The organism is Pseudoalteromonas aliena SW19, assembly GCF_014905615.1.
GTDB lineage: Bacteria > Pseudomonadota > Gammaproteobacteria > Enterobacterales > Alteromonadaceae > Pseudoalteromonas > Pseudoalteromonas aliena.
Window position 1 is genome coordinate 115,343 of the sequence record NZ_AQGU01000029.1, and the last position, 57,671, is coordinate 173,013.

39 protein-coding genes and 2 pseudogenes (1 of these 41 cut by a window edge) are annotated in these 57,671 nt (G+C 38.8%); 24 read left to right on the forward strand and 17 right to left on the reverse strand.

The features are described from left to right. Positions 1–541: 541 nt before the first annotated feature. Entirely contained in the window at positions 542–2,722 is a 2,181-nt protein-coding gene (gene katG / locus PALI_RS16995; RefSeq protein ID WP_193156815.1) for a catalase/peroxidase HPI, read from the forward strand. 578 nt (positions 2,723–3,300) lie between these two features. Here the strand turns inward: katG and PALI_RS17000 are convergent. The 3 genes from PALI_RS17000 to PALI_RS17010 all read right to left on the reverse strand — a co-directional run bounded on the left by PALI_RS17000 (position 3,301) and on the right by PALI_RS17010 (position 7,232). Continuing rightward, the gene (locus tag PALI_RS17000; RefSeq protein ID WP_193156816.1) at positions 3,301–3,744 is read right to left on the reverse strand and encodes an REP-associated tyrosine transposase; all 444 of its coding nucleotides are present in this window, start codon (positions 3,742–3,744) and stop codon (positions 3,301–3,303) included. An 878-nt stretch (positions 3,745–4,622) separates the two neighbouring features. Further along, on the reverse strand, positions 4,623–6,221 hold the full coding sequence (locus tag PALI_RS17005) for an ABC-F family ATPase (protein WP_077535440.1): 1,599 nt from the start codon (positions 6,219–6,221) through the stop codon (positions 4,623–4,625). Between the two features lie 273 nt (positions 6,222–6,494). Further along, positions 6,495–7,232 (reverse strand): substrate-binding periplasmic protein, encoded by a 738-nt coding sequence (locus PALI_RS17010; RefSeq protein ID WP_193156817.1) that lies wholly within the window; start codon positions 7,230–7,232, stop codon positions 6,495–6,497. A 235-nt stretch (positions 7,233–7,467) separates the two neighbouring features. Here PALI_RS17010 and PALI_RS17015 point away from each other — a divergent pair, with 235 nt between their 5' ends. From PALI_RS17015 to PALI_RS17050, 8 genes are all read left to right on the forward strand, one after another. After that, positions 7,468–8,706 (forward strand): UPF0149 family protein, encoded by a 1,239-nt coding sequence (locus PALI_RS17015; protein WP_193156818.1) that lies wholly within the window; start codon positions 7,468–7,470, stop codon positions 8,704–8,706. 208 nt (positions 8,707–8,914) lie between these two features. After that, entirely contained in the window at positions 8,915–9,511 is a 597-nt protein-coding gene (locus tag PALI_RS17020; RefSeq protein ID WP_193156819.1) for a class I SAM-dependent methyltransferase, read from the forward strand. Then, the gene (locus PALI_RS17025; protein WP_226894575.1) at positions 9,472–10,662 is read left to right on the forward strand and encodes an HNH endonuclease; all 1,191 of its coding nucleotides are present in this window, start codon (positions 9,472–9,474) and stop codon (positions 10,660–10,662) included. The genes PALI_RS17020 and PALI_RS17025 overlap by 40 nt, the downstream gene beginning before the upstream one ends. Before the next feature lie 837 nt (positions 10,663–11,499). Then, a complete protein-coding gene (locus tag PALI_RS17030; protein ID WP_193156820.1) occupies positions 11,500–12,171 on the forward strand; it encodes a hypothetical protein in 672 nt (223 codons plus the stop codon). 11 nt (positions 12,172–12,182) lie between these two features. After that, positions 12,183–13,493: a P-loop NTPase fold protein gene (locus PALI_RS17035; RefSeq protein WP_193156821.1), complete on the forward strand. Its 1,311-nt coding sequence runs from the start codon at positions 12,183–12,185 to the stop codon at positions 13,491–13,493. Positions 13,494–13,537: 44 nt separating this feature from the next. After that, positions 13,538–14,718, forward strand: a protein-coding gene (locus tag PALI_RS17040; protein WP_193155539.1) for an IS3 family transposase whose coding sequence is annotated in 2 segments (ribosomal slippage) — positions 13,538–13,796 and positions 13,796–14,718 — 1,182 coding nt in all. Because the reading frame shifts where the segments join, the coding sequence is not laid out codon by codon here. Then, the gene (locus tag PALI_RS17045; protein ID WP_193156822.1) at positions 14,715–16,151 is read left to right on the forward strand and encodes a hypothetical protein; all 1,437 of its coding nucleotides are present in this window, start codon (positions 14,715–14,717) and stop codon (positions 16,149–16,151) included. Before PALI_RS17040 ends, PALI_RS17045 begins: the two co-directional genes overlap by 4 nt. A gap of 2 nt (positions 16,152–16,153) precedes the next feature. Then, entirely contained in the window at positions 16,154–18,709 is a 2,556-nt protein-coding gene (locus PALI_RS17050; RefSeq protein ID WP_193156823.1) for an amidohydrolase family protein, read from the forward strand. 82 nt (positions 18,710–18,791) lie between these two features. On the opposite strand, the pseudogene PALI_RS17055 reads toward PALI_RS17050, so the two are convergent. Continuing rightward, positions 18,792–19,280 (reverse strand): annotated as a pseudogene (locus PALI_RS17055) (DUF3427 domain-containing protein); the annotation flags it as partial. Between the two features lie 93 nt (positions 19,281–19,373). Between PALI_RS17055 and PALI_RS17060 the strand changes: the two are divergent. Beyond that, positions 19,374–20,993 (forward strand): IS1634 family transposase, encoded by a 1,620-nt coding sequence (locus PALI_RS17060; RefSeq protein ID WP_193154366.1) that lies wholly within the window; start codon positions 19,374–19,376, stop codon positions 20,991–20,993. Positions 20,994–21,012: 19 nt separating this feature from the next. Here the strand turns inward: PALI_RS17060 and PALI_RS17065 are convergent. Then, positions 21,013–21,744, reverse strand: a pseudogene (locus tag PALI_RS17065) (DUF3427 domain-containing protein); the annotation flags it as partial. Positions 21,745–22,326: 582 nt separating this feature from the next. Here PALI_RS17065 and PALI_RS17070 point away from each other — a divergent pair. Further along, the gene (locus PALI_RS17070) at positions 22,327–23,628 is read left to right on the forward strand and encodes a PDDEXK-like family protein (RefSeq protein WP_193156824.1); all 1,302 of its coding nucleotides are present in this window, start codon (positions 22,327–22,329) and stop codon (positions 23,626–23,628) included. Positions 23,629–23,698: 70 nt separating this feature from the next. Here the strand turns inward: PALI_RS17070 and PALI_RS20280 are convergent, their stop codons facing one another. The 3 genes from PALI_RS20280 to mntA form a co-directional block, all read right to left on the reverse strand. Beyond that, positions 23,699–23,821, reverse strand: a complete 123-nt coding sequence (locus PALI_RS20280; RefSeq protein WP_264299779.1) for a hypothetical protein — start codon at positions 23,819–23,821, stop codon at positions 23,699–23,701. A 967-nt stretch (positions 23,822–24,788) separates the two neighbouring features. Further along, on the reverse strand, positions 24,789–25,214 hold the full coding sequence (gene hepT / locus PALI_RS17075) for a type VII toxin-antitoxin system HepT family RNase toxin (protein WP_193156825.1): 426 nt from the start codon (positions 25,212–25,214) through the stop codon (positions 24,789–24,791). Next, positions 25,207–25,596 carry a type VII toxin-antitoxin system MntA family adenylyltransferase antitoxin gene (gene mntA / locus PALI_RS17080; protein ID WP_007379066.1) on the reverse strand — a complete coding sequence of 130 codons (390 nt, stop codon included), beginning with the start codon at positions 25,594–25,596 and terminating at the stop codon, positions 25,207–25,209. Before mntA ends, hepT begins: the two co-directional genes overlap by 8 nt. Before the next feature lie 636 nt (positions 25,597–26,232). On the opposite strand from mntA, the gene PALI_RS17085 reads away from it, so the two are divergent. After that, positions 26,233–26,580, forward strand: a complete 348-nt coding sequence (locus PALI_RS17085; protein ID WP_226894577.1) for a hypothetical protein — start codon at positions 26,233–26,235, stop codon at positions 26,578–26,580. Then, complete coding sequence (locus PALI_RS17090) at positions 26,573–27,706, forward strand: DUF1570 domain-containing protein (protein ID WP_193156826.1); 1,134 nt, start codon at positions 26,573–26,575, stop codon at positions 27,704–27,706. The genes PALI_RS17085 and PALI_RS17090 overlap by 8 nt, the downstream gene beginning before the upstream one ends. 746 nt (positions 27,707–28,452) lie before the next feature. Here PALI_RS17090 and PALI_RS17095 read toward each other — a convergent pair. The 3 genes from PALI_RS17095 to dgt form a co-directional block, all read right to left on the reverse strand. Then, entirely contained in the window at positions 28,453–29,301 is an 849-nt protein-coding gene (locus PALI_RS17095; protein ID WP_226894578.1) for a substrate-binding periplasmic protein, read from the reverse strand. Positions 29,302–29,407: 106 nt separating this feature from the next. Next, the gene (locus PALI_RS17100; RefSeq protein ID WP_193156827.1) at positions 29,408–30,835 is read right to left on the reverse strand and encodes a cell surface protein; all 1,428 of its coding nucleotides are present in this window, start codon (positions 30,833–30,835) and stop codon (positions 29,408–29,410) included. A gap of 68 nt (positions 30,836–30,903) precedes the next feature. Continuing rightward, positions 30,904–32,370 carry a dGTPase gene (gene dgt / locus PALI_RS17105; protein WP_138585448.1) on the reverse strand — a complete coding sequence of 489 codons (1,467 nt, stop codon included), beginning with the start codon at positions 32,368–32,370 and terminating at the stop codon, positions 30,904–30,906. A 190-nt stretch (positions 32,371–32,560) separates the two neighbouring features. On the opposite strand from dgt, the gene PALI_RS17110 reads away from it, so the two are divergent. Beyond that, the gene (locus PALI_RS17110; protein ID WP_193157036.1) at positions 32,561–33,784 is read left to right on the forward strand and encodes an alkaline phosphatase family protein; all 1,224 of its coding nucleotides are present in this window, start codon (positions 32,561–32,563) and stop codon (positions 33,782–33,784) included. Between the two features lie 313 nt (positions 33,785–34,097). Here the strand turns inward: PALI_RS17110 and PALI_RS17115 are convergent, their stop codons facing one another. The 4 genes from PALI_RS17115 to PALI_RS17130 all read right to left on the reverse strand — a co-directional run bounded on the left by PALI_RS17115 (position 34,098) and on the right by PALI_RS17130 (position 38,976). Next, positions 34,098–34,841, reverse strand: a complete 744-nt coding sequence (locus PALI_RS17115; RefSeq protein WP_138586559.1) for a M12 family metallo-peptidase — start codon at positions 34,839–34,841, stop codon at positions 34,098–34,100. 41 nt (positions 34,842–34,882) lie between these two features. Beyond that, positions 34,883–35,593 carry a hypothetical protein gene (locus PALI_RS17120; protein WP_193156828.1) on the reverse strand — a complete coding sequence of 237 codons (711 nt, stop codon included), beginning with the start codon at positions 35,591–35,593 and terminating at the stop codon, positions 34,883–34,885. A 913-nt stretch (positions 35,594–36,506) separates the two neighbouring features. Continuing rightward, the gene (gene hemH, locus PALI_RS17125) at positions 36,507–37,526 is read right to left on the reverse strand and encodes a ferrochelatase (protein WP_193156829.1); all 1,020 of its coding nucleotides are present in this window, start codon (positions 37,524–37,526) and stop codon (positions 36,507–36,509) included. Positions 37,527–37,647: 121 nt separating this feature from the next. Continuing rightward, on the reverse strand, positions 37,648–38,976 hold the full coding sequence (locus PALI_RS17130; protein ID WP_138586556.1) for an HD domain-containing phosphohydrolase: 1,329 nt from the start codon (positions 38,974–38,976) through the stop codon (positions 37,648–37,650). Positions 38,977–39,129: 153 nt separating this feature from the next. On the opposite strand from PALI_RS17130, the gene PALI_RS17135 reads away from it, so the two are divergent. The 3 genes from PALI_RS17135 to arfA all read left to right on the forward strand — a co-directional run bounded on the left by PALI_RS17135 (position 39,130) and on the right by arfA (position 43,234). Continuing rightward, positions 39,130–40,092, forward strand: coding sequence for a sensor histidine kinase (locus PALI_RS17135; RefSeq protein ID WP_193156830.1), 963 nt, complete (start codon positions 39,130–39,132; stop codon positions 40,090–40,092). Positions 40,093–40,333: 241 nt separating this feature from the next. After that, complete coding sequence (locus PALI_RS17140; RefSeq protein ID WP_077535461.1) at positions 40,334–42,859, forward strand: TonB-dependent receptor plug domain-containing protein; 2,526 nt, start codon at positions 40,334–40,336, stop codon at positions 42,857–42,859. Between the two features lie 174 nt (positions 42,860–43,033). Next, a complete protein-coding gene (gene arfA, locus PALI_RS17145) occupies positions 43,034–43,234 on the forward strand; it encodes a ribosome alternative rescue factor ArfA (protein ID WP_193156831.1) in 201 nt (66 codons plus the stop codon). A 60-nt stretch (positions 43,235–43,294) separates the two neighbouring features. On the opposite strand, the gene PALI_RS17150 is transcribed toward arfA, so the two are convergent. After that, complete coding sequence (locus PALI_RS17150) at positions 43,295–44,311, reverse strand: LacI family DNA-binding transcriptional regulator (protein ID WP_138586552.1); 1,017 nt, start codon at positions 44,309–44,311, stop codon at positions 43,295–43,297. 646 nt (positions 44,312–44,957) lie between these two features. Here PALI_RS17150 and PALI_RS17155 point away from each other — a divergent pair. The 7 genes from PALI_RS17155 (at position 44,958) to nagP (ending at position 56,641) form a co-directional block, all read left to right on the forward strand. Further along, positions 44,958–47,621 (forward strand): TonB-dependent receptor, encoded by a 2,664-nt coding sequence (locus tag PALI_RS17155; RefSeq protein ID WP_138586508.1) that lies wholly within the window; start codon positions 44,958–44,960, stop codon positions 47,619–47,621. 393 nt (positions 47,622–48,014) lie between these two features. Then, the gene (locus PALI_RS17160) at positions 48,015–49,061 is read left to right on the forward strand and encodes a cupin-like domain-containing protein (protein ID WP_193156832.1); all 1,047 of its coding nucleotides are present in this window, start codon (positions 48,015–48,017) and stop codon (positions 49,059–49,061) included. Between the two features lie 21 nt (positions 49,062–49,082). Next, positions 49,083–51,776, forward strand: a complete 2,694-nt coding sequence (locus PALI_RS17165; protein ID WP_193156833.1) for a family 20 glycosylhydrolase — start codon at positions 49,083–49,085, stop codon at positions 51,774–51,776. 493 nt (positions 51,777–52,269) lie between these two features. Beyond that, positions 52,270–53,175, forward strand: coding sequence for an N-acetylglucosamine kinase (nagK, locus tag PALI_RS17170; RefSeq protein ID WP_193156834.1), 906 nt, complete (start codon positions 52,270–52,272; stop codon positions 53,173–53,175). Positions 53,176–53,177: 2 nt separating this feature from the next. Continuing rightward, the gene (gene nagB-II / locus PALI_RS17175; protein ID WP_193156835.1) at positions 53,178–54,176 is read left to right on the forward strand and encodes a glucosamine-6-phosphate deaminase NagB-II; all 999 of its coding nucleotides are present in this window, start codon (positions 53,178–53,180) and stop codon (positions 54,174–54,176) included. Continuing rightward, positions 54,177–55,304 carry an N-acetylglucosamine-6-phosphate deacetylase gene (gene nagA / locus PALI_RS17180; protein ID WP_193156836.1) on the forward strand — a complete coding sequence of 376 codons (1,128 nt, stop codon included), beginning with the start codon at positions 54,177–54,179 and terminating at the stop codon, positions 55,302–55,304. It abuts the gene before it with no gap. A 32-nt stretch (positions 55,305–55,336) separates the two neighbouring features. Continuing rightward, positions 55,337–56,641 carry an N-acetylglucosamine MFS transporter NagP gene (nagP, locus tag PALI_RS17185; RefSeq protein WP_193156837.1) on the forward strand — a complete coding sequence of 435 codons (1,305 nt, stop codon included), beginning with the start codon at positions 55,337–55,339 and terminating at the stop codon, positions 56,639–56,641. 120 nt (positions 56,642–56,761) lie between these two features. Here nagP and PALI_RS17190 read toward each other — a convergent pair whose 3' ends face one another. Then, positions 56,762–57,671 carry the 3' portion of a phospholipase effector Tle1 domain-containing protein gene (locus tag PALI_RS17190; RefSeq protein ID WP_193156838.1) on the reverse strand. Its footprint extends 590 nt past the window's final position, so only the last 910 of its 1,500 coding nucleotides appear in the window; its start codon lies beyond the right edge, outside the window; the stop codon is at positions 56,762–56,764.

Consider the following 57,671-nt stretch of genomic DNA (forward strand, 5'->3'; position numbering starts at 1 on the left):
TAGGGCGTATTGACCTTTGTGGATTGAAATTTGTTCAATCTAGGGGCGATTTAATCGCGGCGCGAGGTTTGTAACCTAGTGGGCTCGGTAACTGCTCCTGCGTTACTCTAATGGCTTACATCCCTGTAAGAATAAGTCAAAACCGAGCAATAAAGAGTTAATTGCCCCTAGAAAGAACCCAAAGGGCAGCGCATGTTTGGCATTTATGCTGCGTTATCGCCTATTTATGGGGAATAACCACACTGCATAGGCTCTGCCTTGCCTAAATACCAAACAGTCTGCTGCAAAATCAATCACGAAAGGTCAACACGCCCTAATACCCATCAAAATTATAAATCGGTGCAATCGTTTTAAACTGTGAGCCAGCGCTGGTATAGCATAATTTATACGCCTATATTAAGGATACGTAAGTTTTAGGTAGGCACACTGAGTGATACGTAAGGCAATTAAATAAAAATAGCCGTTACTTTATTAAGCACAACATTATGCATAAACGATGAAATTGATTAAGTATTTTTACTTTCCACAATAAGGATTTACAATGAGCAACTCTAAAACGGGTCAATGTCCGGTCATGCACGGTAGTAATACCAAAGCGTCTAATACCAATACAGATTGGTGGCCAAATGCCCTAAACCTCGACATACTTCATCAACACGATACAAAAACAACCCCATACGATAGCGATTTTAGCTACGCCGATGCATTTAAAACGCTTGATTTAGAAGCTTTAAAAACAGATTTAAAAAACTTAATGACGCAAAGCCAAGAATGGTGGCCAGCTGATTGGGGACATTACGGCGGGTTGATGATCCGTATGGCATGGCATTCAGCGGGTTCGTACCGACTTGCCGACGGGCGCGGTGGCGGTGGTACAGCAAACCAACGTTTTGCTCCACTAAATTCATGGCCAGATAATGGTAACTTAGACAAAGCGCGTCGTTTACTTTGGCCAATCAAAAAAAAATATGGCAATAAACTCTCATGGGCCGATTTAATCATTTTGGCAGGTAACATGGCTTATGAGTCTATGGGGTTAAAAACCTTTGGCTTTGCAGGCGGTCGTGAAGATATTTGGCATCCTGAAAAAGACGTTTACTGGGGAGCTGAAAAAGAATGGCTAGCACCAAGTGATGGGCGCTACGCAAATGTAGACAAACCCGACACAATGGAAAACCCATTAGCGGCAGTACAAATGGGCTTAATTTATGTTAACCCTGAGGGCGTTAATGGCAAGCCTGATCCACTTAAAACCGCAGAGCAAGTACGTGAAACGTTTGCACGTATGGCAATGGATGACGAAGAAACGGCTGCATTAACGGTCGGTGGTCACACGGTAGGTAAAACACACGGGAACGGTAAAGCCGAAAACCTAGGCCCAGAGCCAGAAGCGGCCGATGTACACGAGCAAGGCCTTGGTTGGAATAACACCACCACACGCGGAATTGGTCGCGATACCGTAACTTCTGGTATTGAAGGTGCATGGACCACACACCCAACTAAATGGGATAACGACTATTGTAAACTTCTGTTAACTTACGAATGGCAGTTAACAAAAAGCCCTGCAGGTGCACATCAGTGGGAGCCCGTTAATATTAAAGAAGAAGACAAGCCTGTTGATGTAGAAGATCCATCAATTCGTTTAAACCCAATAATGACAGATGCCGATATGGCCATGAAAATGGATCCCGCGTATCGTAAAATTATTGAGCGTTTTTATAACGACTTTGATTACTTCTCAGACGTATTTGCTCGCGCTTGGTTTAAATTAACTCACCGCGATTTAGGTCCTAAATCACGTTATTTAGGTGCCGATGTGCCAAGTGAGGATCTAATTTGGCAAGATCCAGTGCCAACCGTTAACTACACACTAACTGACGCTGAAATTAGTGATTTAAAAACTACATTACTTAATTGCGGTATTAGCGCAGCCGATTTAATTAGCACAGCATGGGATAGTGCCCGCACGTATCGTGGTTCTGATCACCGTGGTGGCGCAAATGGTGCACGTATTCGCCTTGCACCGCAAAAAGATTGGCAAGGTAATGAGCCCGCGCGTTTAGCAACAGTACTAAGTGCACTTGAAAAAGTACAAGCAGGTTTGAGTAAGCCTATTAGTATTGCCGACTTAATTGTTTTAGGCGGTACTGCTGCTGTAGAGCAAGCTGCTAAAAATGCCGGCGTTGATGTAATAGTACCGTTTGCACCAGGGCGCGGTGATGCCACAGACGACATGACCGATGCAGAATCGTTTGACGTACTTGAACCGATTCATGATGGTTTTAGAAACTGGCTGAAAAAAGACTATGTTGTATCTGCCGAAGAACTCTTGTTAGAACGTAGTCAGTTGATGGGGCTAAGCGCACCAGAAATGTCAGTGTTACTTGGGGGCATGCGCGTATTAGGGACTAACCATAATGACAGTCAGCACGGTGTATTTACAAGTAATGTCGGCACCCTAAGTAATGACTTTTTTGTAAACTTAACCGATATGGCATACCGCTGGGAGCCCGCAGCTAAAGGCTTATACAATATTGTAGAGCGTACAAGCGGCGAAACTAAATGGACTGCAACACGTGTTGATTTAGTATTTGGTTCAAACTCCATTTTACGCGCGCTTGCTGAATTTTATGCACAAGACGATAACAAAGAACGTTTTGTACACGATTTCGTAAATGCGTGGGTAAAAGTAATGAACACCGACAGGTTTGATATTAAATAAGCTGTGCGTTATATATTTGTAGGCGTAGAGCTTGCTCACGCGAGAAGCGCAGCTTCTAATTATTTACCTATTTAAAAACGGTGTTTTTTATACGCCAGCAAGCTGCGCGTCTACAAGTCAGAGCAAATAATGGAACGCATTTTTTGTAGGCGTAGAGCTTGCTCACGCGAGAAGCGCAGCTTCTAATTATTTACCTATTTAAAAACTGCGTTTTTATACGCCAGCAAGCTGCGCGTCTACAAGTCAGAGCAAATAATGGAGCGTATTTCTTGTAGACGTAGAGCTTGCTCATGCGAGGAGCACAGCTTCTAATTATTGAATCATTTAAAAACGGTGTTTTTATACGCCAGCAAGCTGCGCGTCTACAAGTAATAGCACATAATAGAACGCATTTCTTGTAGGCGTAGAGCTTGCTCACAGCAGAAGCGCAGCTTCTAATTACTGAATCATTTAAAAACGGTGTTTTTATACGCCAGCAAGCTGCGCGTCTACAAGTCAGAGCAAGTAATGGAACGCATTTCTGTAGGCGTAGAGCTTGCTCACGCGAGGAGCGTAGCTTCTAATACTCAAACTCATCATTATAAATATACACAGTCCCAAAATGGGTATTCACCAACCTCATTTGCAAGGCTTGCCCGTAAAGGATTTGCAACAATATAGCGGGCTTGGTTAATTAAATCCTCTTCACTTCTGAGTTGATGCTCAAAGTAGCCTTGCTGCCAAACCTTCCCACTAGAACAATTAAACTTATTTATTTTTACGGTGGTAATGCTTTTATATTGTTTTATAACCTCAGCAAGAGGTAAATCGTTTAATTGAAATAACCAATGTAGATGATCTGGCATTAACGTATAACAAACCGTATTCACATTATTTTGCATATAAAGCAAGCTTCGTGCAGCGATACAAGCATTTTCAAAGCTCTTAAATAACAGAGCTTTTTGGTTTGTGCATATTGTTATGGAGTAAAAGTGGCTTTTTGAGGTGTATCGCCCTGTTAATAATTTTTTAGAGGAATACATAAAATTTTAATTTATTGGGTTTTTTATAAATATAGATAAAACGTGCTGTTCAACAAGTTATATTTTATAGCGCTGAGGTAAATATATCGCTGTAGGCGTAGAGCTTGCTCACCCGAGAAGCGCAGCTTCTAATTATTTACCTATTTAAAAACTGCGTTTTTATACGCCAGCAAGCTGCGCGTCTACAGGTAATAGCAAATAATGGAACGCATTTCTTGTAGGCGTAGAGCTTGCTCACGCGAGAAGCGCAGCTTCTAATTATTTACCTATTTAAAAACTGCGTTTTTATACGCCAGCAAGCTGCGCGTCTACAAGTCAGAGCGAATAATGAGGCCGAGTTTAAACATTTTCTTGTAGGCGTAGAGCTTGCTCACGGCAGAAGCGTAGCTTCTAATTACTTAATCATTTAAAAACTGCGTTTTTATTCGCCAGCAAGCTGCGCGTCTACAAGTCAGAGCAAACAATGGAACGTATTTCTTGTAGGCGTAGGGTTTGCTCACGCGAGAAGCGCAGCTTCTAATTACTTAACCATTTAAAAACGGTGTTTTTATACGCCAGCAAGCTGCGCGTCTACAAGTAATAGCAAACAATAGAACGCATTTCTTGTAGGCGTAGAGCTTGCTCACGCGAGAAGCGCAGCTTCTAATTATTTACCTATTTAAAAACTGCGTTTTTATACGCCAGCAAGCTGCGCGTCTACAAGTCAGAGCAAACAATGGAACGCATTTCTTGTAGGCGCAGAGCTTGCTCGCGCGAGAAGCGTAGCTTCTACATATTAGAGCAATCTATACGGTGGGTTTACGGGTTTTTTTATTCATCACCCATAAAAAAACGGCGCTAAATTTAGCCCCGTTTTTGTAAGCAATTAGAAAAAGCGTTTACGCTTTTTTCTCTTCACAACTTGAAAGGTATTCGTCAAACGTACCTTGGAAGTCGATTACTTCTTTATCTTTTATATCAATAATACGTGTCGCTAATGATGATACAAACTCGCGGTCATGGCTTACAAAAATAAGCGTACCCTCAAAGTCTTTAAGCGCGTTGTTAAGCGCTTCAATTGCTTCCATATCCATGTGGTTAGTTGGTTCGTCCATGACAAGTACGTTAACGTCCTGCATCATTAACTTACCAAATAACAGGCGGTTTTTTTCACCACCAGAGCAGTTGCGGGCTTTTTTGTTTGAATCGTCTGCGGTAAACAACAAGCGGCCTAACATGCCACGAACCATTAAATCGTTGTGCTTAGCAGTGCGCCATTGCGACATCCAATCAAACAAGGTTAAATCGTTATCAAAATCTTTTGTGCTGTCTTGTGGGCAATAACCAAAGGTCGCATTTTCAGACCATTTAATTTCGCCTTCTAAACTTTTAAGCTCATCTACTAAGCAGCGTAAAAAGGTGGTTTTACCCACACCATTTTCGCCAATAACCGCAAGCTTAGCGCCGGCTTCTAGTAATAAGTCGCCACCAGTAAATAACGTTTCGCCATCAAAACCATGGCCAAGTTTATTAACTTCAAGCGCTTGACGGTACATTTTTTTACCTTCGTCAAACGAAAGTGATGGGCTCATACGGCTTGACGATTTAACTTCATCAAGCTTAATTTTATCCATTTTTTTAGCGCGCGAACTTGCTTGTTTAGCTTTTGACGCGTTAGCACCAAAACGGTTAACAAAGTCTTGTAGCTCGTCAATTTCTGCACTCTTTTTAGCGTTTTCAGCTAAAAGTTGCTCACGTTGTAGGCCCGCAGCTTCTAAAAATTTCTCGTAGTTACCAGGATAAATACGAAGCTCGCCGTAATCAATATCGGCCATGTGTGTACATACCGAGTTTAAAAAGTGACGGTCATGCGAAATAATAATCATCGTACATTTACGTTTGTTAAGCTCGTTAGCAAGCCACGTAATGGTATGAATATCCAAGTTATTAGTAGGCTCATCGAGTAGCAAAATATCAGGGTTTGCAAACAACGCTTGTGCTAAAAGCACACGTAGTTTCCAACCTGGCGCTACGTTTGCCATTAAACCGTAATGAAATTCTTTATCTATACCCGCTTCAAGCAAAATTTCTTCTGCGCGGCTCTCTGCTGTGTAGCCGTCCATTTCAGCGAATACGCTTTCAAGATCGGCTACTTTCATGCCGTCTTCTTCGCTCATTTCTGGTAACGAGTAAATACGTTCGCGTTCTTGCTTTACTTTCCAAAGCTCCACGTCACCCATAATTACTGCGTCTACAACGCTGTATTGCTCAAAAGCAAACTGGTCTTGGCTTAGGTTACCTACTTTTAACCCTGGAGTAATAGAGACATTACCCGCACTTGGTACAAGCGCACCGCTTAAAATTTTCATGAAAGTCGACTTGCCGCAGCCGTTAGCGCCAATTAAACCGTAACGGTTACCGTTACCAAATTTAGCTGAAATGTTTTCAAACAACGGCTCTGCGCCAAACTGCATCGTAATATTTGCGGTGGAGATCAAAAAAGGTAATCCTAGAATTAGTACTGACAGGAGTACGCTGCAGCAACACGCCACAAACAAGAACCAGACAATAGGGTAAATTAGCTGGCGAATTATACAGATCAGCCAAGAGGAAGGAAAGGTAAAAGGTTAGTTTTACAGCCATGAAGCTGTTTTCGGCGCATCTTATAATTTAATAACGCTTTAGCTTGCCAATAAGTGCCCAAAGCGTATTAAGTTTTAGAATGTATTTAATCGCGGTGCAATTTTAAAACGGCTTTATGTAAAGTACTGCTACTTAAATAATGCATCAAGCGCTGCTTTGTTGCTTTTTATATGCTGGCTTATTATGGCGACTTCTTCAGCCGAAACCGTTTTTTTGCTCAGCATTAAATGTATTTGGTCTTTATTTACAAACTTAATGTTATCGACTAACTGCAAATTAGCGCCGCGCTTACTAAAAAATGCGCCAACGAGCGAGTCTTCAATTGCAAAATCAATACGCTTTTTATTAAGTAGTTCAAAGCGCTTACTGGCCGAGCTGGTATATTCAATTTGTTTTTTATACCTTTTTTTATATTGCTCAAACTCTTTACCATAATAGCTTCCAAAGTTAGCACCTACAGTAAGTCCTTGTTCAAAAATATCGGCTAGATTTTTAATGTTATGTGGATTGCTTTTATTTTCGTACAAGCGCATAACCTCAGTTCGGTAGCTATCGGTAAAGTAAACATATTCAGCACGTGCATCGGTATAGCTAGCAGCCCAGCCTATATCTATTCGGCCATGTTTTAATTCGGTAAAAGCGCGTTTTGAGTTAGGCAACAGCTCCACTTTAAAACAAAAAGGGGAGTCTTTAAAAATAATATTTAATGCCTCTACTTCAGTGCCTTTAAATATATCACTCATTCCCATGACATATGGCGGCCAAAAGGCATCGTGGGAGGCAATAGTAAATGTTCTGTCGCAAGCAAAAGCGCTGTGTGATGCAGTACAAAGTAAATAGAATAAAAGGGTGTTTAGTCTCTTCATTACAGCTCTGTTTTAATTATTATTTGTTTATTATTAATACAGTATAAACCAGCTTGAGTATTTTAGTGAAAAAAGGGATGTGTAAAAATATAAATGCGAGGCAATTCACAAAACGAGCACGGGGACCGAGCACTTAATCACAAATTGCACTTATATTATAAATTTAACAAATTATATTGTTGGTAACTTTAGCTATCGGTACACTAAGCTAAATTTATATATAGCAGAGCACGTTATGTCGCCAACAAAAATACGCAACGATGTTATAAAACTGAGTGAATTAAGCGCTAAAAAACCAAATTACTATTTTATTCAAGGTTATTTAATGGGGTTGGGTGTATTACCACAAATGCTTAACCCGAGTGAGTGGCAACCAGATCTATTTGGAGATCTTAATGTTCAAAATGCGACTGAACTAAAATACTTAGAAAGCTTAATGGCACTGTATAACCAATGCATGGAAAAAGTAATTCAAAACGAATTAAAAATGCCAGCCAAGTGCAGTCTATCTAAGCAAGACTACCGTGATTCACTAAAACCTAATATGCCCCTACCAAGTTACTGTAAAGGGGTTTTACAGGCGCTTAAACATATAAATAAACGCATGCTTGATGCAGAGCAAAAACAGACTCTTAATAACCTGAACAGCGTTTTAAAAGCATTTTCTAGTGAAAAAGCAGCAGCAAAAGAATTTGGTGAATTTGCGCAATATAACGCCCAAGAATATAAACGTAATTATGTTTATTTTATGGCCGACGCTATTTTTGAACTTCGATTTAGTAATGACCTAACTTTAAGCGATGAAGATGAAGCAGAATTTAACAACCTCTTTTTAGACGAAGAACCAAATGAATTAGATGAGCTTGATGAACTACTTGAACTGGTACTCGCCGATACAGAGCTAAAAGCACTTGAGCCAATGCAGATGCTTTTAGAATTGATGGAAGGGCACATTACAAAGCAATTTATTAAAGACAACACTGGGCACTTTTGGGGGCTGCAAGAAACACGCCCTTATATGATGCTTCGCGCGCATCGAGCAAAAATACACGCACTGCATGGTTATACCCAAAAAGCGCAATCAGAACTCGAAGAGTTACTAAAGCTAAACCCAAACGATAATCAAGGTAATCGCTTTTTATTAATGAATTGCCTAATAATTAATAAAGAATGGGACAAGTTAGACAGTCTATTGGTTAACTCCGACAGTGAAGAGCTACACGCAACAGCAAGCCGTGCGCTAAGTGCTTTTGTAAAGCATGGCGATTCAAAACCCGCTAACGATTACAAAAAAATGCTCCAGCAGCAAAGTAAACACTTTGCCAAAATACTCACAGGGCAAGAAAAACTAAAAGAACAGCCGCCATATTACAGCCCAGGCAGTAAAGAAGAGGTCGGTGTTTACCTTGATTCGTTAGGTAAACAGGCGTGGATTTCGGTTCCCGCGAGTCTTTTTTGGCTAAGAAAAAAGTAATAACTAAAAGCGTAAAAAGTGCTAAGCGTGATTTATGTCGCGCTTAGTGCTCAACATCAGCGCTTAATAATAACAGCGTATTAATTTAAAAATTTCTACTCACTAAGCCTATATTTTATTCATTTGTTCCTGTAGATTGGACAAATAATGAATGCAGTATTAACAGTGCCTTAGCTGTTAAACGATTAGCCAAGGAGCGGTGAGTCTCGTGTCAAACACCACACTTACTTATTACAATCAAAATGCTAAAGCCTTTAGCGACTCAACACTTAACGTTGATATGTCGGCGCTTTATGCTGAGTTTTTACCGCACGTTGCACAAAAAGGGCATATTTTAGATGCCGGTTGTGGCAGTGCGCGCGATGCCGTATTTTTTAAAGCGCAGGGTTTTACTGTGAGTGCGTTTGATGCAAGCCCAGAGCTGGCAGAGTTGGCAAGCAGTTACTTACAACAACCTGTAGCGGTTAAAACATTCCAAGAGCTAAATTGTGTAAATCAATACGACGGTATTTGGTGCTGCGCTAGTTTATTGCACGTCCCAAAGGCTGAATTACCGCAGGTGTTTTTAAACCTACAAAATGCACTAAAACCAAACGGCGTTTTATATGTATCGTTTAAATACGGCGAGTCAGAGCGTGTGCATAATGGCCGTGAATTTACCGATTTAAACGAAAATGCTTTAACGCATTTACTTAGTCATACACAGTTAAAAGTTATTAAACAGTGGCAAAGTGTTGATCAGCGCCCAGAGCGCGAAAGCGAAGTATGGCTAAATGCGCTTATAAAAGTAGTGCACGTTTTATGAGTGGAGCAATGCAGCAACAGCTCGACTTTATTGCATATATTCAGCGAATGCTAGTTGAAGGTGAATTCACAGCTACTTATAAATATGCGTTACTACATGCAATTGCCGATGTGTGTGTGGAGCAAAAAGAACATAATCCCAATATACAAATGGAAATAAAAATCGACACCTTAGTCGATAAATTTATTCAACTTTATTGGAATCACTCAATACCTTATTCAATCGATTCATCGTCGCTCATTACTAACAGTGAAGACATGCTGCTTAAACAAAACAGCAAAGGCCAAGCAAAATTTATTACCGAGATATTTAAATTACAAAATGCGGGCGTTAAAAGCTATACCGCTTTTAAAAATGCAGATCAATACGAAAAGGTAATAAGTTCACTGCGTGATACTTTCATAAAAGGGCCATTATGGCGTTTGCAGTTATTATCAGGGCAAGAAGAGTGCTTTTTATATTCCCATACATTAATAGGTGAGGCGCGAAAGCCTAAGAGTATTCGCTTAAACGCGGGTATTGATCAGTGCTTTAGGCGTTTTTACGATTTGGTTGTGCATTTAGCTACAACTGAGTGGTTAGAAAAAGTACAAACAATAAAATCTAATCAATCGTTAATTGGCCCGCAAAGCCAGTTACAAGATTTTTTATTTGGAACTAACCGAACAGCCTTAAAGCAAGTTGCACCGCTACTGATAGATATACAAAAAGGATTATGTTTTTACTGTCAGAAACCGTTAAACCTTACAAAAAGCAAGGCTAAATCTGATAGCAAAGCACTCGAAATCGATCATTTTATTCCCTTTAAACGTTATCCAAACGACTTAGCTCATAACTTTGTGGCAGCACACTCAGATTGCAATAATAGCAAACGCGATCATCTTGCAGCATTAATTCATCGTGATCGCTGGGTTGAGCAAAACCTCGATATTTATTCGCATGAAATAACCAAACAACTAAAGCCATATTTTTATTGCGATGCAGATAAATCACAATCGGTTAGTGATTGGGCGTATCAGGTTGCACAGGCTAACAGTGCAAAATTATGGGTGGCGAAAGGCAGTTTTGAAGAAGCGGCTGGTTTTAAATATCAGCAGCCAAAAACAGGGCTTGATTTAGTGGCGGAAGAAAAGCGAAAGTATGACGTGTAATGCAGAATTAGTAGTTCGTGCTGTAGGCGTGAGTTTACCTCGCGCTTTAACTTGTAGGCGCTGAGCTTGCTCGCGCGAAAAGCGAAGCTTTTAAATTTCGACGTAATTAATATATCGGTGCGACTTTACATCGCGCTGTGTATTGTAGACGCGCAGCTTGCTGGCGTTAAAAGCGAAGCTTTTGAGTTTCGGTGGAATTATTAATATGCAGGTGCGATTTTATATCGCGCTTGTAGACGGGAATTTACCTCGCGCTTTAACACGTAGGTCGTGCTTTAGCGCGACAATGTAATTTAAATCATACGAAACGTGTATTGTAGCAACACGCTTTAGCCGTGATTCTCACATAGTGCAGTTAGGGGCTGAAAGGATTTAAAAACCTCTATTCGAGGTTATATCGCGTTGGCGATGGCAACCAAAGGGCGGCATTTGAGAGATATTTTGACATTGTACGAGGTAATACGTCCATGAAGCTGGGTTCCTGTCAGCATCCATGCTTCCACTTCCTCGTGCTGCGAAGCTTCGCTTCGGTCACTCGTCACCCACGGCGCACCCGAGGATCACACTGTATCTTCAACTTACGTTAATGATGTGAACGTAACCAGCGTAGATAGACCATCCATGGCCAAGCTACGCTTTGTGCAGCATCCATGCTGTAAATTACTCATCATTAACTAAGTTTCAGGTGTGATCACGGGGAATTGGAGTGTGTTGGTAGATTGATGAACATAATTGTATATGAGAGTTATCTACACGTTATACATAGTTCTTTGAATAAATGATTGATGCAATATTTACTACAGAAATTTTCTTTTAATATAAATAATGAGAATGGAAATGACAAAAGAATCTTTAATTAAAGAAATTAAATCTCTAAAAAGTGATTTTGAAGAAAGCAGAAAAAAAGCCAAACCTAATCATCTTATAGCGCGAAGGCTTGGAAGCTTTTCCTTATTTCTTTTTATAGCAAGTACTTTAATCGCTATAAACCTTAAATTAACAGGTATTAACTTAAACCTAAAATTCGAACCTTTTAATTACTTATGCCTATTATTAATGCCTTTGATTCTCGTGCTTTACTACTATTTTTTTATACACTTGATGAAAAATGAGGGCGAAAAAAAACTATTGTTTGGTTTAAGGCTCTTTAATTTCTTTATTTTTGTCTTTTATGTTTTTGCTCTGATTGTGTTTAAAACGGCTGATATCATTTTATTACTTTCTGGTGGTTTTTTGCTAAGTTATTTTATTTGTTACTTATCAAATAAACAGTATGGATATACTCGCAGCTGGTCTAGAAGTGAAAAGTATTATTTTTTACTTCAATCTCTTGAATGGGAAGTTAACCAAGTAGATGAAGAAAAAAAATATCTAAAAGATATTAAGCTAGACGAATTGACTTCTAAATTTACTAAAATTATAGAGTTGCAGCTAAATGAACGGCAACGCGACATCATTGGTGATTACTTATCTGCTAATGAATTATTACTGAATTGGACAAAAAAATAAAAAGGGAAATTATGATTGATTCAATAAGAAAAAGAGAAAAAATGCCAATAGTATTAGATTTAAACAAAGTAGATTTTGAAAGAGATATTCAAGAAGGTGAAATATGGCAACAGGATGCAGTATTTGAATTTAATCAGCGATTAGAAAAAACAATAAAACAAGCAAAAAAGCATAAGGATAATGAAGGTAATAACCCTACAATTATTCATGATGCAATATTCATTGGTGGTGCAAGAGGAACAGGAAAAACAGTTTTTTTACAAAATATAAAAGGCTTTTGGAAAAAGTATAAAGATGAAAATGATTTGGATGTGAAAGCACATTTTTGCGACTCTATTGATCCAACCCTTTTAGTAGATCATGATAATTTTGCTAATGTCATAATTGCACATTTATATAATGAAGTGGAAACGTATTTAGAATCAAAACAATGTAATGCTGTTAATGAGGATTCATTTTATCAATCCTTGAGAGTGGTTTCTAAATCATTAGGAAAGAGGGAAAACTTGGATGATGATTTAAGTGGTTTGGATCGTGTAATTAAATACCGCAGTGGAATACAGTTAGTTAAACATTTTGATAGTTATATTAATGAATGCAGAAAAATATTAGGTGTTGATGCAATTGTCCTACCTATAGATGATATTGATATGGCATTAGCTCGTGCATATGATGTTTTAGATATTGTGCGCCGATTATTAGGTTGCCCTAAAATAATTCCTATAATTACAGGTGATCTAGAGTTATATGAACCAATAATAGAAAATCGATTCACAAAAGACGAAGATGACAAATCAAACGAAATAATTGGAAGTCAAAAAGCTGAGCAGTTAACGCAAGAGTATCTAAAAAAAGTAATACCCCACCATAATCGAATCAGCTTAGAACCAATAGATAGACTTTTACCATGTATGATTATTTATGATTTTGGTGACACAGAAAAGCGTGAACCATTAAGTTATAAAGACTATATAACTAAATTTATTTCTTGCTTATTTGGTCCATTGAATAGTGAAGAAAGAAGCTGTGATTGGCCAATGCCTGATTCAGCTCGTGAAGTTACCCAATTAGTTCGAGATTTTTCTCCTAGTGAACTAAAAAAAGAAAACCGCGCTGAGTTATGGCAACGCTATATTGTGTGGGCAAGATTAAAGCAAAATAGTGTAGCTTATTCAAATGCAGTTACAGCACTGCAAATAGAAAACTCAAAGGTAAAAGAAAATAATGATTATATAACTTTAAATGAATTACATTCATTTAATCCAATATTACAAATGAACGACTTGACATGTAGTGGTACAGTGATTTTGGCCACCCATTAAGAAAGAAATGTTATGCTAATAAGCATACAAATTTGGGTAAAAAAATGACGAAATTAAAACGCGCAACATATTCAGCGGCAATTAAATTAGAAACGGCTCAGCTTGTAGTAGACCAAGGTTATACGCAAGAAGACGCAGCAAAAGCGATGGGGGTGGGTAAATCAACCGTCAGTAAGTGGGTTACTCAATTAAAGCTAGAACGTAATGGTCAGACACCTTTAGCTTCACCAATGACGCCCGAACAAATTGAAATCCGTGAACTTAAAAAACAAATCCAACGCATTGAATTAGAAAAGGATATATTAAAAAAGGCTACCGCTCTCTTGATGTCCGACTCCCTGAACAATTCTCATTAATTGAGAAATTGAATCAACGAGAGCGTTATCCAATTAGTGTGCTATGCAGCGTATTCAATGTGCATCGCAGCAGCTATAAATACTGGGCCATACGCGATACAACGCCGACACCTGAGCAAGTAAGGTTAGAGGCTGAAGTAAAAGCAATACATGCGATGAGTGGTGGTTCAGCAGGTGCACGGACAATCGCAGCGATAGCAACGAACAATGATTTTGAATTGAGCCGTTATCGTGCAGCTAAGCTAATGGTTAAATTAAAGCTTGAAAGCTGCCAAGTACCTCAACATTCATATAAACGCGGTGGTAATGAACACCTTGAAATCCCAAATCTGCTTGATAGACAGTTTGATGTTGTTGAACCAGATACCGTGTGGTGCGGTGATGTGACGTATATTTGGACAGGCAATCGCTGGGCTTATTTAGCCGTCGTTATTGATTTATTTGCACGTAAAGTGGTTGGCTGGGCAATGTCGTTGTCGCCAGATACTAATTTAACGCTAAAAGCGCTTGAACTCGCGTATGAAAGCAGAGGTAAGCCAAGTGGATTGATGTTTCACTCAGACCAAGGAAGCCACTATACAAGCTTGAAGTACCGCCAACGTTTATGGCGCTATAAAATCACACAAAGTATGAGTAGACGTGGAAATTGTTGGGATAATGCGCCAATGGAGCGATTTTTTAGAAGTTTTAAGACAGAATGGATGCCAAAGGTTGGATATGGAAACTTTATAGACTCTAAATATAGCGTGAGCGATTACATAAATGGATATTACAATAATGTTAGGCCACATCATTATAATGCTGGTTTAGCGCCAAATGAATCTGAGGTTAGATATCAAGATTCTAAAACTGTGGCCAAAATTAGTTGACCACTACAACACCAAAATGGCAAGGCAAGCCATTTTTTGCAGAACAAGTTTCAGATAAATTGAATGCAGATAATGAACTTGTAAAAAGAATGAGTCAGCATTTTGAAGAGTTCAAAAATAAAAAGATATATAGGAGCATGCCTATAATTGAACATTTCTATGGAAAGTTTAAATTAACCAGTGAATCAATAACTGACGAAAATATACAAGAAACAACTTCTAAAGGTAAAGATCAAGATTCGCGAAATGATAAACGTATGCTCCTAGATATTTTTACATATAACAACTACTACGATTTAACTTTAAAAACACAAAGGCAAATATTTTTTAGTCGAGCTTATGAACTATTGGCTATTTCATTACTTAATTTCGATTTCAAACTCGAAGTTGAGAATAAAGATTACTTAGATAAAAGAGTACATCATTGGAATTCAATTTTAAAAGACTTATTTAGTAGAACGCCATTTTATACAGTTCCCGCTTTATTTCCGACTAAAGCATTTAATATTGGTCCAGAAGAAGAGCTGACTGATGAGGAAGAAATTAAATTAGTATCAAATATTACAATCAGAGAACTTTCATCTGATATAGCTGCATGGGAGGTCAAATACTTATCTAATTTAGAATATTATAAAAATGATTCTTTGATGCCTATTATATATTCGGTTTTTAATAAGTCATTCACTCAGTTACGTTTATTGAAAGATAGAATTCAAAAAAACGCCTCAGATAAGTATGAAAATGAAACACTGACTGATTTAGCTTTAAGATTTAAGTATATCGTAATTAATGCATTTGCTACTTTTATGAAGCCGAGCCCTGTCGTATTACAAAATGTAGCTTTTACAAGTAATCTAAATCTAATCCGTAATTTTGGAGAGCACCGACGTTACTCGCCACCCTTAAGAGATAACGTCGGGTATTTTTTCAATTTTACGGAATCTAAAAGTAGCGAACCATTCATTGAAATAAATGATGATCTGAAAGACGATATTAAGCCTAAAGCCCTTTTACTACAGGCGATTGCAAATCATCCTATTTTTAAATTATTAGAGAGTGAAGAGTTCAAAAATGGTGTTTTTTACGTATTGCCACAAAAAAATAAAATTATTAGTCCGATAGCTAACGATATATCCGAATCAGTTTTAGAAAATACAAAAATAACAGAGTTAAACATCGAACCAATTCAACTAGATGAATTTAAAATTTTTCAAGAAAAGTTAAAAAGAAGAAAAAAATTAAACATAAGTGATCATCGCTTGATGTTTGGTGTGGATGAAGAGGATATAGATGCTTGGGATGAGGATGCTAAAGTTAAGAACAAGCAACTTGTGATCGCTAGAGCTGAGTTTATATGTGAACTGCTAAATATCAATTTTGATGGAAGAATTACACAAGTAAAATTCTTCAATGAAAACTTGCAGAGTATATAAAAATGCTATTACTCGATCTTGAATGGTTGGCACCCGTCACGCGTCTTCGTTCAGATAGATGGCTTGAGTTTTATGTACAGTGCGGAGATGGCAAGCTCACTTTAAATAGAGAGAGAGCGGCTAATGAAGCTGCTGACTTAGCGTTATTTGATCACCAATTTTACTTAGAAAATATGCACCGTCGTGATGATAATAAAGCTATAAATAATATCTGGGGGAGTGGTTATCGGGCAAACTCATTACTAAAGCAATTACGGGTAATGCAACAAAAGTTACTCGTTTGGCAAGGTTCAAGCTTTACTGTTAATGAAAATAATTTAAAGCATTGGTCTGCTATTTTGTCAAAAATAGATCCTGTTTGGCTCATAGCAATAGGTTACAGCGATAAAATCAAACAAAATTTACTTCACGTAGATAACGTAAGTGAATTAATAGACGAACAATGCTTTTCTGCATTCCCCAAAGGATTTAGTCAAAAGAAATATGCAGATAATCATGTACATTTAGGTGGGAACGGTAATTATACTCCAGCTCTAGCTGAGGTATCTCTGTTTTTAAGAAATAAACCTAAATCAATTTTTGAAAATAGCACTTCAACTCCTAAACTATCTGAATTTACCAAATATTCAAGTGGTGAGCGTAATATCAACGAGCTACCAGTTCTCATAAAGTTGTTGTTCAACGATTTAATAGCAACACTGGGAAAGGATAACAGTAAATGTAATAAAGTAGATTGGCAACGTCCCCAGTTTTGGACAATTCCTGATGAAAGTATAGGAGATCTACTAACTACAAGCTCGAAAAATAATAACGTAACTAAGCTACTTAATGCTGCCATTAATTGTAATAGACAAGACTCAAATAAGATGTGGTTATTAATAGCCATAGCATTAGTGCATCACGGGGATGTTTACGCGAGCTGCGATCTTTGGTTGTACAAACTGAGTGCTTACATTACAGGAAATAATATTTTACGTTCTATGATGATTAGCTCTGGTGTGGGCCTAACAAGTTTTGTTGAGCACTTTTCTTTTAAACCGAGGCAGGGCAGTGATCAAGTCATAGAATATGGTAAGCATAGTTACGAAAGTGACTCAGATAAAAATACGTTACGTGAATTTAAAATATCTGATCAGACGGTTACAGCAAGGTATTTAGCTGAATTTGGCTTTGATTTTATAGAAAAGAATCAATTTAATAATAGGCAATTTACCTTTCATTTTAGTCGTTCGTTTAAACAAAACTACCATGCCCAAGAAAAAGGAAATCTTCAAATATATGATAAACGTTATACAACAAAACGATTAGAATTATCAAAGTCATTACGTAGGCTGCAAAAAGTATTTACATCTTCTTCATTGCAAAAATATGAGTATGAAAAGCTAGGTAATTCGAAAGTACAAAGTTTAAATTTATGCGCGCTGATTCGTGGAATTGATGTTTCGGGTAATGAAAACGATTTTCCAATTGAGGTTTTTGCTCCCGCGATACGAGTGTTAAGAAATAGCGCTTATCAACCAGATAATAAAAATTTCATTCCTCAAAGGAAACTGCATTTAAGTATTCATGCGGGAGAAGATTTCAGCCATTTATTAACTGGTTTAAGAACCATTGATGAAACAATAGAATTTTGTGATTATGAATCTAGTGACAGAGTTGGTCATGCTTTAGCATTAGGGGTTGACGTTAAAAAATGGGCTTCTCGTCAGCAGCGCGCATACGTCCCTCTGAGTTCACATTTAGACAATTTAGTGTGGGTATATAATTATGCCATTGAGGTTACGAAAAAAGCCTCACAGTTTACTGTAATGTTAGCTGTTTTTGAGAGGAAAATATCAAAGTGGAGTCATAAGTTATTTGGTGAGGACAGATCTAAGTATATATTGTTCGAAGCCTGGCGGTTAAGAAGAAATTGTCCAGAATATTTTGATACAGAGTTAAATAACAGTAGTGAAGAGAGCGTGGCTTGGTTACCTGATTTTAAATCGAAAAGAATGAATATGAATGCAGAGGCTATTAAGTATTGGAAAGAATATACTGATAATGGAATTAAAAAAATAAAAAGAAATACCACTGAAAAAATTGTTAGTGTTTATTTTGGAGGCGACCATGCGCCCTTTATAAATGATGAGTATAGTGAGATTGTCGATAGATTTGAACTTGATTTTTATGAAGCTCTTCAAGATTATTTGATCGAGAAATATAGCAGAAAAGGTGTCGTTATCGAGGCTTGTCCAACATCTAACATCTATATTGGTCGGTTTAAGTGCTATTCAGAGCATCCAGTCTATCGATGGTATCCTGTAGATAATACTTTACTCAATGCAGGCGAAAAATTTAATCGTTTTGGTATTCGCACTGGACCAATTACTGTTTGTGTGAATACTGATGATGCTGGGCTTATGCCTTCTACAATTGAAAATGAGCATCGTATTTTAAAAGAGATAGCTATAAGTCATTTTAATATCGGTAATGAAATGGCCGAATGTTGGATTGAAAGATTACGCAAAATTGGTGTAGATATTTTTAAATCAAACCATATTGACTGTAGAGATTAGCTTCTTGAACTATATAACTTAATTTAGATCGTTGAAAAGTTAATATATGGAACTAATAAAAAACAAAATAACAGTAGCATAATCACCCAACCGCCAACTTCCCAGCTTCATGCCACATTTCACTTGGCATGGGGCTTGTTAACTTCCACGTTATATTCATCGGTTGACTGCCGTTGTGGCTTTGGTATTTAACCTCGCCGTAGTTTACAAAGCCCATAGTTCTGCCGTTTTCATCTTTACCTTGTTCGCGCACAAATAACAGGATGGTTTTGCCTGTTTGCTGGTGCTGAATATAACTAAGGCCACGGCCGTGTTCTGGGCGGGCGCTGTTTTGCGTTTGCCAATGGAACAAAGTAGGGCTGATTGCGTAGTCGTGATACAGCGTTGTGGGCGAGTAGGTTTTTTCGCATTTATTCAGCGTTACAAATAACAGCTCTAGGTTTTGGTTTTTAAATTCTAAAACGCCTTCGCGGGCGGTCGATTTTTTATCAAACGAGTGTGCGCCAAACGCGGCGAGTATTTGTTGGCGCGTGTAGCGGCTGTGTAATTTTATTGCGTGGCTTGGTAACAGACATTGATCAGACCAATTTCAAAAATTTCGATTTAATTTAAACGCTTAATTCTCTTTAATTTGATAAAATAACATCTCAACTTTGAGGTGTATATGAATCTAAAAATCAAACGGTTAGACCATCACGGTATTGTTTCAGGTATTATAGAAGACTTAAAAATTGTCAGCCTTTTAGATCAATACTTACCTCAAGACGATAAACAAGAAATCACCCCCGGTGAAGCTGTAAAAGGCATGATCATGAATGGACTCGGTTTTGCCAATCGACCTTTATCACTCAGCCCTCAATTTTTTACTAACTTGCCTCTTGAACATTTATTTCGTGAAGGGGTTCAAGCATCACATTTTAATCGTCACAAACTTGGTAGAACTCTCGATCAATGCTTCGAGTTTGGCTGTGAAAGCTTATTTTCATTAGTCTCCGGACAAGCATGTGAAATAGAGCAAGTTGATAAAACCTTTGAATCACTTGATACAACGAGTCATTCACTGACAGGTGAATATGCTTTTGATGATGGAGATAGTGATGAAAATGTCATTAAAATTACTCATGGCTATAGCAAGGCTCACCGTCCTGATTTAAAACAAGTCGTACAAGAAATCATTGTTAGCCAAGATGGTGGGATCCCGCTTGCATGTAAAAACTGGGATGGTAACAGCGCAGACACCGCTATTTTTAAAGCGCGAAGTAAGGCGCTTGTTGATGAGTTCACAAAAAGCCAAGCTCCTAAATACCTTGTGGCAGACTGTAAACTTTATCATAAAAGTAATGCTGAGTTTTTAACCAAAATTCAATTTCTCACGCTAGTACCTTCAACAATTTCTCTTGAAAAATCCTCTATAAGTACAGCCATAGCAGCCAACCAATGGGTTAATATTGATGATAATTATCAATATGTTATTGAAGAGGTTGATCATATGGGGATAGAGCAAAGATGGATGATTATTTATTCAAAAGCAGCTAATAGCCGAGCACAAAAAAGCATTGTTCGACAAGTTGAGCGAGCACACACAGGCATCAAAAAAGACCTCTTCCATTTACAAGCTCAACGTTTCGCTTGTCAAACTGACGCACAACGCGCATTAGATAAATTAGCGAAAAAGATGAAGCATCATCAAATAGCGACTCAGCAATTTATTAAGCATAAAGTCTATGAAGGTAAAGGGCGACCTAAAAAAGATGCGCCAGTAAAAAATATTGAATGGCAAATCACGGCAGAAATTGAAGAAAACGAAACCGCAATAAAACAGATTGTAGAACAAAAGTCATGCTTCGTATTAGCAACGAATATTGATAAAGAAGCCCTTTCACCAGTAGGTTTACTTAAGCATTACAAAGCACAATCTGAAGTAGAAAAAGGGTTTAGGTTTTTAAAAGACCCCTTGTTTTTTGTTTCATCATTATTTATCAAAAAGCCAAGTAGAATAGATGCTCTGTTGATGGTGATGACACTTTCATTGTTAGTTTATTCAATTGCGCAAAGACGAATGAGAGCGAATATGAAAAAAGAAAAAGCCACGATCGCGAATCAAATCAATAAAGAAATATCTAACCCAACATTACGTTGGGTCTTTCAGTGTTTTGAGGGAATTAATCTACTCCAGCAAGGCGACAAAATCAGCTTGGATGGTTTTGATGAGTTCAGGGAAAAAATAATAAGGCTCATTGGTGGACATGCGTTGAATTTATATAAAATCCAAAAAGTTGCCTAGGGGTCTGATCAATGCCTGTTGGTAAGCACGCTAAGTCGCTTTCTTGCTGGTGTATGCGGTTTATTAACAGCGTAATTACTTGAGCAAGTTCGTGCTGTAGCTCTTTGTGTTTAAGTGCTTGTAAGCTTTGTTCAAGGGTTTTAAACCCTAAACTTGTGCCTGTGTTATCCCAAAAGTTGTAATGCGCCATAAGCGCGTACTGTTGGTTTTGCGCTGTTGGCGTAAAGCTAAAGTTGTTATTACATAAATCACGTAAAAAGCATAAGTAACTGAGTGAGTTGCAGCTGAGTAATTGGGTGTTGATAGCGCGATAATACGCGGCGTAAATATCGGCTTGTTCTGCTGAACTTTCATCGCCTTTAAGCCAGTGCCAGCCGCCGAGCTTTTTATCTTTTGGTTTGTATATATCTTCAAGCGTGACTTGTGAGTTTAAGCGTAAAAAATTACTTAGCGTAAGCGCATCATTGGTATGTTGCGAATAACTATTTATTAGCTGCTGTAGTCGGCGCTTTGTGTTTATGGCTTGCTGAATATTTTTTAATATTGTTTGTTGCGTGTGCTTTTGTAGCTCTATACGACAACCTAGCGGTAAATGCGGGAAGTTGTCTTCAATCTCGGTTTTTATTGGTTGATTACTTTTACCAATGAGTGCGCGAAATTTACTGGCAAAGTTGTATTCTGGGCGGGCATTGCCTACAAAGTCGAGCACGGTACAGCATTGTTTTTGGCTGTTGTCGGGTAAGCGTAAACCACTCTCCTTGCTGTTTTTGGTTAGCCATTTTAGTTATTCAAATTATGTATAAATTTAATATACCTAACTCTAAGTACATCGACAAATTTAGCTTAAACGCGATTGCTGAGGCATCTCCCCGTGATCACACCCGAAATTGAATTAATTATGAGTAATTAACAGCATGGATGCTGTTAAAAGCGTAGCTTGGTCATGGATGGCCTATCTACGCTGGTTACGTTCATTTCATTATTTTAAATTGAGGAAATAATGTGATCCTCGGGGCGCCGTGGGGTTCCAAGGGGCGGTAGGCGGTATCCGCCCCTTGGTTGCCATCGCCAACGCGATATTAAGTAAATCATTTTAAAAGCCTATTTTTTAAACCCATGTTTTATATATAAAAAATATGAGTTTACCTTGACTGCTCTGACATAGTAATTGAGTATGTATTACTCAAAATCCGTTTTTGTTAAGTCATATATTAAGTTGTTGCAAGGAAGTCATAGTTTTTTTTACTATAAGTTCTTTTGGCCTGTTGCTGCTGTATATCACTTTTAAAGCAACGTAGCTTGATAATTTTAAGAGTTAAATAAGAGGTCAAAAATGAGTGTGAGTTTATTAGAAAAAACATTTAAATTATTGTTAGACAAGAACTTTAAAGCTCTATCTAGTCGGTCTGAAGAAACGTCAGTATTAGAATTAATAAAATTTGATGAAAATAAAAAGTCTGATGTTTTAGCATGGCTTTTAGACCCAAACGGTGGCCATCAACAAGGAGATTATTTCTTAAAAGCCTTGCTCTACCACGTTTTTAATGTTGCTGATGATGAGCAGTTAGGAAATTTTTTAAGCTCCTTTGAGTTACTTTCTAACTCTACTTCACAAGCGAAAGTTATTCGCGAATTTCCTATAAATGCTGGTGCTGGAAGGATTGACTTACTTGTTTTAGATCCAAGCCAAAAGTTGGCTGTTGTTATTGAAAGAAAAGACGGCAGTAGATTACAAAATCAACAATTAAACAAATATGCCAGTTGGATAGAAGCTAACTATGCTGATTGGAATAAAGTATATGTGTTGTCTGATAGTTACTTTAAAAACCATGGTGACGAGTATGACGCTCGATTTGTGAAGGTTGATGACACTTGGTTATCAGATGCAATACTTGATGTAATTGGGCGCGAATTATTAACCAAAAGACAAGAGCACCAACTACAAGATGTTCATGATTTCATTTTTGCTGAATGGGATGAGAAAAGGGATCCTTACTGTAAAAATTATAATAAATTATTAAATACGGTATCAGCTAACCACTTCGAAACACTTCGTCTACTAGAAAAGCAGGAGCTTAAGTATAATAAAAAATTATATCCTTTCATTGAGTTAACTCCGCTAGAATATTTTGGCTATGTATTACCAAACGCGCATGATTATGATGATTGGCAACTAAAACTTGCTGAATTAATACAGCATAATCATAAGGTATTTAATCAGTTGCATGGTTTAAATGAGTTTGGCCTCTTTGAGGAGACCATACTAAAACAATTTCCTCAGCTAAGCATCTGTATTGAAGATAGCGAAATGCTATTAATGTTAACTAAGCATACACCTAGTGAGGATGATTACTGGCCATACTATCTTGAAATCAAACGCGACAAAAAGCAAGACAATCAAGATATCTACACTGTATCTATTAACGCTAGTCGTTATTCGCCAGAAGATTTTCATCATTTAGCTGAAAAAGTTGCTGATACATATAAAATGAAAAGACAATCTAATTGGCGCTCTAAACATGAGATTTTGTTGGAGAATATTGAAACTTTAGCTTTAGATGGGGGAGGTGATTCACTCTACCATGTGATTAAAGATTTTTATGATGCAATAAAAGGTATTAAGCTTAAGGCTTAAGAAAGCTCATGGTTAAATAATTTTATGTGAAAAAGCAGATTAACATTTTAGCCTGCTTATTTATTGATTTTTAAAGCCATGTTGGCGCTTTAGCGCTTTCAAACTGACGATAGCCAACATAAAATTGATCACGATTTAAGTTTTGCTTAATTACTTGCGTAATTAACTGCTCGTAAATACCAATTCGCTGCATTAAAACTACTCCCTGTTTGCGAGTAGTTAGTTTACTTAAAAGTGCATTGTAAACAAGCATTAACTCATTATTGAATTGAAGGCTGTTGCTTAGGCCGCTCTCCCGTGATCACACCCGAAATTGAATTAATTATGAGTGATAGCAGCATGGCGGAATTTTGTTCCCGACAAATTCCAAGTACCTAAATCCCTTTAGGCAATGTGCGTTAAGCGATGCTTACACAAGGACGTGTTTCATCGCGTTTACGTTCATATCATTAATTTAAATTGAGGAAATAGTGTGATCCTCGGGGCGCCGTGGGTGACGAATGACCAAAGCGTAGCTTTGCAGCTTGAGGAAGTGGAAGCATGGATGCTGACAGGAACCCGACTTCAGGGATGAATTATTAGCAGCAGAGCTTATTTGAAGAAGACCGCCCCTTGGTTGCCATCGCCAACGCGATATAAGTAAATTATTTTAAAAGCTACGCTTTTCGCGCGAGCAAGCTTTGCGCCTACAGCCAATTTTAAGGCCGCTGCTAAGACAATTCTCCCCCTTTCGACTTTACCTGAAAACACATAATTAATGAGTAATTACTTCGCATGGATTCGAGGAAGGTGATGCTTGCAAATGGGTGAAAAACGTAGTTTTGAACGAGAGGGTATGGATACCCGAACTGGGCAGCGTTCAGGGATGTGAAAGTTGTGCTTTCATCGCGTTTACGTTCATATTAATTTTGTGTTTAAAGATAAGTAAAGTTGCGGGGCGCCGTGTGATACCAAAGAGAGACCGGCGCTTGTCTTTCTTTGGTTGCCATCGCCAATGCGATATTAAGTAAATTCAATTTAAAAGCTTCGCTTTTCGCGCAAGCAAGCTTTGCGCCTACAGGTGTTTGAGTGAGCTTTGTTTAAAAGCCAAAGTGCGAAGTAAATTCGCACCTACGGTTTTGTTGAGCGCGGTGCTTAAATTACTGTAGGTGAGGTTTTATTTATGAACCTTTTTTTAGCTCTGTAATCGCTTTAATGCTAAATACGTGCATAGTTATGTAGTGTTGCTTTTTAATGACTGTTTTTACAATACTTTGATCAATATTTAAGTAATCGTGAACAAGTGCATTTCGTAAGCCTATAATTTTACGCCATGAAAGTAGTTCTGCCTCGCTCAAAAAGCCTAGATTAGTAAGTTCGCTAAATGTTTGGTAGGCATTGCTGCTGGTACTACTTTTGTGCTGCTTTAGCCAATGTTTTGATAAACCAATACACACCTCGGTCATTAACTGTAGTAATCGCTCTGCAGCTCGGTAGTCTCTGCTATTAAGTGAATCGATTTGACTGAGTTCGTCGAGTTCATGTATATATTCGTCAATATGGCGTGTTACTTCACTTAAATAAAGTGTAATTCCGGTATCAGTCATGTTTACTCGCTATGGTTTCAAATTCAAACTGGCTATAAATACGTTGCTGCTCTTTCATCGCTCTAACACTATTATTGCTTATAATTATTTTTCCATACTCAATAACGTTGAAAGCTAAATAACTTGGAATAATATTTATATCTATAATAGAAACAAGTTGCTCATTGAGGTTGAGTGCATTACTTATTTCAAGCTCAAGCTCTTTTGGTCTAAGGCGCTTATCAAAGAACTCCAGATCAAAGTTTTTAAATGCTACGGCTAAGTCAATGTCACTATGGGGTTGGGCTGTCCCTTTTGCGTGGGAGCCATATAACCAAACCACGTCAATGTCGGTGTTTTGCTGCAAGTACTTAATTATTTTCTGTATAACTTCATTTGCCACGAAAAACTAACCATTGATAAAAACTGTAATAATAACCTATCAGTTTTCTAGTGAACATTAAAATTGATATTAGTTTTATTTAATAGCAAGCTGGGCATCTGCAGTTGCTTAGATGAGCTTAAGTAATTTATATTTTATTGATGAAGCTTAGATTCTATTATTTATAAATAAGGTAAAGTTAACTTGTGGACGATAAATATACATTTAAACTCAAAAATAACTTATTTACTTCTGAATTAGCCCACATTGATTTATGCATAAAAATAATTAATAGAGTTGCAAATAATACAATTACCAAATATGGATGCGTTTATTTAGGTTTGAAAAATAAATTAAAACCAAAATCGCGATGTAAAATCGCACCTACGGTTTTGTTGAATGTGGTGTTTAAATTATTATAGGTGAGGTTTACACCTCGTTTTAAATTGCTTGTTTATTTATTCTCTGTGCAGCGCTTAAAAGTAATGAGGCAATTAACCCCGTTATTCGCCTCATTGTATGAGGCGAATAAATGTTTTTAGGTTGAACGGGCACTGTTGCATGTTAAAAGCTACGCTTTTCGCGCGAGTAATCTTGATGTACTTTAAAACATTTATAGGTACACTATTTTAAGCTTTTTAATTTAACGGATTAACAATGATTAAATGGATTTTACTAATTTTAACCACAGTATTTGCTACAGAGCTATATGCTGATGAGGCGTACTCCCAAGCTCATTGCGATAGTATTAAAAAAGAACGCGAAGCTATTCGATCGCAATTTAGAGGTGGCTACAGCACAAAAGAAGGTGAGCGTTTAACTGCACGCGATAAAGCGCTATTTACCTTGCTTGCTGATCATTGCAATACACCTAAAAAAGCGAGTAGTTCCTATCAGGCCACTTCCTCTGCGACGACTAAAGCATCGAATAGTCATTGGTTACTCAACCAAAAAGTATCAAATATGTCTTTGCACAGTGGAAAGAGCGTTCATAAATATGTTTAAAACAAAATTACGCGTGGTGTTTGTATTTTTTGTGTTGCTGGTTGCCTCGGCGCTCATTGCTAATCATTTTACTGGGCGGGTATTTAATTATAATGACCCAATTGGTGAGGTTAAACGCCTATATAACAGTTTAGCGTTGCAGATAGTGACTGAGCCTATAAACACAAAACAGTCTAAAAAAGTAAGCACAACGAGGTTGCAAAAAACGTTAGCATCTGCCGATAATCATTTATTTCAGGCTAACAATACGCGCTGCGCAGATATATCGTTAGGTGAGGTTAAATATAAACGTAATGGCGATATATTCACGTGGACAGACAGTGACGGTGTGCCGCATTTTAGTGATAAAAAACCTGACTTTGCAGTAGCGACCTACAGTACAGGTTTTGCTGAACCACTTGACTACTTTGAGCTTACTTTAAAAACGCCTAATTTACCGTCGTCGTTTAATCAAGAGCTACGCATTAAACTTAACACAGTATTTAAGGTGTACGGCCAAATTATTGGTGTACATGCACTTAAAAAGGTAAAGCTGAATTTAACGGTATTGGCTAAGCGCCGTGCTTACGAGGCCGCAATAAAGCAACGCGGTGGTGAGCCTATAAACACTGCGGGTATGTATTTTCACGCGAGTAATTCTGCTTTTATTCACTATGATAATGCACACAGTGCAATGCGCACGTCGGTTCATGAGGCGGTGCATGCTATTAATAAGGCTGTGTTAGGTTATACACCAAGATGGTTAAATGAGGGGTTTGCTGAGTACTTTGAGCTGACTAAAAATAATATGCAAACGGCTGTTGTAGAGCCAAATAGGTCGTGGACAACAAATAGCAGTATCGCTAAAAGTGTATTCACAATTAATTGGTTAATCGGCTTGGAGGATACGTGGCAAAAAGGCGACAACAGCAAACTTTATGCAAGTAGCTGGGCTGCTATTTATTTTTTAATGGATACACAGGCAGGGAGAGCTTTACTAAAAAATATAATGCTTGCTGAGCAACAGTCACCGTGTAGCAAGTTGTCTGAACAAAAATTAAAAAAGATGTTGTATACACAATTACCAAATCTTAAACGTGAATATTCTCAGTGGTTAAAAATACCTTTTAAAGTACATAATTTTTAACCTGTTTGGAGTGTATTGATAAGGTGAGTGGACGGATGGAAATTGGGTTTGGATTTGCGTTATAAATGCCTCATCCGCAGTGATTTAAAATTAAAATAAAGCGTGATGTTAGATCATACCTACAAATTAAAAGCTGCGCTTTTTACGCAAGCAAGCTTGGCGTCTACAGGCGTTTAGGCTGGCTTTGTTTATTGCCATCGCCAGTGCATATAAGTAATTAAAAGCTGCGCTTTTTACGCAAGCAAGCTTGGCGTTTACAGGTGTTTAGGCCAGCTTTGTTTGTTGCCATCGCCAGTGCATATAAGTAATTAAAAGCTGCGCTTTTTACGCAAGCAAGCTTGGCGTCTACAGGTGTTTAGGTGGGTTTTATTTGTTGCCATCGCCAGTGCATATAAGTAATTAAAAGCTGCGCTTTTTACGCAAGCAAGCTTGGCGTCTACAGGTGTTTAGGTTGGCTTTGTTTATTGCCATCGTTAGTGCATATAAGTAATTAAAAGCTGCGTTTTTTACGCAAGCAAGCTTGGCGTCTACAGGTGTTTAGGTGGGTTTTGTTTGTTTCCATCGCTAATGCATATAAGTAATTAAAAGCTGCGCTTTTTACGCAAGCAAGCTTGGCGTCTACAGGTGTATAGGTTGGCTTTGTTTGTATACGCGAGTAAGTTCGTTATTTACAGGTGATTAGGTGAGCTTTGTTTGTAGACGTAGAGCTTGCTCACGTGAGAGGCGTTTAAATGTTCTATGTGGTGTTACTCTACTTCGACGCTAATAAGTGATTTATAAGCGCCGCTTTCTAGGGCATCAAAATACGCTTGGTAACGGCCTGTTTGCTTAAACTTTACTAACTCTTGGTTAAAAATAACTAATAGCTTTTCGCTGCTTGGGTTATTTTTTGGGAATAATAAAAAGCTTTGATTTACTAACACTGGCTTTGGATGATGACTAATAGTATCAATAAGCTCAGGCAACTTGGTATTTAGGGTGTGATAGCCTACATTTTGCTCTTCGGCAAAAGCGTCAATGCGGCCCATCACTAAACGCTGAAAATTTTGCTCTGTTGTACTTACGCGCGATATTTCAAATAAGCCTTCTTCAATTGCTTTATCAAACTTTTTGCCATAACTGTAGCCGAGCCCGCCTCCTAGTAGTAGACCTTTTAAATCACTGAGTTTGTACCAGCTAAACTGCCGCTGTTTTTGATAAAAAAATACAAACCGTTCATTTAGTACCGCCTCGCTATATAAATAGTGATGTGCGCGGTCTTTTTCAAACATCCACACTGCGGTGGCTGCGTATTTATTATTAAGGGTGTCGTGATAGGCGCGCGGCCATGGTAAAAATGTAAAGCTGACCTCAATATTGGCTTGTGCAAATACGTCAGTGATCAAGTGAGCAATTACGCCTTTATAAGGTAACGATTCACTTAAAAATGGTGGCCATTCACCTGCGCTAATTTGCAGGGTTTTAAGGTTATTAGTCGCAGCCTGATTTTCTACCTCAATCGCGTGACTGTAATAACTCATAAAAACCATTAACAATAAAGGCATAGCATAAATACAGCGTTTTAATTTAGCCATTAGCATAAAACTCATTTGCATAACTTTACCTTTTTTGTATAAACCTTAGTTAAACATAACAATAGCTGGTAAAAGCTGGTTAGTTTATGCTTAAACCGTATACTCGCTTAACTGAATACGCAGTAAACTACTCTTTAGTTTGCATGCTTTTAGCGCGCGCTTCTGCATCTATTAATGCTTGTGATTTAGGTGTACGTTTTTTCTTTTCTATAACCGGTTTTTCGGTTGATTCGGGATCCCAGCTTGGATCTAACGATAGGTTTGCAAATGGGTTGCTGCTGTCAGTTTTTGCTGCTTCAACGTTAGGTTCAACAGGTTTTGGCTTGTCTTGTGTTTTTACTCCAGGTAATGGTGCATCAGGATCGAAAGTGCGCACTTCTGGCTCTTTAAAGTCGTGCTCGTTACTAAATAAAGTCGCCTGCGGTGCAAATACTTTTTCAACTGCATGTGCATTTTCATTAGGTGCAGGTGAGTGTATTAACTCAGGAGGTTTGATGGCCGGCTCTGAAACTAACTCCTCACTCTTTTGATCATTACGTACTGCGCTTTCGTGCTTATGTGGATTGTTAATTGCTAAGGCATCGGGATCAAATTTACGAACTTTTGGCTCATTAAAGTCATTGGCGCTTTTTATACGCGCTGCAGCCTTGTTCGCTGCGGCTTCAAACTCTGCGGCTTCAAACTCTGCGGCTTCAAACTCTGCGGCTTCAAACTCTGCGGCTTCAAACTCTGCGGTATTAAGCTGCGGTATTGGCTCACTTAATATAGCTGATTTTTTTTGATCTAAGGCATTTATTGTTGATTTTTTATTTATATTATCGGCTGCAGGTTCGGCTACTTTTGCTTTAGATGCATTCAATGGGGGAGTTGTTTGCGCTACGCTCGAAATAGCGGTGGTTTCTTTGTTTTGCTTAGCACGGCGCAAACGGACTATAGCCATAACTGCAATAAGCACCACTATAAGCAGTATCAAGCTAGGTAAAAGAAGTGAGTGCGTGCTTTTTACTACTGGCTCAGAGGGCTGAGTGGGAATTAACGTTGGCGCTGGTTTTAATGTTGATAAAGGCTCTGGGAGTACTTCTTTAGTGAGTGTACTGTTTGGTTTTATGGGGTTATTTGGCGGGGTTGGCTTTTGCTCTGAAATAACCACTTTTGGATTAGCTTGTGGTTTGTGAACTACTGGTTTTACATCAAGCATGGCTTGACTTTTATTATCGGTAAGAGGCACAACAGTGGGTGTTTGTTGTTCATTAACTACGTTTTTATTTACTGTTTCAGTGATTACTTCACTCACTGCTTCACTGGTTTTTTCGACTACAGGCGTTGGCTTGGCAGTAATAGGTACAGTTTTAACTTGTGCTTGTAGTTGCTTGGGAGGGATACAGTTTTTACTGTGATCGCGTACTGCATTACGGTAGTTTCTACTTGTTTTATCATTACTGTGTTGCTGCATTTCTTGTTTTATAAGTATGCACATAGCCTCGTTATAAGCTGCGCTATTAATACTATAAAGTAGGGCAAAACAAAGTGTGAGGCGTGTAAATAAAGTTATCATAAAGGTAAAAGCGCTTAAACATTAATGGTTTGATTTTAAGCGCAAAATTAAAAATTATCTAGAGTGGATTAGTCTATTACCATAAGGCTGCGATATTCGTCGTAAGCAAATTGGTCAGTCATGCCACTTATATAATCTTGAATTAATCTACAGCGATAATAAAACTCATAGGCGGCAAAATGATCGGGCTCCTCTTGCATAGCGTCTATGGCATGTTGGTAGCTATTTAGGTGTTTTTTAGAAAGCTTTTTAACCAAGCGTGATTCTATTAATAGGCGTGAGTCGCCGTTTAATGCGCGCTTAAAGTCGTCGCTGTTTAATAGCAGTAATGGCTTATAGCAGTCGAGTAGGCCGTTAATAATTCGGTAACCTTGCAGCTCTAGCTTTTCGACCTCTTTGTTAGAAAAAACATGCTCAAGGGCTACTTGTTTTAGTGTTTTGGTTACCGCGTGCAGGTGGCTTCTGTCTTCTAATAGGGCATAGTTAAAGTCGCCATGATAAATAGGCTCTATGTTTTCGATAAACCGTTTTGCAGCATGGCCAACGAGCGGGTGCAGTAGTGATACTCTAAGGTATATAAAAAACTCACTGTTAAAATTGTACGGCTGGGCTTTGGCGCGATCGAGTGCGTAATCTACCGCTTTATCTACAAAATTTTCATGTTCGGTGTCGTCTATTGTAAGGTTTATAAGTGCTTTTTTATAATGATTTTTAAGCTGTGTGCAAAGGAACTCGGTACTTATTATGCCCTTTTCTACAGCGTCTTCTATATCGGCTAGGCAATACGATATATCGTCGGCGGCTTCCATTATGTAACTTGCGGGATGGCGGCAATATGGCTCAATAGTGAGCTCGTTTTGCAATGCTTCAACAAAGGCTTTTTCGCTGTAGTAGTAACCTACTTTTTTCATTAAGTAATTTTTGTTTTGCGGTATGTTTTTTACATCAAGTCCCGCTGGACGGGTGTATTTTAAAATACCGGCGCTTTGGCTATACGTTAAATTAAGCGTTTGCAAAGAATGAATAATACGTATGCCTTGAGCATTACCTTCAAAATTACAAATATCAAGTGCAAGGTGTTTAAAAACCACGCCTATGCCGGTATTAGGCTCTTGGCAGCGCATTGGTGTAATGCTCACTAAGTTGTTATTAAACCAATGGTTAATTGCAGCTTCGCCAAAGTGACCAAAGGGTGGGTTGCCTATGTCATGCATCAGGCAGGCCATTTCGACTAAGCTTTCAAGTGGGCGTTCAAGCCCTGTTAGCCCGTAGTCTTTTTGCTGTTGGTAGCTTAAATTAGCAAAAATACGCTGCACTATAAAACGACCAACTTGCTGTACTTCAAGCGAATGAGTAAGACGCGAACGAACTGCTGCATTACGCTCAAGTGGAAAAACTTGTGTTTTTTGCTGCAACCGACGAATAGCTGCGCTATTTATTATGCGACCACGGTCGCTTTCAAGCGCCATTTGCAAGTTAGATGTAGTGCGATACATACGCGCTGGCGTTATTTTTTTACTAAAGTCGATAGTCATCGTAGTCCTTTTTATAATTGATGACTGGCAAATTAAGTGCGCGATGTCATTCTTTATTAATACTTAAACGTTAATATATACACCTAGGCGAGTTAGGTACAGGTGCTTGTATCATTTGGGTGTCACCAATTGTATTATAAAGTTAGATTTTTCAGTATTTAACGTATTTTAAAGCAGGCGAGTAATTATGATGAAGCAATGGATTTTAAAGGTGATAGCGCTATGCCTTTTAGTGGGAATAAGTAGTACTGCGTTTGCAGCAAAAGAGCAAACCGTGGTGCTGGTATCAATTGATGGCTTGCGCTGGGATTACATTGAAAAGCATGGCGCAGAAAACTTAAAAGCGATGGCAGAGCGCGGTGTGCGTGGGCAAAAATTGATTCCAGTTTATCCAACTAAAACATTTCCTAATCATATTTCTATTATTACGGGTTTATTGCCGGTAAATCATGGCATTGTTGATAATAGTTTTTGCGATAAAGCGCGTAAAAATGAATGCTACAGCATGGGTAAAGCGCTGGGCGACAGTACATGGGTAAAGGGGATTCCGCTTTGGAATTTGGCAAAAATGCAGGGGCTTAAATCTGCAACTTACTTTTGGCCTGAGTCGGATGCGTTATTTAACGGTATGACCCCTGATTACTATTACCACTACTCAAAATACAGTGACTATCAAAGACGTGTTGATCAAATTATTCAGTGGTTAAGTTTACCAAAGGCACAACGTCCGCGTTTTGTAGCAAGTTATTTTTCATTGGTTGATAGTATGGGCCACGAATTTGGCCCCGATGCGCCACAAACTCGTGATGCCGTTAAGCAGCTAGATGAATTAATGGAGCAGTTGCAAACGCGTTTAAGTAAGCTAGAGCAAGATGTAAATTTAGTTATTGTTTCTGATCATGGGATGACAAGTATCGACCCCGAAAAAAGCATTGATACAACGACCCTTCCTCAAGATAAAAACTTTTTAGTTAAAAACACCGGACCACGTTTGCTTATTTACACGCAACCCGATGCTAAAAATGCCGATATTAAAGGCTATAAGGCACGTTTACAAAAAGCAGCAAACGGGCGTTATACTGTATTAACTGACGCGCAATTAGCTGCATATCATTATAATAAAGGTACTCGCGTAGGTGATATTGTGGTGCAAACGACCGCGCCAGCGGTATTTACTAATGGTAAAAAGCCAATGTACTTAGGCACTCATGGTTATGCATATACAGAGGATATGGCGGCATCGCTTATTGCTGTTGGCCCTGCCTTCAAGCAAGGTGTAAGCCTCGAAAAAGTAAATAACCTTGATATCTATCCGGTGCTTGCAAAAGTAATGGGGCTTAAATTGTTAAACAAAGTGGATGGCGATGGCAAAACGTTAATGCCAGCAATTAAACAAAAAATGATTGTGCATTAGTAAGGCAAAAAAAGAGCGCCGAAGCACTCTCAAGGGAAGAATATATTATACCCATTCGTATAAATTGTTGAACAATCAAAGGGAATACTTAAACAAATGGGCATATTAATACCAATTTTATTAAAAACATGATCATTGTAGCGCATTAAATAACTCACTAACGACGTTAAAAATTATTTATATAGAACAACTATGTATCATAATTTTAGCCTTGTTATTGAGCTATTTTCTTATCGCTATAATAATGACTAATTTAATGCAATTGGTATAAAGTGTAAAAGTGGGTAATTAGCCCACTTTTACAATCAGCTTTTTACTTAAAATTAGCGATGCTTGTTTTAGTCGCTTTTATAGTACGAATAGCATATGACTCGTTGGTTACGCCAAATGGTACGCCGCCAACAGCCCAGTTTGGATTTGAAAAGTAGTCGTATTGTGTTGCGCTACCAAATACATGTGGGTAAGCCATAATACTTGCAAAGTTGTTTTGTACACCATGACCCATACCGTCTGTATATACACCACCAGAAGTATCGCCTTGTCTACGAGAGTGCGCTAAACCTTGGTTGTGGCCTAGCTCATGTAGGAAAGTTGTTGCGCCACAGTCAATCGCACTGATTGAGTACATGTTATTACTCATTGAGTTATATAAGTTACCATTTGTACCTTGACCAACCCACGCTAAACCACATGAAATAAGTCCATTACCAGCACTTTGGCCAGTACCTAGTACTGCAACCATATCCGCTTTCCAATCAGAACGAAGGCCGTCTACGTAGCTGCTGTTAGTGATTGAATTTAACCATTGCTCTGATGGTGTTACTGCGTAGTCACCTAGGTTTTTCTTACCTACTAAACGTAGAGTAATGTCTACACCGTTTTGGCTATATACCTGATTACTAAAAGCAATTAGTTGATTTATTTTTGTATCAATATTGCTTGTTGCCGCTGCTGATTGATCAGTATATAAAATACCAATATCGATAGTTTCTGCTTGTACAATACTTGTCATGCATAATGCTGCAGCAACAGCGGTTGTGGTGATTAATTTTTTCATTGTTGTATTACCTTACTCTTGTTGTGGTTTAACTTTTTAGCTTACGGTTTGTCATCTGCTTTTGGTGCAAATATGTCTACGGTTTTATCTGTTTTTTGCTCTGGCGTACTCACATCGTGTTCTATGTGACTTTTATATAAATCACGCTTAGCCGCTATCCAGCCATACTGGCCTTTGCTTTCAAATACATAGTTACCGCTTGGTGCCGTAAATTGGCCGTAAACGGCGTCTTTTCCTACGGTTAGGACCGTATTGTGCATTTGCCCGTCGACTCCGGTTACTGTGCCAAATATGCTTTTATCGCCATTTTCGACACTTACTACATTCGTTACTTCGGCGGTGTACGTTTCGGTTGTTTGAGGAATGGCTAAATCAAAATTTTCGCCCGTTTTTAAGGCGCGTAATGAACTTAAATCAAACTCTACATATGCTTCATTGTGCAAATCAGTAGGCAGTACCTTTGCGTTTATAAGTACTTGCTTGGCTTTATCTGAAAGGCGATTCACTGCGTCAAACTCGTTAAATGGCACATTTTGAAGTGTTGGCGCGCTTGCTTTCGAAATTATCGGATCGTTACTCATATCAATAGGTAGAGGCGCATGTGTATTTTGAGCCGACAAACTACTCACCGGGACTATATCAATAGCAATTGGAGCACTACGCTCTGTAACATTGTCGTTGTTAACAAATAGTTGATAAATAGCAAAGGCTGATAACGAAATTGCTATGGTTAAGGCAATAGACCTCTTCATTTGTTTCTCTTTTCGCGCTTTAAGTTAATTTGATGTTACGTTTTATAGTATAAGTTAGATTAGATCAAGAAAATAAATGTAATCAAAAAGTGGTAACGGTTAATTTTTCAATCCCTTATTTAATATGAGGTTATTTTGTTTTTATCCTTTTTTTATTTTTTAGTATTGGTTTTTTCCTGTATTTACACGGAGTTGGAGTTTTTATGGGAACTTCATTGTTTAGTTAAATACAATACTAAAAAGCCTAATTTACTGAATAATTAAATTTAAAAATAAAGTTGATTTTTTGTCTTTAATATCGAGAACTTATGGCTATGAATAATATGTGTGCAGATAATGAGTGGCTGTTTTCAGTGAATATAAGATTGGTTTATGCCAAAACAGAGATGCTTAATATTTTAAACACTGCGTTTTTATACGCAAGCAAGCTTTGCGTCTACAGATAAACTATAAGCAGGGGTTGTAGGAGTAGAGTTTGCTCACGCGAAAAGCGGTAGCTTCTTATTGTTAAGATATTTTAAACACTGCGTTTACACGCAAGCAAGCTTTGCGTCTACAGGTAAATTATAAGCAGGGGTTGTTGGGTCGGGCTTGCTTACGCGAGAAGTGCAGCTTCTAATTATTGAGGTGTTTTTAAACACTGCGTTTTACACGCCAGCAAGCTTTGCGTCTACAGGTAAATTATTAGCGGAGAGTTGTAGGGGTGGGCTTGCTCACGCGAAAAGCGATAGCTTCTTATTGTTAAGATATTTTAAACACTGCGTTTTACACGCCAGCAAGCTGCGCGTTTACAGGTAAATTATAAGCAGAGGTTGTATGGTCGGGCTTGCTCACGCGAGAATAAGGGGGACATAAAGGATTGTGCATTTAGCGGGTACAATTGACTCGCTAAATGCTTTTTATTTATAAACGCTTATAACATCGGTTTTAACACATCAAAAATTGCATTGATGTGGTCGTCTCTGTCGTTAAGGGCTGCTATATAACGGTATTTTTCGCCACCTGCTTCTTCAAAAATTTCGCGGTTTTCGCCTTCCAGCTCTTCTAAAGTTTCTAAGCAGTCTGCGCTAAAAGCAGGGCTGATTATGGCTATGTCTTTTATTCCTTCGTTTGGAAGGCTTTCAAGGGTTGCATCTGTGTATGGTTTTAACCATTCGGCCTTACCAAATCGACTTTGGAACGTACTAATTACGTTGTCTTTATCAAGGCCTAACTTTTCTACGACTAAACGCGTGGTTTGTAGGCACAAACAATGGTAAGGATCGCCTCGCTCTAAAAACAACTGAGGCATACCGTGATATGAAAAAACCAGCTTTTGTGGCATTCCATTGGCTTCTAAATCTTCGCTAATACTATTGGCCAAGGACTCAATATAACGAGTATTTTTATGATACCCATTTATAAAATGTAGTTCAGGCACCCAGCGCCATTTACGTAATACACTTGATACAGCATCAAACGTCGAGCCTGTTGTTGGGCTAGAATACTGAGGGTACATTGGCAATATAATGATACGGGTTAAGCCTTTGTTTCTAAGCTCTTCAAGACCAGCTTCGATTGACGGATTGCCATAGCGCATTGCCATAACAACTTCTGTATTGGTGTACCCTTGCTCTTTTAATAATGCATTTAATTTAACGCTTTGTTGGCGAGTAATATGAGTAAGAGGTGAGCCATTTTCGGTCCATATGCTTTTATATAATTTTGCTGAACGCTTAGGGCGCACACGCAAAATAATGCCATGTAATATGATCATCCACACTAAACGAGGAATTTCTACTATGCGAGGATCAGATAAAAACTCACGTAGATAAATTCGTAAAGCAGCAGCGGTGGGGGCGTCGGGGCTTCCTAAGTTGGTAAGTAATATTCCCGTTTTTTGATTAAAACGCCCGTCGTGGGGATTATCGGTTACGGCAGAAAATCGCGACACGTTGTGCTCCTTCAAGCTAGGTTAATTTTGTAATGAGTGTTTTAAGCCTGAGGCAAACTTCTTTAATGGATATCAGACTATTTAAGCCCATTGTAACGAATAAAAGCCTAATTTAGATCAATCATTTAGCAGTTTTAACCATTATTCTAAAGGGCGTTGGTTTTTTTGCTTCAAGCTGCTGAAGCTTTTCTATTGATTTACGAACAAACACATGACCTTTAGGTAGCAGCATTATACCGGCGTGGCTGTGTAAAGCATGGCCAAGTACCATATTTTCCTTAAGTTCGGATGCTGTGCAAATAAGTACTGAACCAGCCGTACTTTTTTGCTCGCTCATTTTAGCTTGGCTGGCTTCTAAGGCGCGTACAATTTTAGGATGATAAAATGTACCACTGTAAAGTTTTACATTTTCTAATGCGTTTGTGTGGCGATCTTTTTCATCTACTGCATTACTGAGTTCAAATGCATCCCAGTAGTCGCGTGCTAAACCAAGTACCATAGCACCAATAGGGATATCATTTCCAGCAAGTCCTTTTGGCATACCATTACCGTTGTAGCGTTCAAACTGATAATAAATGGCATCCGATAAGTCGTGCAAATGTGTGGCGGGCATTAGCATTAATTGTGCGGTACTTGGATGCGTATAAAATGTTTTACGTTGTAATTCGTTTAGTTTACTAACCGGCTTTTTATAAAGTTCAGGATCCATTGCAAGTAGCCCTATTTGGGCTAAGTAACCAGCCATAGGGGCAAGATCTATACTTGCTTGTGATAGGTTTAAATATAACGCTATTTGTGTACATGTATTTGCAATATTTTGTGCTTTGTTCCCATCAAGGTATGGATTAGCGTTAATAAAATTATAAAGTAGCTCAACGGTTGCTTTGTGTTCGTGTTTTTCTCGCTCGTTAGCTGCTTCGAGCTTTTTTAGCACTTGTTTAATTTGTTGAGTACGCTTTTCTACGCGTTGCTCTAATGAGTTATTTAATTCGAGGAGTTCTTGGTTTTGTGTTTTAACTTGTTCTTCTAATAGTTTATTTTGATTTTTTAATGCAAATTTTTCGAGGCTGTTATTAATACTGCGCAGCAGTAAGTCGTTTTGCCAAGGTTTTTGAATATAACCGTTGATTTGACCTTGGTTAACAGCCGCTAAGGTTGTTTCTATGTCGGCATAACCGGTCAATAAAATACGTTGTGTGTTTGGTGCTAAAGCACGGGCTTTTTCTAAAAATTGTGCGCCATTCATTTGTGGCATGCGCATGTCGCTAATGATTAAACCAAATTCATGGTTTTCAAAAAGTTTTAATGCCTTTTCAGGGTTATCAGAAATAATAACAGTTAGCTCATTTGTTTTGAGTAAACGCATTAAGGAACGCAATACAATTTCGTCATCATCGACGCACAGAACATCTACATATTTAGCTGGTGTGTGTGTTGTTGAGTTTGTCATTGCTTTACCCCGTTACGTAACCCTAGTTTGAACACATTTAATCCTAAAACTGATATAACATATTTACTAAGCGTAGCTTAAAAAAAAATTGAGTTGCGTTATTAAACTTAGGCAACTACATCTTACTTATTAACAAGTATAAGGGTGCGAGCTATGAATGGATCAGGTAGCGGTTTTGAGCAGGCTTTTTTGAATGAACAAAAAAAACGTTTAGCGGCAGAGTCGCTACTAAAAGATAAAAGCCGCGTTTTAGTCGCTATTAATAATGAATTACAAAAAAAGATAGCAGATCTAGAGTATCAACAAAAGATGTTTATTCAAACTGAAAAAATGGCAACGCTAGGGACCCTTTGTGCTGGAGTCGCGCACGAAATAAATAATCCGCTAGCCTATGCTATGAGCAACATTGAAGGTTTACAGCAGGTAGCCCCCAACATATTTGCGCTGCTAGAACTTAATGATCAATATTTAAAAGGAGATATTGCTAGTCGTGATTATAAAATTGAACTGGCCCTTTTAAATGAGCGGCAACGCTTTTCATGGATCGGTTGCGATTTGTTAGAACAAATAGACGATAGTGTAGAGGGCCTTAGTCGTATTAAGCACATAGTGCATAATTTATTAAACTTTGCTCACCCGTCAATAAGCCAAGATAAACAGCAAGCGAATGTAATCGAGGCTGCAAATAACGCATTAAAATTGCTTAGCAGCCAGCTTAAATTATGCAAAATTAAAACTCACTTCGATTCGGTGCCCAGCATTACTTGTAATTTATCGTCAATTAATCAAATTTTTGTAAATTTATTAATGAATGCAAGCCAAGCATACGAGTTTAAAAATGCTAAAAACTGTGTAATTGAAGTGAATGTTTTTGAAGTTTCTGGACACATTTGCATCGAAGTGAAAGATAATGGCTGTGGTATGAGTGAATATACCCAAGCACATATGTTTGACCCCTTTTATACAACAAAAGATATAGGACAAGGTACTGGGATGGGGATGACACTGGTGTACGCTATGGTACGTGATCATCATGGAACAATAGAAGTTAACAGTGTATTAGATGAAGGTACAAGCATTCGGTGCTTGTTACCAATAAAAACAGAGGCTAGTTAAAAAAAACACAATGTAAATATAAGGTTAATTAATCCAGCCCTGCAATTTAATGCTTTAGTTGTGGTTATTTTAGTCTGTTTGAGGTGGTTTTTTCCTGTATTTGAACTTGTTTGCATACTTAGACCAATTATTTAATTTTTTCATTTCTTTTTGGTTGTATATGTTGCTAGGATGTTTGCAACAGGTTGTGACTATTACAACCTCACACATATTATAAAAACAGAAAAACAGGGTCACCATTATGCCAACATATCGTTTAAATACACTCGCTGTAGCCATTGCTTTTGCCTTTAGCGCACCAAGTATTGTTAATGCACAAGAAGCACCGGTACAAGCCAAAAAAAATATCGAACAAATTTCTGTGCTCGGCTCGCGGGTATCTAATCGAACTTCAACAGAGTCTTCGTCTCCTATCGATTTAATTGACGCTGATGATTTAAATAAAGGCGGGTTTACAGAGCTTGGTCAAAGCCTACAAGCAACAGCACCCTCTTTTAACTTTTCGCGTACGCAGGTGTCAGATGGCTCTGATTTATTTAGACCCGCTACGCTTCGTGGCTTACAGCCTGATCAAACACTTGTTCTTGTAAATGGTAAACGTCGTCATAATCAATCTATTTTTGGCCTTAATGGTACTGTAGGCGCAGGCGCTGCAGGCACCGATATGAATGCAATTCCACTTACTGCTTTAAAAGGTGTTGAAGTACTGCGCGACGGCGCTGCTGCACAATATGGCTCTGATGCGATTGCGGGTGTAATTAACCTATCACTTAATAATTCAACAGGCATTACTACAGGGTTTGTACAATACGGAAGCACCAGTGAAGGCGATGGCGATACTATTTCAGCCGGTATTAACCGTGGTTTTGATTTAGGAAACGAAGGCGGATTTATTAATTTATCGCTTGAGTATCGTGATGCAGATGGCACTAACCGTGCCGAGCGCGATACAGGTGGTTCGTTAAATGTTGCGCCAGGGACGCTTTCAAAAGACGTGCGCTGGGGGCAAGGTAACTCTGAAAGCGAGTTTACTTCATTATTTTATAACATGGCACTGCCATTTGGTGATGCAGAGCTTTATTCGTTTGGTGGTTACTCTGAGCGCACTGCGTTAGGTAACGGTTTTTACCGTAACTTTAACGAAGCATCAAAAAATGTAACACAAGTATACAGCGATGGTTTTTTACCGCGTATATACAACGAGGCCCAAGACATTTCAGTTGCTGTTGGCTTTAAAGGTGAGATAAATGCCGATTGGTTTTACGATGTATCTGCTGTATATGGTGAAAATCAATATGACTTTACATCGCGTAACACACTAAACGCTTCCTACGCGGCAGAGTACTTAGTGAATAATCCAGGTGCAACAGATGCCGATATAGCAGCAAATTCAGGCCCTACAGGTGGCTACTCTGGTGGCTTTAGGTTTGATCAAACAACGTTAAATATGGATATAAGCGGTATTATTGATACAGGTAATGAACCATTATATGTTTCATTTGGCGCTGAATACCGTAAAGAAAATTATGAAATTGTACCTGGCAGCGAAGCATCGTATGCATGTGGTTTAGCCAATATGGATACGTCTTATCCATCGGTTAACGATCCTAGTCAATTTGCACAATGTGGTTTTCAAGCTTATAACGGACTTCGTCCTGAGGCCTCTAATGAGGCCGACCGCTATAGCTATGCAGTTTACGTAGATTTAGAAACGATGATAACCGATGAATGGAATGTGAGTGGTGCTTTACGTTACGAAGATTTTTCTAACGCGGGTGACGACATCATTGGTAAATTAGCAACACGTTACGAAGTTAACGACGATTTTGCTGTGCGTGGTGCTGTATCGACCGGTTTTAGAGCGCCATCACTACAACAAAGTGGTTACACTGCTTTTACGACTAATTTAGGCTCTGACGGTACGCTGACTCAGTCGTTTACGGCCACAACGGGCTCGGCTTTTCCAAGTGCTTTAGGTGTTGATAGCTTAGAGCTAGAAACATCGACTAACTTAAGCGCTGGTTTTGTTTATGACATCAGCAGTGAGCTTTCACTGACGGTTGATTTTTATCGTGTAGAAATAAAAGACCGTATTAACTTAGGTAGCTTACTTTCGGCAGATGACGTTGCTTTTAGTGCTCAAGCTGTGGCGGCTTTGCAAGCAACGGGTGCTGTGCAAGCTAACTATTTTTCGAACTCTGTTGATTCGACTACGCAAGGCGTCGATATTATTGCCTCGTACCGTACAGAGCTTGAAGGTGGTAACTTAGGCGTTACTTTTGCGGGTAACTTAAACGATACTAAAATAGATGGTGTAAATGCCTCTGAAGGTATTCCACAAAATGTAGCGCTTGATGACTTACAGCGTAGCTTTTTGACCGATGGGCAGCCAGGTGAGCGTGCAACGCTGACGTTTGACTATGAGCGTGATGCGTATACTTCAACAGTGCGTTTTAATTACTTTGGTGAAACAGACGTAAAATACTTTGGTAACGATCATATAGAGCTTGCAACAGATGGTTCGTTTAAAGCAACCAGTACGGTTGAATCTGCGGTATTAGTTGATTTAAATGTGAGCTACCAAATCAATGATATATTTGCGCTTTCGGTAGGTGCAGATAATGTGTTTGACGAAACGCCAGATGAGTTAGGGGATGATGAGGTGCTTAATGCTATTACTAATGGTGCATTTAAATACCCTGTACGTGCATTACCTTACGGCTTTGACGGCAGAACGTATTATGCAAAAATAAGCTTTGAGTTTTAATTAGTTAAAGCATAACTTAACACTTAAAAAGTTAACAACGAGCGCAGTTATTTACTGCGCTTTTTTTATTCTAATAAAACAGTAAACTGACGCTAAAAATTGCTTGCGCGGTTGAAAATTACGTCTACAATCGCCATCTCAGTAGTACCAATATTATTAAACGTAGGAAAAAATATGGCTAAAAAATCTAAAATGAAAACACCAAGCAACAGTGCAGTCGAGACTGGCCGAGGTGTAATAAATCACAATGCACTAGCAGCATTAGTAACCTCTAAATTATTCAAACCACAAGTGGTTAAAGCTAAAAAAGGCAAAGGTTCATTTAAACGTGGTAGTAAACATTCAGGACAAGAGTCCTATTTAATCGCGGCTTAAATAGCAACGATCAAATAGGATTTTTAACTGAAAACCGTGCATGTTAACGGCTTTTCGGGTCTAGTTTATTTGTGTAGTGGAATCACGCACGATAAGCTCTGGGATATATTTTTTGACTATGTCGCGATCATCCCCGTTGCGTATTTGTGCAATTAATAAATTGGCAGCATCTTCGGCTATTTTATCGTTTGGTTGGTTTGCCGTTGTTAATTTAGGCCAGGTTTGACGTGAGAATGGGCTATTTTCAAACCCCGTTATTGATAACTGCTCTGGTATATCAATATTTAATAGTCTTGCAGCAAAAAGTGCGCCGGCTGCAATTTCATCATTACATGACACAATAGCAGTGGGTTTATCTGTCAGGGCTATTAATGTTTTAGCGCCTTCTACTCCTGATTCGAATGAATATTCACCCGCAACAATAAGGCGTTTATCTATATTGATGTTGTGTTGTTGTAGTGCGTCTTTATAGCCTTCAAGCCGCTCTTTTGTTGAATTATGCTCTGCGCCACCGGCTAAAAAACCGATACGTTTATGGCCATTTGTAATTAGGTGTTCTGTAATTGTTTTAGAGGCAAGTTTGTCGTCTATCATAATGCAGGGGGTAAGATTGTCTGGTGCGGTATTGCCAGACAAAACACGCACTATTTTTACATCAAGCTGTGCGAGCTTTTCTACAAATAGAGGCATTTCAGAAAAAGGCGGCGTTAACATCACGCCTGCAATCCGCGTATGTTTAACCATACTCGTGATCTCGTCAATAATTCGTTCTTCTTTTGCGTTACATGGATGGATCAGTAATTCGAATCCGTGCTTTTTACACGCGTTTAATATCCCATTTTGCATATCGATTATGTAATAAGCATTTGGATTATCATATATATAGGCAATGCTGTAAGACTTTGTACCCGCTAAGCTTCTGGCTGCTAAGTTAGGATGATAGTTTAACTCATTAACAGAGACCATTACTTTTTCTCGGGTGTGATCGCGAACTGACGTTTCGTTATTAATTACACGCGAGACGGTTTTTATTGATACGCCGGCATGTTTTGCTACGTCATTAATAGTGGTTTTCATAAAGTTAAGTTACCTGTTCAAACTAGGTTTGTAGAGTATTGATTTTATTTCGTTTCATCAATACTTTATTGAAGGTAAATAGCCAGTGTCCGTTTTTTATACCAATTGCATTAAATTAGTGATCTATTATAGCGATAAGAAAATAGCGCAATAACAAGGCTAAAATTATGATACATAGTTGTTCTATGTAAATAATTTTTAACGTCGTTAGTGAGTTCTTTAATACGCTACAATGATCATGTTTTTAATAAAATTGGTATTAATTAGGGGTCAGCAATAAATGTCAACAACAACGAATTGACCTCATTAGGTTATGCATTTCGCGTTGAGAATAAATTGCTCGTGGTCTGAGTAAGTATCAATTTCAATCTCTACACTCGTTTATTTCTGAAATATACATAAACTTAAAAAAGTATAAAAGTTATTCTAATACAGAGGATTAGCTTTTCCATTTTGTTTTTTATGTAAACGAGTTGTGTTTTTTTTGTTCGTTGGTGTAGCAAAAAAAATAAAAAGGGGGTAAAGTTCTACCACCCATGACAGCGTTGTCACCTAAAAGACAGCGTTGTCATTAACAAATTAACCAGCCACACACTGGTTAATTAGCTTTATAACTATTTTAATAATTACGGTAAAGGGAAAAGCAATGTCAAAATCAATCTTTAAAAAGGGGATGCTAGCAAGCTCGATAGCCTTAATCCTCACAAGTGGCACTTCAGCAATGGCAGCAGAGCAAGTTTCTTCGGTAGCTGAAAGTGATATAGAGGTTATTGAGGTTAAAGGGATCCGCAGTTCCCTTAAAGAGAACATTAATGCTAAGCGTTTTTCGTCTAATGTTTCTGACGTCATCACTTCTGAAGATATTGGCAAGTTTCCTGATAAAAATGTAGCTGAAACGCTTTCACGTATTACAGGCGTTGCCGTAAGCCGTGAGTTTGGTGAAGGCGAAAAAGTAAGTATTCGTGGCGCTGGACCTAAATACAACCGTACTTTATTAAATGGACAAACGGTAGGCACCGCAGATTGGTTTATTCTCGATGAAGCCAACCGCAGCTTTAACTACACCATGTTGCCTTCGGTTATTGTTAAAAGCTTAGAGGTGAATAAATCACCGGTGGCAAGTATTGATGAAGGCTCAATTGGTGGAACGATCGTACTGCGAACGCGTCGCCCATTGGAAATGGATGCTAATTCTGTAAGTTTATCGCTTGAAGGGCAATACTCAGAAACCTCTGAAGAAACAGACCCTCAACTGGCGGGTATGTACTCATGGAAAAATGAGGATGAGAGTTTTGGTGTTATGGTCTCGGCGGTAAAACAAGAACGTAATTTAGAGCGTCAAGGTTTTGAAGTTCTGGGTTGGGTTGAAAGTGCCGATGATAAGTACAGCGTCCCTCGCAACATTGGTGCACCTAAATTTGTACAAAGCCGCGAGCGTGAAACTATTTTTGCGACGTTGCAATATGCACCTACCGATAGCTTGTTAATGACACTTAACTACCTTGATTCAAAAATGGATGTTGATAATCAAAATTCAAATTTAATTAACTTCGCTTTTGGTGACCGTGCAGAGATTATTGCTAACGCAACAAAAATTGAAAACGGGGCTATTTTAGCATCAAGTGCAGGTGGTAATTATGCCTATAACTTTATTAACCGTGTTTCAAGTACGCAAACAGATCAGCTGCATTTAGACGTAGATTATCAAGGTGATGGGTACAGCCTAAATGTTGAATTAGGTAGAACAGAAGCTAAGGGCGGCACGTATCGAGAAACGTCATGGGAATATGTCGCTGTAGGCGCAGGCTATGAATATGACTTAACGGGTACACCGAATGTTAATGTGGGCGTTAATCCAGCTGATGGAAATAACTTTGCGGCGGGTTGGATTTGGGGTGGTGCTAAACCGACGACGGATGAAGAAACATTTGCACAAGCCGATTTAACATTTGATGTTGAGTTTGGCCCATTCACAGCAATTAAAACAGGCGTAAAATATCGCCAAGCAGAGCGTACTCAAGGTCGTCATGCTTATAGCTGGCATGCTCCTTTTGCGGACGGTGGCCCTGATTCAGATCATTATTTAGATCATATTTTTGATAGCTGTCCAACACTTGCTGCGTGTGGTTTAGACGCTAACGGTGCAATTTCAATCGATGCGGGTGTAACGGGTAATATTACTCAACAGGTTTCACATAATCGCGGATTAATGGAAGATATTGCTTTTAATGGCTTAAATGGTGTGTCAGCTGCGTATGCAATTCATGATAATTTAGCCGAAATTTGGGAAGTAAAAGAAGATATTTTAGCGCTGTATGTGCAAGGTGATTTTTCGGGTGACGGTTACAGAGGTAATGTGGGTTTGCGCCATGTGAGCACAGATCAAACATCGTATGGGTACGAGTTCTCAGGTGATTCATGGGGTTTAAATACAATTAATGGTGATTGGTTAACACCTAAAGTATTAAACTGGGTGAGCCAAGATAACGATTATTCAGAGTTTTTACCTAGCTTTAATATCGCCTTTGATTTAACGGATGAGCAAGTGTTTCGTGTCGGCGCTGCGCGCGTAATGGCTCGTCAAAATTGGGCCGATATTTCATCTTCAGAAACATTTGGATCGTTAACGGGCGGCCGAGGAACGGGGAGCAGAGGTAATCCAAATCTTGCTCCAACGATTGCAAACCAATTCGATCTTTCGTGGGAATGGTACTACGACGATGCTTCAATGTTGTCAGTGGCTTATTTTGCTAAAGATTTAAGCTCTTTGCGTTCAACGGTAACCGTGACTGAAGACCGCTACGATCAAGAAAACGATGTATTTGTTCCTGTTGATTTTGCTCAGCCTGGTAATGGTCTCGGTGGTTCAATCCAAGGTATTGAACTTGGCTTACAACATGACTTTGGTGGTTTTGGGGTTTCGGCAAACTATACCTACACAGATGCGAGTGCGGATGAAGAACGCGATATTAGCAAAGCAGGCACTGGTTTAGTTGAAGGCACCTCAAAAAACATGCTTAACCTTATGGCGTTTTATGAAAACGACGATTATCAAGCACGTATTATGTATAACTTCCGCAGTGATTGGTATAAAGGTCTGCACTTTAATGGTGATGAGCTATTTAATGACAGTTTTGGTCAGTGGGACGCTAGCGCATCTTATAACGTCAACCAGTACGTTACTTTAACCTTAGAAGCGGTTAATTTAACTGACGAAGAGATTGTTGAATACAATACTAACGAAGAGCGAATTATGTCGATTTATTCAAATGGACGTCGATATGTTGCGGGTATAAGAGTTAATTTTTAAGTTAGTAAAGTAGTGTAACTAAAAGCCGAGTTTAACTCGGCTTTTATACCAAACTGCATAAATCTTTGATCAATTTAACGAATTAAATTACACTATAACGTCGTTAAAAATTTTTTATTTAGAACAACTAGATACAAAAATTTTTGCCTAGTTCTAGCGTAATTTTCTTAACGTTAAATAGACCCCATATATAAGCAGATTGGTATTAGTTACTTAACCTGAACGCTGGATAATAAATCTATTTCGAGCAGCTATTTTCAGCGCTAACTGCGTTGAATTTACTGGCAATAGGCCAGTTATTGACGCGTAAATTCGCCTTGTTTTCACTGAAAATCTCTTAACCAGAGTTCAGGTTAATTAAATTAATTCATTTGTGATTGTGGGTATTAAATTATGCGTGCTCTAAAACATGTAGCTATATGGCATAACGTAACGCCAACACTGTTTCGTAATGAAATTGCTCCACTAGCCGAGCCTGCTATTTTAAAGGGCTTAGTGAACGATTGGCCTATTGTTAAAAAAGCGAAAAAAGACGAAAAGATACCTCCAGCTCAATTGCCCACATGGTTAGAGTATTTGAGTAGTTTATACGTAGGAGGTGATGTCAGGATGGCTGAAATTAAGCCCTGCGCAAACCCCCACTTTTCGTATAATGAAGCATTAAATGGGTTTAACTTTAATCGAAAAATAGCCAGTTATGCGCATTTTTTGCAGTTATTGTGCACAAACGCGCAAAGCATTGAGCAAAATAATCAAGCCGGTGCAGTGGCAATTCAAAGTGCTCCCGTTGCTGATTACTTTAATGAATTTGTACCTCAGCATAGCATGGCGCTGTTTTCTGATAATCCACAACCACGATTTTGGCTTGGAAATCAATCTACCGTAGTCGCTCATTATGATGACGCTGAGAATATTGCCTGTGTAGTGGCGGGTAAACGTAAAGTTACCTTATTTCCTCCACATCAAATTGCTAATTTATATATTGGCTCGCTGGAACATACCCCCGCAGGGGCACCTGTTTCAATGGTAAATTTAGATGATCCCGATTTTATTAAGTTTCCTAAATTTAAAGAGGCATTAAATGATGCGCTAATTGCTGAGTTAGAGCCTGGGGATGCGTTATTTATTCCTACGCTTTGGTGGCATCATGTTGAAGCGTTAAGTGGCATTAATATGCTGGTAAATTATTGGTCAGGTGGATCAATTACTCATACTGATGAGCCTGTGCCAATGGATGCCATGTTGCTGGCAATATTGACGATTCGCGATTTACCCAAAGCACAAAAAAAAGCATGGCAAGCCTTTTTTAATTATCAAGTATTTGATTACGACCCAGTACAAAACCAACATATTCCCGATCAATTTAAAGGGATTTTAAATACCTTAACAGATCAACAAAGAGTGCAAGTTAAGCAATGGCTTATCAAGCAGTTGAGCTAATTAAGTACAGTGAGATAACGTATGTCGATGAAATTATTATTAGTTGTTTGTTGCATGGCACTCAGTGTGAGTGCCTGTCAGAGTAATACCGAAAGTAGACAGCAAAAACAAAGCACTAAATTGAGCCCTGCAACTAACGCAGCCATTGATACCATTGCGCAAAGCTTAGAAATTAAATACCAACAGGTGGATAACCGGCCCTCGGCACAATGTGACCAGCAAGTGGAAGGGGGCAATTGTTATAAAGCTAATTTACGTTTGAGTACCCATAAAGCAATTAATTCTACGCAGTGGAAAATTTACTTTAGTCATATTACGCCCATTCAGAGTATTGAAAGCGAAGAGTTTACAATTAATCACGTCAATGGTGACTTACATGTTATAGAGCCAACCGACAAATTTACGGGCTTTAAAACAAATGAAACAAAGGTCATTACTTTTTATGCCGATTTTTGGTCGTTGTCAGAAACAGATGCAATGCCTAACTACATCGTGGTTAACAATAACGACTATGCAAAAGTTGTTAATAGCACCAAAGCCATTATCGATGAAGATACGGGGCTAGAGTTATTACCTTTTGTTATGCCGTATACTGATACTGAGCGCCAGTTCAAACGCACTAAAAATGATAAAACACAAAGGTTAACCGCTGAGCGTTTATATGAGCGAAATAAAAAATATGATTTTTCGTCTTATCTCACACAAAACCAGCAATCAACCGGTGTTATTGCACAGCAAATCATCCCTACGCCTAGCTATTCTAAGTTTAGTAGTACGCGCACACTTAATATTAGTGAAGGGCTACACTTTAACTTCAATAATGTTAATAAAAACAAAGTGACTGCAGCTATTAATCGTCTTGAAAAACTAGGCATAAAACGTACAAACAGCGCATTGGCGATTGATGTTAATCTGCATTTAGTCGCCAATAGCACTGATCCGCAAGGAAGTTATCAGTTAGCGATTAAAGCCGATGCGATAGATATTAATGCGGTTGATGAGTCGGGAATTTTTTATGCCATTCAGAGCCTTGCGAGTTTATATAAAGTAGCAAGTGATACCTTGCCTGTTGGTGACGTTAAAGATTTACCTCATTACCAATTTAGAGGGATTTTAGTTGATGTAGCGCGTAACTTTCGCGATAAAAACTTTATTTTAAAGTTACTCGATCAAATGGGAGCCTACAAACTCAATAAACTCCATTTGCATTTAGGTGACGACGAAGGCTGGCGCTTAGCGATCCCTTCATTGCCTGAATTAACACAAGTGGGATCAAAGCGCTGTTTTGATAAAACAGAGCAACAATGTTTACTGCCACAACTAGGGGCGGGTGTCGATGCGTCGAGTGAAGCGAATGGTTTTTATTCTGTGGCTGACTATCAAGAAATCCTCAAAGCGGCGAGTGCGCGCCATATTCAAGTTATTCCTTCATTAGATATGCCAGGGCATTCTCGCGCAGCAATTAAATCGATGACGGCTCGTTATAATAAATACCTAAAGCAAGGCGACACGCTAAAAGCGGAGCAATTTTTATTACATGATCCGTCTGACACTACGCAATATTCGTCTGTGCAATATTACAACGACAACACTATTAATGTGTGTTTAGAGTCTTCTTATGCATTTATTAATGAAGTAATGCAGCAAGTTAAAGCAATTCATAGTGAGGCTAAACACCCTTTAACCCGTTACCATATTGGTGCCGATGAAACCGCAGGGGCTTGGGTTTCATCGCCAGCGTGTGCCCAGTATATAAAAAATAATGATTCTGGCATTACTAAGCTAAGTCAGTTGGGAAGTCACTTTATTGAGCGCATAGCAAATATGCTTGAGAGTATGGATATTGAAACTGCGGCGTGGAGCGATGGTTTATCTCATACTAATTTACACAATATGCCAGCGGTAGTGCAAGCAAATAGTTGGGGCTTATTAATGTGGAATGGTCACCAGCTAGCCCATCAGTTTGTGAACCAAGATTGGCAAGTGGTATTATCAAACCCTGATGTTTTATACTTTGACTTTCCTTATGAAGCAGACCCTAAAGAGCCCGGTTATTATTGGGGTTCGCGCCATATAAATACTGAAAAAGTATTTCAATTTATGCCTGATAACCTGCCTGTGCATGCAGAGTTTTGGCTTGATAGAGAAGATAATCCTTACGTAGCAGACGATACACTTAAGTTAGATGAAGCTGGAAATATTAAATCTGCGCCATTAATTGCGAATAAGCACGTTTTAGGTATTCAAGGACAATTATGGAGTGAGAATACTCGCACCAATAATATGGCTGAATATAAATTGTTTCCGCGTTTACTGTCACTCGCAGAGCGCGCTTGGCATAAAGCAAGTTGGTCAGTGCCTTATAACTATAATGGTTTTGTTTATAGTCAAAATAGTGACCGCTTTACAAAGCAGTTAGCACAGCTTCGTGATTTTAAATGGCAAACGTTTTCGGCTACCTTGGGACTAAAAGAATTTGCTAAGTTAGAGGCTGAAAATATTCATTTTCGTATTCCAAATGTAGGAGCGCAGATAGTAAAAAGCACGCTTTTTGCCAATCTTGCCTATCCAGGCTTTTTGATTGAATACAAAACAGTCGATGGTCAATGGAGTGACTATAAGCAGCCTGTAAAAGTGGACGCTGATATATGGGTGCGTGCTAAAACTATCTCGGGTAATCGCTTTGGTAGAGCATTAAAGGTTGCGCACCCTTAGGGTGTGTTGACCTTTCGTGATTAATTTTGCAGCAGGCTGTTTGATATTTAAGCAAGGCAGAGTCTATGGTGTGTGGTTATTTCCCATAAATAGGCGATAACGCAGCATGAATGCCAAACATCCGCAGCCCTTTGAGCTCGTCTAGAGACGATTAACTCTTTGTTGCTCGATTTTTACTTATTCTTACAGGGATGGAAGCCATTAGAGTAACGCAGGAGCAGCTACCGAGCCCACTCGATTACAAACTCGCGCCGCGATTAAATCGCCCCTAGATTGAACAAATTTCAATCCACAAAGGTCAACACGCCCTCGGGTGAAAAATACATTAATGGAAGCCATATAAAAAGTTATTTATATGTAAATAATTTAATGACAACGCTGTCATTTGTGCTAGTATAAGATTACTAAATTACGATAGAAATTGTTTTATTAGCCGCAGTTCAGGTTATTTAGAGTATTTACGCAGCATGGTCGAATAAGGTAAGAGGCAAACATGATCACAGACAATATTAATAAAAATAAACTCTTTATGGGGATCGATGGCGGCGGTACTAAATGTAGGGCAATTATTGTTAATGAATCGAATGACGTTCTAGGCGAGGGTATAGCAGGGCCTGGAAATCCTTTACATGGTTTTACACAAGCAACAGCATCAATAGAGCAATCCGCGCGTTTAGCGCTACAAGATGCAGGTTTAGCTGATATTTCCTTATCAGAAATTACGGCAGGCATTGGTTTAGCGGGTGTAAATTTACCCAGTTTATTGACTCAAATGAATCAATGGCATTCTCCGTTTAAAAAAATGTACCTAACTACCGATTTGCTTATTGCGTGTATGGGGGCTCATCAAGGCGAAGATGGCGCCGTTATAATTGCAGGCACTGGTTCATGTGGATTTTCATACGTAAATGGGCATGCTTTTATGCTTGGTGGGCATGGTTTCCCGCATGGCGATAAAGGGAGTGGCGCATGGGTAGGCTTTGTTGCTTGCCAGCATGCGCTTATGGAACTTGATAAGTTAGTGCCCAGTAGTCTTTTAACCACGCAAGTGTTGGCTCATTTAAAGGTAAGTAATGCAGTGCAATTGGTTGAATTAATAGCGAACAAACCAGCAGCTTATTTTGCACAATTAGCAGCATGTGTTTTTAAATCTGCACAGCAAAATGATGCCGCAGCAATCGATATTATTAAAGACGGTGCAAATTATATCAGCGATATAGCACGCGAATTATTAAAGCAAAACCCACCAAGAATTTCATTTATTGGCGGCTTATCTGAATCGATAACCACTTGGTTAGATAGCGATATAAAAAGTAAATTAGCAGCGCCTTTGTCAGCACCAGAAATGGGCGCGGTACTTTATGCTAAGCAGCAAATTAACAACACTAGGCAGGAATGATAATGTTTCAAACGTTGATGGAAAAAGAAGCGGCGCAAACTCCCCATGTAATTAAAAAACAGTTAATTGCAAACCAACCTTTAGTCGAAAAAATAGGCCAAAAGCTTCGCGATATAGCCCCAAAAATGGTCATGATTATTGGTCGAGGTTCATCTGATCATGCCGGTGTGTTTGGTAAATATTTAATTGAAATTGAAGCGGGTATTCCAGTGAGTTCAGCTGCGCCATCGGTGGCCAGCATTTATGGTAAATCAATAAAGTTGCAAGATGCCTTAGTGATTGTTATTTCACAATCAGGACGCAGCCCCGATATTATTGCCCAAGCAAAAATGGCTAAAAAATCAGGTGCTTATTGTATTGCTCTTGTTAACGATGAAGAGTCTCCATTACAAGATATTGTTGATGATTTTGTGCCGCTTAAAGCCGGCGACGAAATTTCTGTCGCGGCGACTAAAAGTTACTTAGCAACGCTCTCTGCTTTAGTTCATATTGTCGCTAATTGGACGCAAAATCAGTCCTTAATTAATGCATTAAATGAGCTGCCACAAGCGCTTAACACAATGATTGATTCGCCCGCGCAACTGACTCCGCCTGCATTTGCCAAAGTAAGTAATATGGTGGTACTTGCGCGTGGGTTAGGATTTTCTATCTCCAAAGAAATGGCTTTAAAATTAAAAGAAGTATGTGCAATTCATGCAGAAGCATTCAGTAGTGCCGAATTTTTGCATGGTCCGGTGACACTCGTCGAACAAGGATTGGTTATTTTAAACTGTGCTGTTGATGACGAAACGGCAACCTCACATCAGCAACAAATAGACGAAGTTACGCAACGAGGGGCTGAGATCATTAATTTGAATCAAAATAACATTGTTATCCACCCTCGTTTAGCGCCATTTTTAATTTTACAGCGTTTTTATTTAGACGTAGCCAAGGTCGCACTAAGTAGAGGCTTTAATCCTGATGAGCCTAAGGGGCTTAAAAAAGTAACAAGGACGTTATAAATGTCAGTCGAACGCGTTCATATAGCACAATTTTTTGATGGGCAACAAATGCAGAGCAACAAAGTGTTCACCATCGAAAATACAATCATTGTTGATATTGATGACAATGTGCAAAAGTACGATAAAAAGTTAAAGGGCCTCGTTGCGCCGGGCTTTATTGATTTACAAGTCAATGGCGGTGGCGGTGTATTGTTCAATCGTACGAGCACACTGTCAGGTATTAAAAAAATGCTGTTAGCGCATGCGCAATACGGAACGACAGCAATGCTACCAACATTAATTACCGACACTGTGGAGGTAATGCAACAAGCCGCTGATGTAATAGCACAGGCAATAGCAAAAAAAGTGCCTGGCATCATAGGTATGCACTTTGAAGGTCCACATTTATCAGTTGCAAAAAAAGGTGCGCATAGTGCTGAGTTTATTCGCCCAATTTCTGATCAAGAATGGCAAATATTATCGCGTCAAGATTTAGGCAAAGTTATTGTTACTGTCGCCCCTGAAAATGTATTACCCAATGATATTAGTAAAATGCGCGGACTGGGCATTCAGGTTTGTTTAGGCCATACCAACGCAACGTATAATCAAGCTCAACAGGCTGTTGAGGCCGGTGCCACAGGGTTTACGCATTTATACAATGCAATGTCACCCTTTCAAGGCAGAGAGCCTGGTGTAGTCGGTTGCGCATTACTTAATGATGAAACTTACTGCGGTTTAATTGTAGACGGCCATCATGTTGACTTTGCATCTTGTCGGCTGGCATTAAAAGCGAAGCCACAAGGTAGAGTGTTTTTAGTAACGGATGCAATGCCGCCAGTGGGCACAAATCAACATGAGTTCGCCTTTTTTGACCGAACAGTACATTTGCAAGACGGTAAATTAACGTCAACCACCGGAGAGCTCGCAGGCTCGGTTTTAGATATGGCAAGCGCGGTTAGAAACTGTGTTCAACATGTGCAAGTTTCGTTACCCGAAGCGCTCAAAATGGCTAGCTTGTATCCTGCAAAGTACATTGATTTACCTGCTGGGTGGGGGCAATTAGTAATAGGCAGTCCTGCAAATTTTGTAGAATTAAATAATCAACAACAGGTAATTAGCACTTGGATTGGCGGTGCTCAGCTTTTTTAAAAATATAATAAATATAATTAAAGGAAAATAACATGACAACAAATGTTATACACACATCTAAGCAAAGTAGCGTGGTTCCCATGGCTATTATTGCGGTTTTGTTTTTTATACTGGGGTTTGCGACATGGTTAAATGGCTCATTAATGCCGTACTTAAGCCAAATACTCAAGTTAACTCCGTTTCAAGGCTCGCTTATTTTATTCTCGTTTTACATAGCTGTTACTTTTACCGCTATTCCATCAGCAATGTTGATTAAAAAGGTCGGCTATAAGAATGGGATGGCGTTAGGCATGACGGTTATGATGGTTGCAGGATTGTTGTTTATTCCAGCGGCTAAATCACAAATATTTCCACTGTTTTTATTAGCTCAACTAGTTATGGGAACAGGCCAAACGCTATTGCAAACAGCAATTAACCCTTATGTTGTACGTTTAGGCCCTGAAGAGTCGGCAGCTGCTCGAATTAGTATTATGGGGATTTTAAATAAAGGGGCAGGTGTTATTGCACCTATGGTTTTTACCGCACTTATTTTAAATAATTTTACAGGCACAGTTGGGCAAGCGTTATCGCAAACCCAAATTGATTCGATGGCAAACAGCCTTATTTTACCTTATTTAGGCATGGCACTGTTTATTGGGGTGCTTGCCCTCGCTGTAAAAAAATCGCCTTTACCAGAGCTTGCTAAAGAAGAAGAAAACTCATCAAGTTCTTTGAGCGAAGTGAAAGAAACGTTATCGCACCCTAATTTAGCATTAGGCGTTATTGCTATTTTTGTTTATGTTGCTGTTGAGGTTATTGCGGGCGATACAATTGGCACTTTTGCGCTATCGTTAGGGATTGAAGGCTATAGCGTAATGACCTCGTATACGATGGTGTGTATGGTTGTGGGTTATATTTTAGGGATCACTTTGATCCCACGCTTTATTTCGCAGCAAAAAGCACTCAGTATTTCAGCCACGTTAGGGGTGATATTAACGCTGGCTATTTTATTTGTTGACACGCAATCAAGCATTATTGCTAATACCGTATTAGTTCCATTAGGTGGGGTACAATTACCGGATGTGTTATTGATGATTGCTTTTTTAGGCTTAGCGAATGCGATTGTATGGCCTGCTGTGTTTCCGCTTGCTCTATCAGGAATGGGTAAACTCACCAGTACAGGCTCAGCGTTGCTTGTAATGGGTATTGCGGGCGGTGCGTTTGGGCCTATGTTTTGGGGATTATTAAGCGGTTTAAGCTCGTTACAAATGGGGTACTCCGTTATGCTCCCGTGCTATTTATTTATTCTATTTTATGCCGTTAAAGGCCATAAAATGAAAAAAGCGATGGTTGAGTAACGCATTTAATAGCAAGGGCTTACTGATCAAACTAGTAAGCCCTTGCGCTTATAACCATATTAAATAACCAGAGTTCAGGTTAAATAGTGTGTGTTTTAAAAACGCCTAGCTGAAAATAAGCTAACTCAATCTTGTTACTTTCATTTTTACCTTACCTGCATTCGCACCATAAAAGCGGCTTAAGTCGTTTGCAAATGGACAAAACTCACCTGACTTAGTGATTTTAATATCTGCGCCATCTGCTATTTCGAATAGATGATCGTCGCTTTTATTTATAGCGCCTATTAACGAAAACCATTGTGCGTGAGGCAATCGTCTAAACGGTTCAAGCACTGCCATGGGGATTTCTTTTACACCAAGTTGCACATTATCGCGGCTCCAGCCTAATGGTGTGCACTTTATACCATCGTCAAACCAATATTGATTTGGGTAGGGTGCAAAGCGATACGTAGCACCTAGTTCAAGCATTAAGCCTGTAGCATTGTAGTGCTCACTGGCAAATACGGTTACATCTTGGCTTTGGTTAATACTCAGCATACTCATGTTTTGATTAGCCAGCTCAATATGAGCGCTTAGCCCTATAAAACTCAACGTGCTGTTGTCGCTGTAACTAATTTTATATTGCCGCTTTTTTAATGACTCTGGTCGATAGCTTGTCAGTTTATTAATACGCTCAGCTACGCTGTGGTGCACGAGCGGTTTAAGGCTGCTGGTTTCGTTATCTAGTAATACGGCGCATTCCCTGTCTATTAATTTTAACAGCGGGTTAAACCAAAAGTAATTTTGTTGATGACTCAATGCAAGTGGATCGGGTATCACGGTAACATCATCTTGCGCCACTAAGTTACTATCAGGTAGTAATGTTTCGTAATCTATACTATGACTGGTTAGTAAAGATATACTAAGCGGCTGCTCTATTAACCATTCTAAGGCGTAGCGTAGGCAAATATCAGCTAAACCATCGCGATAATAACCGCCGCCAATATCAGAATGCGCGCCAGCAAACCACAGCTCAGTAATATTACTTTGA

Bases quoted from the DNA above. Each gene is read 5' to 3' on its own strand.
- katG (WP_193156815.1), top strand. From the start codon at position 542: ATGAGCAACTCTAAAACGGGTCAATGTCCGGTCATGCACGGTAGTAAT.
- PALI_RS17160 (WP_193156832.1), top strand. From the start codon at position 48,015: ATGCGTGCTCTAAAACATGTAGCTATATGGCATAACGTAACGCCAACA.
- PALI_RS17135 (WP_193156830.1), top strand. From the start codon at position 39,130: ATGAATGGATCAGGTAGCGGTTTTGAGCAGGCTTTTTTGAATGAACAA.
- PALI_RS17070 (WP_193156824.1), top strand. From the start codon at position 22,327: ATGAGTGTGAGTTTATTAGAAAAAACATTTAAATTATTGTTAGACAAG.
- nagA (WP_193156836.1), top strand. From the start codon at position 54,177: ATGTCAGTCGAACGCGTTCATATAGCACAATTTTTTGATGGGCAACAA.
- PALI_RS17010 (WP_193156817.1), bottom strand. From the start codon at position 7,232: ATGAAGAGACTAAACACCCTTTTATTCTATTTACTTTGTACTGCATCA.
- PALI_RS17165 (WP_193156833.1), top strand. From the start codon at position 49,083: ATGTCGATGAAATTATTATTAGTTGTTTGTTGCATGGCACTCAGTGTG.
- PALI_RS17035 (WP_193156821.1), top strand. From the start codon at position 12,183: ATGATTGATTCAATAAGAAAAAGAGAAAAAATGCCAATAGTATTAGAT.
- PALI_RS17095 (WP_226894578.1), bottom strand. From the start codon at position 29,301: ATGCAAATGAGTTTTATGCTAATGGCTAAATTAAAACGCTGTATTTAT.
- dgt (WP_138585448.1), bottom strand. From the start codon at position 32,370: ATGACTATCGACTTTAGTAAAAAAATAACGCCAGCGCGTATGTATCGC.
- PALI_RS17060 (WP_193154366.1), top strand. From the start codon at position 19,374: ATGAATCTAAAAATCAAACGGTTAGACCATCACGGTATTGTTTCAGGT.
- PALI_RS17110 (WP_193157036.1), top strand. From the start codon at position 32,561: ATGAAGCAATGGATTTTAAAGGTGATAGCGCTATGCCTTTTAGTGGGA.
- PALI_RS17115 (WP_138586559.1), bottom strand. From the start codon at position 34,841: ATGAAAAAATTAATCACCACAACCGCTGTTGCTGCAGCATTATGCATG.
- PALI_RS17100 (WP_193156827.1), bottom strand. From the start codon at position 30,835: ATGATAACTTTATTTACACGCCTCACACTTTGTTTTGCCCTACTTTAT.
- PALI_RS17050 (WP_193156823.1), top strand. From the start codon at position 16,154: ATGCTATTACTCGATCTTGAATGGTTGGCACCCGTCACGCGTCTTCGT.
- PALI_RS17140 (WP_077535461.1), top strand. From the start codon at position 40,334: ATGCCAACATATCGTTTAAATACACTCGCTGTAGCCATTGCTTTTGCC.
- arfA (WP_193156831.1), top strand. From the start codon at position 43,034: ATGGCTAAAAAATCTAAAATGAAAACACCAAGCAACAGTGCAGTCGAG.
- PALI_RS17130 (WP_138586556.1), bottom strand. From the start codon at position 38,976: ATGACAAACTCAACAACACACACACCAGCTAAATATGTAGATGTTCTG.
- PALI_RS17120 (WP_193156828.1), bottom strand. From the start codon at position 35,593: ATGAAGAGGTCTATTGCCTTAACCATAGCAATTTCGTTATCAGCCTTT.
- PALI_RS17155 (WP_138586508.1), top strand. From the start codon at position 44,958: ATGTCAAAATCAATCTTTAAAAAGGGGATGCTAGCAAGCTCGATAGCC.
- nagK (WP_193156834.1), top strand. From the start codon at position 52,270: ATGATCACAGACAATATTAATAAAAATAAACTCTTTATGGGGATCGAT.
- hepT (WP_193156825.1), bottom strand. From the start codon at position 25,214: ATGACTGATACCGGAATTACACTTTATTTAAGTGAAGTAACACGCCAT.
- PALI_RS17150 (WP_138586552.1), bottom strand. From the start codon at position 44,311: ATGAAAACCACTATTAATGACGTAGCAAAACATGCCGGCGTATCAATA.
- PALI_RS17085 (WP_226894577.1), top strand. From the start codon at position 26,233: ATGATTAAATGGATTTTACTAATTTTAACCACAGTATTTGCTACAGAG.
- nagP (WP_193156837.1), top strand. From the start codon at position 55,337: ATGACAACAAATGTTATACACACATCTAAGCAAAGTAGCGTGGTTCCC.
- PALI_RS17000 (WP_193156816.1), bottom strand. From the start codon at position 3,744: ATGTATTCCTCTAAAAAATTATTAACAGGGCGATACACCTCAAAAAGC.
- PALI_RS20280 (WP_264299779.1), bottom strand. From the start codon at position 23,821: ATGCAGCGAATTGGTATTTACGAGCAGTTAATTACGCAAGTAATTAAG.
- PALI_RS17025 (WP_226894575.1), top strand. From the start codon at position 9,472: ATGGCTAAATGCGCTTATAAAAGTAGTGCACGTTTTATGAGTGGAGCA.
- PALI_RS17090 (WP_193156826.1), top strand. From the start codon at position 26,573: ATGTTTAAAACAAAATTACGCGTGGTGTTTGTATTTTTTGTGTTGCTG.
- nagB-II (WP_193156835.1), top strand. From the start codon at position 53,178: ATGTTTCAAACGTTGATGGAAAAAGAAGCGGCGCAAACTCCCCATGTA.
- PALI_RS17015 (WP_193156818.1), top strand. From the start codon at position 7,468: ATGTCGCCAACAAAAATACGCAACGATGTTATAAAACTGAGTGAATTA.
- PALI_RS17030 (WP_193156820.1), top strand. From the start codon at position 11,500: ATGACAAAAGAATCTTTAATTAAAGAAATTAAATCTCTAAAAAGTGAT.